We start from the raw sequence: 57,671 nt of genomic DNA, 5'->3' as shown, positions 1-57,671 counted from the left end.
CGGCAAGCGCTTCCTCGCGCCTGGTGTTGCAAGCGTCTGATTCTCTTGCTCTGACAAAGCCGAACGGCGCACTCGAATTTTCCGGGTGCGCCGTTCGCGATAGTTCACACTGTGCGGCAGCTCAAAACACTGTTCCGACATCCTCTTTCACAATGTAGTCGAGTGCCCGCTCCGCCACGGCAGCGATAGTCATCGACGGATTGCACGCAGCAGCATTACCCGGCATCAAGGCACCGTCAAGCACGTACAGTCCGCGCTGGCCCTGCACGCGACCTTCGAGATCGCAGACCGTTCCCATGCATGCGCCGCCGAGCGGATGCCACGTCGACGACAGCAGCGCATTCGTGTCGGTGAGGATGCCGGTGTTCCCGGCGATCTTGTGGGCGGCCGGCCCGATGTGGCCTAGCTGGATAGCAGAGTCGCCGTCCTTCGGCCAACGGAGCACTGCCTCGTCCCGCGCGGAGTCGTACACAAACCGGCCTCGGTCTCTACTGACACCGAATCCGACCATCACCGTGCTGTGCGCATCGAACGGCACCGGCGGGAACGACGCCTGAATGAGGGTGAACGCCGAATCCGGGTCGTCCCAGTTCCGGCTTCCGTAGACAACCGGGCCGCCTTGGGTGCTACCGAAATTCTCAGTGGGGTCGGACCAGATGTAGATGCGGTCGGCATTGGTGCCCCAGCCGCCGCCCAACTCGCCGGGCAGATCGGGAATCCGCCCCTGCGCACCGGCCCGCACGAGCAACTTGGTCGTGTTGGCGCTGCCCGCGGCCATGACCAGTGCCTTTGTCGTCAGGATCTTGTTCTCGAGCACCTGACCGGCTGTGTCGGTGCGGTTCACATATACCCGCCACCGGCCGTCTTCCGCGCGCTCGACGTCGGTAACCTGGTGCAACGTCTCGACTTTCACCAATCCTGTGGCTTCTGCGGCGGCGATGTAGGTGACGTCTACCGAGTGCTTACCGCCGTTGTTCACGCCCAGTGCGCCGTCGCCGTTGGTGTACGAGGCTTTCATCTCACCGCGCAGTTCGGCCAGCGCAAAGTCCCAGTCGATCGGCATCGGGATTTTGGACACCGGAAGCCCCGAACGCGTTGCATTGCGGGCGAATACACGGGCTGCCTCGTAGTTCGGACTCGCAACCAACTCGTCCGGCGCTACTGCGAGTTGCAGCATGGATGCCACGCGCTGATAGTGGACGCGATCCATCGTCGCGTAGTCCAACTGCTCGGGAAAGTGCTCGTTGAAGACGGATTCGGCAGGTTGCAGCGTCATACCCTGATACACCAACGATCCACCGCCAACGCCGGCCGCGCAGATCGATGTCATGTTCTCCCCGGACACCGTCTCGAGCAACCCGACGTACGGCTCGAAAGCAACCGGTCTCCCGAAGAGCGTCGGATTGGACTGGTGCCACAGGATCCGTTTGTCAGGACTGGCCGGATGGGGAAATGTCTCGGCGTTCGGGCCCGACGGCCACCGAATTCCCCTCTCCAGCACCGTAACCGGAACGCCCGCCTCGGCCAGACGAAGCGCGGTCACGCCGCCACCGAATCCCGAACCGATCACGACAACGCGGTGTTCTTCGCGGGTGAGCGGCACCCCGACGGTTCTGGCAGCGGTACCGGCATCGGCCCGGGCAACACTCGGTATGGCCACTGCGGCCATTGCCGCGGCGGCTCCGGACAGAAAGGCTCGCCGTTTCAGTGCAGACATAGCTGTGCTCCCTTGGTGAATCGCCGATGTGCCGGCGGCGAAAACTCACGGGGCACCAGATAATCAGGGGGAAGTGCCTAGTTCCGTATGGACAAAACAACCGAGCGAGTCCAAAACTAGACACTTACCGGAAAAGTGTCAAGAAAAGTTGAAGAGAAAGCTGATATCTAGGCTGTGGAACCCATTGCGGGTTGAAGCCAGCGGGTGAGAAAGGTTCGTAAATCGTCGTCGGAGTGGATGGACTCACTGTCGAACGCGATGACCGACAAACCCAGTCGAACGGAAATTTCGATAATGCCGTCCAACTCCTCCTCGGTTGCGAGCCCTCGCTCGACAATGGGTGAAAGAAACTCGTGTGCAACAGGTTTGGCACGTACCATCATCTCCGCCGAGAACACCGGATCACCCCGCTCGGCAAGCAACAACGTCGTCAGCACCGGGTGCGCCCGCACCTCGGCCCGCGACGCCACGATGAATTCGACGACGTATTCGCAGGCGCTCTCCACAGTAGCCAGTCGAGCCTTGATACCACTCAACATCTCGACAGTAAGATCGGACATCGCCTTCGACACCACTTCTTCACGGGACCCGAAGTTGGAGTACACAGTCTGGCGCGACACACCGGCTTCATGAGCGATCGCCGCCATGTTGACGGCCTCGAACCCGCCACCCTCGATCAGTCGAAGCGTGGCGTTCAAGATCTTCTGCTGCGACCGCACCGGACAATTATCGCCTATTACTACCCGATTCACCCAAACCAGGATTGCAACAAGGCCGCAGGTCACGACGATTTTCGAACCACTCGTGAAGATTTTCGGGCGAAATCACACGTTCGTGACCCAGTTCACGAAATTATGGGCTATGTTGTTACTCGCCGGTAGCTCATAGGGGTGAGCTCCGCACCACACCTTCCGAGCACTGCCGAGATCGATTGCCGCACCTATGCGTACGGCGTTCCGATCCGGCACGCGGGACTCTGCCGAGGACCGTCTTTCACACTTCTTTCTGTCGATCGCAGCAACTCGTGCGCTGTCGTCGACACGCATCGAGAGGCTTCCATGAAGAAGTTGTCCGCAGCATTTCGGCGCACGTCCACTCGACGACTCCGGATGGCCACATTGGTCGGCATGTCCGTCGTCGCAACATCGCTCTGCACCGTCACCGCGATCAACCCGGCCGCTGCCGCTCCGGCGATCCCCGAGTTTTATCAACCGCCGGCGGAATTCCCAGAAGTTCCCGGAAGTGTCATTCGCACTGAGCCGATGACCCTGCGGGCATCACTACCCCCGTACAACGGTCCGTGGCCCGCGCCGGCGCAACGAGTCATGTACACATCACGACTCCAGGACGGCACGCCCGCCGCGGTGACGGGCACCTACATCGACTCGTCGAAGCCGTGGCAAGGGACCGGCGAGCGACCAACCGTTGTCATCGGACCGGGCACGATGGGCCAAGGCGACCAGTGCGCACCATCGCGTGCCTTTCCCGACGCACTGCTGATCCAAACCGATCCACTGTCCATGTCCGCAAATCAGGAACTGTTCTCCGCCGGAACCTGGAATGCATTGGGGGCCCGCGTTTTTGTCACCGACTACATCGGTCTGGGCACCCCCGGCGTCCACACCTACGTCAATCGAATCGAAGAAGCACACGCAATGCTCGACGCCGCCCGGGCGGCGAACATTCTCAGTGGAACCGGCTCCGACACTCCCTTGGCTTTCTGGGGATACTCGCAGGGCGGCGGAGCGGCTGCAGCAGCGGCCGAACTCCAGCCGAGCTACGCACCGGAACTCAATCTCGCGGGAACCTGGGCTGGCGCTCCTCCCGCTGATCTGCGATCGGTACTCGGACAGATCGACGGCAACCTGATCGGCGGGGTCGTCGGATTCAACATCAACGGATTGCTCGCGCGTTATCCTGACCTGAATACATCGCTGGACAAGCGAATCACGCCGCAAGGGCGCGCGGTTCTTGATCAACTGTCCACCGAATGTGTCGGCGACATCATCGTGAAACACCCCTTCATGCGCACCGACGCACTGACGGTCGACGGCCGGCCCCTCCTTGCACACTTGGACGAGATCCCTGAAGCGGCAACGATTCTCGATGAACAACAGGTCGGCAACCTGACGCCTACGTCTCCAGTTCTCGTGACCAGCGGAATCAACGACGACACCATCCCCTATTCCCAGGCTCGCAGCCTTGCGCAGTCGTGGTGCTCACGCGGTGCCACGGTCACCTTCAGAACCAACGACCTGCCACCGATCGCACCCGGTACAACCTTTGTTAACCACTTCGGTCCGGAAATCATCGACGGATTCGGCCCGAACAACGCATTCGACTACCTCCGCGATCGCTTCAATGGAGTACCGGTGAGTGGATGCCAGTTCGACTGATCCCGAAGAGGTCGCTCTCAGGCCGCCGGAACAGGTTAGGCTTTCCTACATGAAAACTACCGTTCGCGGATGGGCAGCACTGGGTCTGGCTGCACTCACCGCCACCGCACTCGTAGCCTGCTCATCCGATTCGGACTCCTCGTCTGCTCCGGCGAACTCGGAGGGTTTCCCGGTCAGCATCGACAACGTCTTCGGCACCACCACGATCGAAACCCAACCGGAACGGTTGGTCACCCTCGGCTGGAACGCTCAGGACATCCTCTACGCCCTCGGTCTCACTCCGGTCGGACAGCCCAAGTACACATACGGGGCCGACGACAACGGAGTGATGCCGTGGGCACAGGAATACTTCGACGTTGACAAGACCACGCTGTTCGACATGCCGGCCACTGGCGAGCCGCCCGTCGAAATCGTGGCTTCCCTGACTCCCGACGCGATCCTTGCCCCATACGAAGGATTCGAGAAATCGGTCTACGAACAGCTGAGCAAGGTTGCGCCGACTGTCGCCTATCCCGGCGATGCGTGGCAGACAACCTGGCAGGACCAGACACGCATTGTCGGAAAGGCCGTAGGCAAGCCGACCGAAGCCGACGCATTGATCGAGGGCCTCGACACCACTCTCGCCGACACTGCCGCTGCGCATCCCGAATACGCCGGAAAGACCATTGCCGTCGTCAACTTCGACACCGACGCCAGCAACGTCAACGTGTACCTCCCGACGGATCCCCGTGTGCAGGTGTTGAACGAACTCGGGTTTGTCAACGCTCCCGGCGTCGAAAAGCTCGGCGCTGCCAATGCCGGTGGATCGTTCTTCACGACGCTCTCCTACGAGAACATCGCCGACATCGACGCCGACGTGATTGTCGGCTTCACCGACGGAACCACCGACCCGGCAAGCATTCCCGCGGTCAGCGCACTCGACGCCGTCAAGCGCGGATCGACGGTCTTCCTCAGCGACACCAGAGTCATCGGCGGCCTCAGCAACGTCAACGTACTGAGCACCCCGTGGGTCCTCGATCAGATCACGCCGTCGTTGACGGAAGCTGCCAACCGCGCCGGCTGACAGTAAGTAACCGCCGCGTGTCGGTGTCACGACCTAGGCTCTGCGCATGGCTGAACTTGCTGCTTCCGTGACCAGAGTTGTCAATGCACCCGTGGACACCGTGTGGCAGGTCGTCACCGACCTCGACGGCGCGGTCGACACCCTCACCGGCGTAACCCATATCGAACGGCTTGCCGGTGAGGGGTACGCCGTGGGCACCAGGTGGCGTGAAACCCGCAAGCTGATGGGCAAGGAAGCATCCGAGGAAATGTGGGTCGTGGAGGTCGAGGCGCCCATTCGCACTGTGGTGAAAGCACATTCGAATGGCATGGACTACACGTCCGGATTCACGCTGAAGCCCGCACCCGGCGGCACGCTCCTCGAAATGAACTTCGCCGGTGTTTCCGAAGCCCAGTCGGCCGTGTCCAAAGTCCTCGGTGCTGTATTCGGGCGCCTCGGGCTTCGAATCACCCGAAAGATGATGGCTGCGGATCTCGCGGACTTCGCCGCAAAGGCCGAACGGATCGCATCAACCTGACGCGCGATCGGCGTCGCCGATGAATGTCCCGAACAACTCAGGTGGATAACAAGACTCGACTAACCGCCAAATCGCGCGTGGTGGGCGTAGCGTCCAGAGTGCTTTTACACGCGGACGACGCAGCGGGGCATCGTTCACTTGGCCCGGAGGGGGCAGGAATGGCATTCAGCGGTACCACCGACAGTGGCGGTTCCGGCGCTACACGCGCCGCCGTCGGACATGCAGTTCTCTTTGCCGGCGCTGCCGCGCTCGGCGGATTCCTGTTCGGATACGACACAGCTGTCATCAACGGAGCCGTCGGAGCGATCCGCGACAAATACGACATCGGCGCAGGTGCCACCGGCCTGACCGTGTCCCTGACCCTGCTCGGCGCAGCCTTGGGCGCTTGGATAGCGGGGTCACTAGCTGATCGACTCGGTCGCATCCGCGTCATGCAGATCGCGGCAGTGCTCTTTGTTGTCGGCGCCGTCGGTTCGGCCGTTCCGTTCAGTGTCTACGACCTGACATTCTGGCGCATCGTCGGTGGCGTCGCTGTCGGTTTTGCGTCGGTGATCGCGCCGGCATACATCGCGGAGATCTCGCCAGCCGCTATCCGCGGCCGCCTCGGTTCGATGTATCAATTGGCCATCGTGCTCGGAATTGCGGTGTCACAGTTGGTCAACTACGCCCTGCAAGCCGCTGCCGGTGGCGCGCGCAATCAGATCGCGGGCCTCGAAGCCTGGCAGTGGATGCTGATGCTCGAGGCAGTACCTGCACTTCTGTATCTCGTGATGACCACCACGATCCCGGAGTCTCCGCGCTTCCTCGTCGCTCAAGGCAAGGATGATCGGGCGCGCAAGATCATCTCCGACCTCGAAGGCGGCGAGCATGACGCCGTCACCGGCCGGATGAACGAAATTCGCGAGTCTCTCAAACTCAAGCAGGCCAAAACCACTGTGCGCGAGCTCTTTTCGAAGCGCCTCGGTGTCTCGTACCTGGTCTGGCTCGGCATCGCCTTGGCAGCACTCCAGCAGCTGGTCGGAATCAACGTCATCTTCTATTACTCCAGCACGCTGTGGCAGGCCGTCGGATTCGGCGCAGACCGCTCGCTCCTGATCAGCGTCGTCAGTGCGCTGGTCAACATCGTCGGCACCTTCGTCGCGATTGCCGTCATCGACCGCGTCGGGCGAAAGCCGTTGCTGCTGGTCGGTTCCGCCGGTATGGCAATCTCACTCGGCACCGCGGCTATCTGTTTCCATTCGGCAACAGTGACAAAGAACGAGATCGGCGAATCCGTCGCGACACTCAGCGGCGCCAACGCCACCATCGCCCTCATCGGTGCAAACGCGTTTGTGTTCTTCTTCGCGCTGTCATGGGGACCGGTCGTCTGGGTCCTCATCTCCGAGATGTTCCCCAACCGTGTGCGCGCCACCGCAGTCGGTCTCGCCACTGCAGCAAACTGGGTCGCCAACTTCCTGGTGTCCTGGACCTTCCCGTCGCTGGCCGATTGGAATCTGTCGCTCACCTACGGCGGCTACGCGGTAATGGCACTGCTGTCCCTGTTCGTGGTGCTGAGATTCGTAAAGGAAACACGAGGCAGCACACTCGAATCGGTGCAGTAATTGCAGCACCAGCTCAGATACGTATCGGCACTGCTGGGAAGCAATTTCCAGCAGTGCCGATCTGTATGAAGCGTTACTCAGCCTTGGGCAGGGGCGTCGCCACGTGCAGGCGCATCCCCGTTAACGTGAACCGCGGAGCCACCCATGCTGGCCACCCAACCGGTGATCTTCAGGGACAGATCCTGCGCCGTCAGACCCAGTTCCTGATGGATGGCTTCACGGGAGGCGTGATCCAGGAACTGCTGCGGCACACCCATGTCGCGGCACGCGGTGTGAACACCCGCAGCCCGCAACGCTGCGGAAACCGTCGATCCGATACCGCCGTGCACCCCGCCGTCTTCGAGGGTGACAACCAGCGCGAACTTGTCGGCAATCTTGACCAGCGTGTCCGAGACGGGCAGAACCCAACGCGGATCGACGACAGTCACCGCGATGCCCTGCTTGTCGAGACGATCGGCGATCGCGAGGGCCAAGGAGGCAAATGGACCGACGGCAACGAGGAGCACATCGCCGCGATCGCCGTCGGATTCACGAAGCACGTCAATTCCGTCGAGCCGCTTGATCGCCGGAATCCCCTCGGGGACAGCACCCTTCGGGAACCGAACGACGGTGGGACCGTCGTCGACCTTGAGTGCTTCGTCCAATTCTTCACGGAGCGTGACGGCGTCACGTGGAGCCGCAACACGAATTCCGGGAATGATGCCGAGCAGTGACAGGTCCCAAACACCGTTGTGGCTGGCGCCGTCGACCCCGGTGACGCCGGCACGGTCGAGAACCACCGTGACCGGCTGCTTCAGGAGCGCAACATCCATGAGCAGCTGATCGAAGGCACGGTTGAGGAAGGTCGCGTAGATAGCGACCACCGGGTGCAATCCGCCGAGCGCCAATCCAGCTGCCGACGTCATCGCATGCTGCTCCGCGATACCGACGTCGAACATGCGGTCGGGGAACTTCTCCGCGAACGCGGCCAGGCCTGTCGGGCCGGCCATCGCGGCTGTGATCGCCACGATGTCCTCGCGGCGCGAAGCCTGCTCGATCAACTCGGCGGAGAAAACTGATGTCCAGTCGAGTGCCGGCGTCTTGTCGGAGCGACCGGTCACGGGGTCGATGACCCCGGTTGCGTGCATCTGATCCGCGATGTCGTTCTCGGCGTGCGCGTAACCGTTGCCTTTGCGGGTGACGGCATGAACGATCACCGGTCCGCCGTATGCCTTGGCCCGGCGCAACGCCGATTCCATGGCCTGCTCGTCATGGCCGTCGACAGGGCCGAGGTACTTGATGCCGAGGTCGGTGAACATGACCTGCGGGCTGACCGCGTCCTTGAGACCGGCTTTCATTCCGTGCAGCACCGAGTAAGCAGCGCGACCCACCCAGGGAAGCTTCTTGACCATCCTGCGACCGTTGTCGAGGGCCCGCTCGTAGCTCGGGGCGGTACGCAACGCAGAAAGGTGATCGGCGAGTCCGCCGATGGTGGGCGCGTACGAACGACCGTTGTCGTTGACGACGATCACCACCGAGCGATCCTTGCCGGCCGCGATGTTGTTGAGGGCTTCCCAACACATACCGCCGGTGAGCGCACCGTCACCGACAACGGCGACAACGTGTCGATCTTGACCGGTCAGCGCAAACGCCTTTGCCAAACCGTCGGCATAAGACAGTGCAGCTGACGCGTGGGAGGACTCGACCCAGTCGTGCTCACTTTCGGCCCGGCAGGGATATCCCGACAAACCACCCTGCTTGCGCAAGGTCTCGAACTGATCCTTGCGTCCGGTCAGGATCTTGTGGACATACGCCTGATGCCCAGTGTCGAAGATGATGGCATCTTGCGGAGAATCGAAAATTCGATGCAGGGCAAGGGTCAGCTCGACAACCCCGAGATTGGGGCCGAGGTGACCACCGGTGGCAGCGACCTTCTGCACCAGGAACTCACGAATCTCGTCAGCCAACTCCGAAACCTCGGCGTGGCTCAACTGACGCAGATCGTCAGGACCTTGAATGCGGGCAAGAACACCCAACGAGATCGCTCCTTCCGTGCTTCACAGCTGCACCGGTGCGCGCCGCGGCTGTCTGTACGACAGTTCTGTCAGTCTACGGAGCGACTCAGCGAACCGACACGCGGACTCGGCGGTATTCACCTATAACTTCGAGTTACAGCACCACCGGGGCGGCGGTCCGTGACTGCAATCACAGACAAAACGGATGGCCGGTCTTGTAGACATCCGCTCGGCGACCACAAATTGTGGAACTCGTCCGCCTACAGTCATCCTATGGGAAACGTGGTTGACGATCTGATCGCCCGAGTCTTCGACGACGTCCGATCACTCGATGCCGGAGAAGTCGCCGACTACATACCCGAACTTGCTGCCGTCGCCCCCGATTCGTTCGGGATCTGCCTCGCCACCATCGACGGATACGTCTACGAAATCGGCGATTCCCGGCATCCCTTCACGATCCAGTCGATCTCCAAGCCGTTCACGTACGCACTCGCTCTCGCCGATCGCGGTGCCGAGGCCGTCGACGCCAAGATCGACGTCGAACCGTCCGGTGAGCCGTTCAACGAGATCAGCCTCGATCCCCTCACCGAGCGACCACGGAATCCGATGATCAACGCGGGCGCGATCACCGCGGCCTCGCTGGTGACGGGGGCAGATCAAGCAACCCGCTTCGAACGAATTCGCGCAGCATATTCGCGTTACGCAGGCCGGGAGTTGCCGTTCAACGAAGCCGTCTACGAATCCGAAGCGCGCACCGGACATCGCAATCGCGCGATCGGACACATGCTGCGCTCGTTCGATGTGATCTCCGGCGACCCCAACGACGCCGTCGACCTGTACTTCCGTCAATGCTCCATCGACGTGACGTGCCGCGACCTGAGCCTGATGGCCGCGACGATGGCCAACAACGGCGTCAATCCGTTGACCCGCGAGCGCGCACTCACCGCCGTCGGCGTCGAACAGGTCCTCAGCGTCATGTCGACGTGTGGAATGTACGACGGCGCCGGGAAGTGGCTGGTCGAAGTGGGGTTACCCGCCAAGAGTGGCGTCGGCGGCGGCGTCATGGCAGTTCTTCCCGGGCAGATCGGGATCGCCGTCTACTCCCCCAGACTCGATGCTCACGGAAACAGCGTTCGTGGTGTGGCCGCGGCAAAGGCGCTGTCCAAGGAGTTGGAACTTCACTTCCTCCATGTGACGCGTGCGTCGAGGTCGTCGATCCGCGCGCGATACAACGTGACTCAGGCTCCTTCCCGAGTCAGGCGCACACCCACCGAACAGGCTGTTCTCGAAGACGTCGGCAAGCGGAGCCGGATCTACGAACTGCACGGCGATCTCCTGTTCACCGGCGCGGAGTCCGCCGTGCGCGAGATCGGTTCGGTGGACGAAGGACTCGAAGTGGTCGTGATCGACGTACGACGGGTCGACGACGCGAGCGACGTGGCGATTCGCATGATCACGGCTCTGCGGACCCAACTGGCCGACAAGGGTTGCGCCGTGGCATTGGTGGATCCGAGCGGGCTTCTCGGACAGGCAAGTTCGAGCATCAATCCCGCGCAACGCGGCGGACGGGTTTTTGCCGACCTCGACGCGGCGATGGCGTGGTGCGAGGACGCTCTCCTGACGCTCCACTGCTCACAGCAGCGTCAGCCGGCGAGCATGTCGATCGAGGATCACCCCGTCCTCGACGCGTTGTCACCGAAACAGGTGTCTGCCTTCGTGTCTCAGCTCGAGAGCCGAACGTATGCCAGGGGCGAAACTATCGCCCGCCGCGGTGATGCGGCGTCAGGGTTCTATTTGATTCTGCAAGGACAGGTCAGCACGACGTTCACCGACGTTCAAGGCCTCACGCACCGGATCGCGACGTTGTCCGCCGGAATGACGTTCGGCGAGATGACGATGTTCCTGAACTCCCGGTTCCTCAACGACGTCCGGGCCGACACCACTGTGGTTGTGGCTGTCCTCACGACTGCGCGGTACAACGAACTGACCTCTGCGGCACCGGAACTCAAACTTGCGCTGCTCGAGAGCCTGGCATCGGGCGCGTACGAACAACTCGACATGACCTTGCGCAGCGTTATCGGCGCAGGACGCATCTGATCGGAGAAGCCCCATGACCTTCACTCATTCGGAACAGTCGGACGCGACCAGCGTGACGGTCAGTGGAATCGGCCGCGCAACAGCCACTCCCGACATTGCCCGGTTGTCGATTGGCATCTCGGTGACAGACCCGGCAGTTGCCGACGCGTTCGGTGCCCTGGCCAGGCACTCGACCGCATTGACGGACGTACTGCACACACACGGCATCCGCGGAGCCGACCTCGTGACAACAGGATTGAGCATCCACCCGCAGACTCAGTGGGTGGACGGCGGCCGAGCAGAAACCACCGGTTTCACTGCGTCGACGACATTTCGAATAGTAGTGCGCGAGTTGAGTGCGAACAGCTCGCATTCTCCCGCCGCCGTTATCGCTGATTGTGTGTCCGCCTCCGGCGACGCGATCCGACTCGACAGCGTGGCATTCGACCTCGAGGATCGAACGGCGCTGGCCGAGCTCGCCCGCGAATTTGCCTGGGCGTCAGCACAATCAAAAGCCGCACAGTTCGCGGCCCTGGCACGGAAAAATCTGGTCGACACCCTCGAGATTGTCGAGGGCGCCGACCAGATGGTCCCGGTGCACGGTGTATTTGCCGCGGCTCGGGCAGATTCTGCTCCGCTGGCCGTCGAACACGGTGAGATCGAGGAAACGATCTCGATCCGTGTTCGATGGTCTATGGCGTGATCAGCGTGAAGCCGACTTTTCGAGGTTGACCTCGTCCGCCTCGGGTACAACGATGTCGATCGTGGTCCGCAGTGCCCGGTTCGGGATGAAGGAAACCGCTACCAAGGTCACGATGGCAACAACGGCTGCGACCAGGAAGATGCGTCCCGTTGCGTCGCCGTACGCGAATCGAACGATCTGTCCGACGAAGTCGGGCATGTTGTTCAGGTCGAGTCCGTCCTGCAAGCTCTTGCCTGCAACCATCTGCTGCTCGGGCGGCAGTGCGGACACGGATTCCTTGGTCAGGGTGCCGACGCGACTTGCCAGGATGGAACCCAGTACCGACACGCCGATCGCACCACCGAAGGTACGGAAGAACGCAACGATACTGCTTGCCGCGCCGATGTTTTCGACGCTGACGGTGTTCTGGACCGCGAGCACGATGTTCTGCATCAGCATGCCGGTACCCAAACCGACGATGGCCATGAAGATTCCGATGGTCCACAGGTTGGTCGCGTGGTCGATCGTCGAGAGCAGACCGAAACCGATGAGCAGCAGCACTGCGCCGGAAACAACGAACGGCTTCCACTGACCGAATTTGGTGATCATCTGACCCGAGCCGACCGAGGCGACGAGCATGCCTGCCACCATGGGGATGGTGAGCAGTCCGGCTGCCGTCGGATCGAAACCGCGAGCTGTCTGGAAGTACTGCGTCAGGAAGGTCGTCGCACCGAACAGGCCGACACCCACTGCGACCGACGCGATGATTGCCAACGCGGTGGTGCGCTCGGTGATGATCTTGATCGGCAGGATCGGATCCTTGACCTTGGATTCGACGAACATCGTCAGAGCCAGCAAGGCAAGTCCGCCGAAGACGAAGTACAGCGACTGCATCGAGAACCAGGCGTAGTAGTCATCCTGACCGGCGAAGGAAACCCAGATCAGCAGAACGCTGACACCGGCGGTGAGCAAGGTGGCACCCAACCAGTCGATGGAGACGTTTTCCTTCTTCTCGGTCTCGATGTGCAATGTGCGCTGCAGGAGGAACAGTGCGATGACTGCCAACGGAACACACACGTAGAAGCACCAGCGCCAACCGACCGTGTCGACAATGACACCGCCGAGAACGGGTCCACCGGACATCGAGACAGCCATGGCAGCACCCATGTAGCCGGAGTACCGACCACGATCACGCGGCGGAATGATGGAGCCGATGATGGCCACGACGAGGGCAGTCAAACCACCCATGCCGATGCCCTGAATCACGCGGGCGCCAAGAAGCAGCGGCACGTTATGCGCTGCGCCGGCGATGATGGAACCGACCACGAAGATCACGATCGACGTCTGGACCAGCAACTTCTTGTTGAAGAGGTCAGACAATTTGCCCCAGATGGGCGTCGACGCGGCCGTCGCGAGCAGTGCCGCCGTGATGATCCAGGCGTACTGCGTCTGCGTTCCGTGCAATTCACCGATGATGGTCGGGAGAGCCGTCGAGACGATGGTGCTGCTCAGCAGCGCGGTAAAGAGTGCCGCGATGAGTCCGGTGAGGACTTTCAAAATTTCGCTGTGCGTCATCGCACCGCTCTCGGTACTAGCCCGAGTTTCTCCAACTGTGGCTGACATGTGCTTATCTCCCAATAGTTTCTACGCCCGCGACCGGCAAGGCCGGGTGCGGGACTGCAGGTGAGGCCTGACGATGGAGCGCTGCGCCGAACGTCTCGTTGAGACGTTGTAGCGATGACACTGCGGCCATGGCCTCTTCCTGGCTCCAGTCTTCGAGCATGCTGCGCAATCGCGCCGCTCGCCGTTGTTTCGTTTCCTCGAGAACGCTGTGCCCCTCGTCCGAGACCCGGATTCGGAACGCTCGCTTGTCTGCGGGGTCGGGACTTCGCTCGACATACCCGGCATCCACGAGATCGGACATCTGCCGACTGAGCGAGGACTGGCTGACACAGAGGTCTACTGCCAGCTCGTTCTGTCTGCACTCCCCTTTAGCTGCCAGCATGAACAACACACTGATCAGCGCCGGGGGCAACACGCTTTCAGCGCTGTGCGTCACCACGGCCCGCAAGGATCTGCCGAACAGGAAAACCGTGTCGACAAGAGCTTGGGCCGTATCCGGCTGCACTGACATTGAGAACCCCTGACAACGATCTACGCGAAAACTACTTGCAGAACGCAACTATACATTTAGTTGCATAGCTCAAGCAACCTCTGGCGACGCGATAAGGGTCACACCCGATTCGGGAATCAGCTAACCGACAGCGATCAGACCCTGACAGTACTCAACGCTCGAGCAGAGCTATGCATTCCACATGATGTGTTTGGGGAAAGGCGTCGAAGGCACGGAGTCCACCGATGCGGAATCCCTGCTCGAGATACAGACCGATATCCCGGCCGAACGATGCCGGATCACACCCGATATGAATCACACGTTCGGTGCCGGTCGACGCGATCGCCTCCACCACCGGTCGGCCGGCGCCCGCTCGCGGCGGATCGAGAACAATCACACCCGGCGCGGAAGACAATGACGCGCTTGCGACGATCTTCTCCACCCGGTCAGTGTGGAATCGGACCTGCTCCAGATCGGACAACGCTGCCCGGCCGTCCGATGTTGCCCGCGCCGACAACTCCACGGATTCCACGACACCATCCGGTCCGACAAGATCGGCCAGTACCGCCGCGAACACTCCGACCCCGCCGTACAGATCCCACGCGGTAGCACCGGAGCCGACACCGGCCCAGTCCCGCACAACCTCCGAATATGCTTGCGCGGCACCACGATGCGCCTGCCAGAAGCCCGTCGCGGACAATTCCCACTCGCGGGTTCCCACGCGCTCACGCACGGTGTCATTACCGATCGCAACACGAGTTTTCCGCGGGCCGCTGCTCGCAGCACGGCGAGCCGTCGCCCCGCGCCGACCGGGCGCACGGCGCCCCGCCTTCGCGATGGTGGGCGCACTGATCTCGACCACATGCCTGGCACCGGTGGCGTCGAGGACCACCTGCAGTTCACTGCCCGGAGACCACTGATCTCCGGCCAATCCGTCGTAGGCACGTTCCTCGATCTGGGTGCATCGCAGGTCCGTGACAATGCGATTGCTACGAAACGCGTGGTACCCCGCCTCACCGTTTCGGTCGACGGCGAGCCGAACGCGAGTCCGCCACCCGGTGCCGTCGCCGGTGCCCGGCAGTTCCTCAACCTGCACGTCGCGTTCGACGCCGGCCAGTCTCTGCAATTGCTCGGCCACCACCAGAGATTTCATCTCTCGCTGGATCTGCAGATCGGCATGCGAGTAGTCGCAGCAACCTGCTCCTCCGGGTCCGGCGATAGGGCACGTCGGGTCGATCCGATGCGGCGACGCCTCGAGAATGGATACCGCGTCGGCGCGCGCAAACGATCCGCCCTTGTCCTCGGTAACGCGAACCAGTGCCCGCTCCCCTGGCAAGCCGTGACGGACGAACACCACACGCCCCTCGTGGCGGGCAACAACAAACCCGCCGTGACCGGGCTTGCCCAGTTCGGCCTCGAAGGTCTGCCCGGTCCAATTCTCACTCAACGAACTACGCCTGCCGTTCCATTTTCTTGATCAATCATTTTTCTCCGGCGTCGTAACCACGACGAGTAGCGCCGGCTGTCTTCTCGATATCGAGGGGTTTGGCCTTTGCCGACGAACTCAACTGCCACGGAACACTCGTCACCATGACGCCGGGCTGGAAGAGCAAACGGCTCTTGAGTCGCAATGCGCTCTGGTTGTGCAGGATCTGCTCCCACCAATGGCCGACCACGTACTCGGGGATGAACACGGTGACCACGTCACGGGGTGCGTCACGTCGCACTCGCTTGACGTAGTCGAGAACCGGCTTCGTAATTTCGCGGTACGGCGACTCGATCACCTTGAGCGGCACAGTCACGTCGCTCTTCTCCCACTGCCGAACGAGCGCGCGGGTGTCAGGTTCGTCGACGTTGACGGTGATTGCCTCGAGCGTGTCCGGTCGTGTTGCTCGCGCATAGGCCAGGGCGCGCATCGTCGGCATGTGCAGCTTCGAGACAAGCACAATCGAGTGCGTGCGGCTGGGAAGCACACCGTCCCACTCCTGCTCCTCGAGTTCGGCGGCAACGCTGTCGTAGTGGCGTCTGATCAGCTTCATCACGCCGAAGATGGCCACCATCGCGACGATTGCGATCCAGGCACCCGCTGCGAACTTGGTGATCAGAACGATGATCAGCACGGCACCGGTCATCGCGAGACCGATCGAGTTGATGACCCGTGACCGCTGCATACGAGCGCGCTGCGCCTTGTCCGTCTCGGACTTCAGGTGGCGCGTCCAGTGCTTGATCATGCCGGTCTGACTGAGCACGAACGAGACGAAGACACCGACGATGTACAGCTGGATCAGCTTGGTGACCTCAGCGCCGAAGATGACCACAAACGCGATGGCTGCAGCCGACAGGAACAAAATGCCGTTGCTGAATGCCAGGCGGTCGCCGCGAGTGTGCAACTGACGCGGCAGATAGCGATCCTGAGCCAGGATGGATGCGAGGACGGGGAATCCGTTGAACGCGGTGTTCGCTGCCAGCACGAGGATCAGCGCGGTGACAATCGCGATGAAGAAGAATCCGATCGGGAATCCGTTGAACACAGCTTCGGCGATCTGCGCGATCAGTGTCTTCTGGTGGTAACCCTCAGGAGCGCCGACCAGCTGTTCTGCCGGATTGTGGGCGTAGACGATGCCGATCTTCTGAGCCAGGATGATGATGCCCATCAGCAAGACGATGGCGATCGAACCGAGCAGCAGCAAGGTCGTGGCAGCATTGCGCGACTTCGGCTTCTGGAAGGCCGGCACACCGTTGCTGATTGCCTCGACGCCGGTCAGCGCGGCACAACCCGAGGAAAACGCGCGCGCGATCAGGAACGCGAAGGCAATTCCGTACAGATGCGAGTCCTCGGCATTGAGTGTGAACGACGACGATTCCGCGTGAACATCTTCACCGAGCACGTAGATCCGGAAGAACCCCCACGCCAACATCAAGAACATCCCGACGATGAAGGCGTAGGTCGGAATCGCGAATGCAGTTCCCGACTCCCGGATGCCGCGTAGGTTCACCGCCGTCAGCAGGACGATCGCCGCCACCGCGAACAACACCTTGTGCTGAGCAACGAACGGCAGTGCCGAACCGATGTTGGACGCCGCTGACGAGATCGATACAGCAACAGTGAGCACGTAGTCGACCATCAGCGCGCTGCCCACGGTCAAGCCCGCTGTCGGCCCGAGATTGACCGTCGCCACCTCGTAGTCACCACCACCGGACGGATACGCGTGGACGTTCTGGCGGTAGCTCGCCACCACGACAGCCATCACAATGGCGACCGACAGGCCGATCCACGGCGTGTAGGCGTACGCCGAAATGCCCGCAACGGAGAGAACCAGGAAGATTTCTTCGGGGGCATAGGCAACGGACGACATGGCGTCGGACGCGAACACAGGGAGCGCAATCCGCTTGGGTAGCAGCGTGTGCCCGAGTTTGTCACTTCGGAACGGCCGGCCGAGCAAGAGCCGCTTGGTCGCGGTCGAGAGCTTAGACACGTCCAAAGCGTAAGCCGTCGAGCCTGAAATGGAGTCATCCGCCGTAGAACTGCACCGTCATCCCCGCAATCACAACGGAATTGCGCCAGTCGAGACTTGCTCTTCCCGCTCAGCGATGTACGGTTCGTTTCGGCGTGCAATCGCGTCGAAAGTCCATGAACGGAGTAGGTCGTGTATGTCGTCATCATGGGATGCGGTCGTGTGGGATCTTCCCTCGCCGCGTCCCTGACCAGGATCGGACACGAAGTTGCGGTCATCGACCGCGATCAGAGTGCATTTCTGCGTCTCGACCATGATTTCCCGGGAACCACAGTCCTCGGCATGGGTTTCGACCGCGACGTACTGATTCGATCAGGCATCGAGCGCGCCGACGCCTTCGCGGCAGTCTCGTCGGGTGATAATTCCAACATCATCGCGGCCCGGGTCGCGCGCGAGACTTTTGGTGTCGAACGCGTCGTCGCACGAATCTACGACGCGAAGCGCGCCGCTGTGTACGAGCGCCTCGGCATCCCCACCGTGGCAACAGTTCCATGGTCGACCGACCGGTTCCTGCACACGTTGACCAAGGAAAGCCAGACGGCAAAGTGGCGCGATCCGTCGGGAAACGTCGCGATCACCGAACTTGCGCTACACGAGGATTGGGCCGGTAAATCCATCTCGGTTCTCGAAGGCGCGACCAATTCCCGGGTGGCATTCATCATCCGCTTCGGTACCGGCGTTCTCCCCGATCGCAAAACCGTCATCCAAGCCGACGACCAGGTGTACATCGCAGCGGTGTCCGGCACCGTCGCCGAAGCGATCGCACTTGCCGGCAATCCGCCTCCGAGCGACGACTGAGGCGGCTGCTATGCACACGTCACACCCGACCGCACTGCCCGAAAACATGATGCACCACAACGTGATTGGAAGTTCCAGGTGAAGGTCGCCATCGCCGGCGCAGGTGCCGTAGGTCGCTCCATTGCGCGCGAGCTGATTCGCAGTAACCACGACGTCATGCTGATCGAACGCAAGATCGAACACGTCGAACCCGAGTCAGTGCCCGAAGCCACCTGGGTACATGCCGATGCCTGTGAGCTCAGCCGACTCGAGGAGGCCTCGCTGGAGGAGTACGAGGTGGTGATCTCCGCAACCGGTGACGACAAAGCCAACCTCGTACTGAGCTTGCTCGCAAAAACGGAATTCGGCGTGCGCCGCGTTGTCGCCCGCGTCAACGATCCGCGAAACGAATGGCTGTTCGACGAGTCGTGGGGCGTCGACGTCGCCGTTTCCACCCCCCGGATGCTGGCATCGCTGGTCGAAGAGGCCGTCTCGGTCGGCGACTTGGTCAAACTCATGACTCTGCGTCAGGGGCAGGCCAACCTCGTCGAGATCACCCTGCCAGACAACACTCCCCTCGCCGGCAAGCCCGTCAAGCGGCTCGAACTCCCCCGAGACTGCGCGCTCGTGACGATCCTGCGCGGAGGCCGCGTCATCGTTCCCGAACTCGACGACCCGATCGAAGGCGGCGACGAACTTCTTTTCGTCGCGGCTATCGACACCGAGGACCAGCTCCGAACGGCGCTGCGTCTCGACGCCTGACACCGACATCACACAACGAAAGGGATAATCATGGCCGCTGCACCCGAAAATACCGTTGTCGTCGACAATCCGGCTCAGAGCCGCTTCGAGATTCACGTCGACGGCGAGCTTGCCGGGATCGAGGACTACACCACTGCCGGCGACGTGCTCTCGTTCAATCACACCGAGATCTATCCCCGTTTCGAGGGATTCGGATTGGCAGCAATCCTGGTGAGCGGCGCACTGGACCAACTGCGATCACGCGGGCTGAAAGTACACCCGGTGTGCCCGTACGTCGTGAAGTTCGTCGGCAAGCACCCCGAGTATCAGGATCTGGTCAGCTGACGTCGCGCTGATCCGGCTGATCGCCTGGCTCCTCGCCTACCGCTTCGATATCGCTCTCGGTAGGCGGGGGCTCGACAATCCGATCTGCCTTGCGCACAGCCCAAATTGTGACCACAAACGCCAGGCCGGCGAGCGGCCACCCCATCGCGATACGTGCCACCGCGAGCCAACCCGTGTGATCTGTGTCGTACAACTGCGACTGCACGACGTACCGGGCGCCGAACACCAACGCCCATGCCGCGGTAGCGATGTCGTAAGCCCGCACCGCGCCTTTGTGTCGACGCCACAGGTTGCCGTGACCGTTGAGAAAACCCCAGATGATGCCGACCAGGGGCCAGCGAATCAGTATCGACACTACAAATGCGGCACCATAGGCGAGGCTCGTGTAAATCCCGAAGAGGAAGTAGCCCTTCGCATCTCCGGTGCGGTGCGCGATGAACGCCGATACGGCGACACCGAGAACGCCTGAAATTGCCGGCTGGATCGACTCTTTACGGAAGACGCGCCACGCTGCGATCAGCACGGCCACGCCCACTGCCGCCCAGATGGCAGCGGTGAGGTTCCAGATGCTGTTGACCGGAACAAAGATCAGAATCGGCAGCGACGTGTAGACGAGACCACTCACTCCACCGAGTTGGTCCATCACCGATTGCTGTTTGGGTTCGCTCACCTGTCGAGGGTGCCACACGCGCCGCGTTATGCGGCAAATGCGCTGTGTCTGGTCCTACGGCTGCGGCTACTCGCCGCGCAGCTCGTAGTACGGATTGAAGATTGCCTTGCGCCCGTCCCGCTCGCCGACGCGGCCACGGATCAGGATGGTCTTGCCGGTCTCGATGCCCGGAATGCGGCGTCGGCCGATCCAGACGAGGTTGATGACCTCGGTGCCGTCGAAGAATTCCGCTTCGATACTGGCATTGCCCGACTTCGGACACGCGTCGACGCTACGGAGTCGACCCTCCATCGTGACTTCTTCACCGCGCCGACAGTCGCATGCTTTCCGGCCTCCCACGGCCTCGATGGACTCGGTCATTTCCTGTGCATCCAACTGATCGACATCCTCGGTGAGGCGACGAGTCAGTCGGCGAAAATATCCTGCGGCGGCGGGTGCCATTGCGCGCTCCTGCGAACAAATGTGACGCACGGGTTTCGCGTCACGGAAGGGCTGTGTGTTCGCCACTGTAGCCCCATTACGAGCGGGTAACCACACCGGTCGATCGGTGATCTCGGGGCACCAGGCAAGATCAGGTAATGGCGCTCACACATTCACCGTCCGTTGCCGTCGTTCTCCCTGGTACGGGCTCTGACGCACACTTCGTGGACCACGCGTTCCGCGGGCCGCTCAGCGCTCGAAGTGTGCGCACCGTCGCAATCGAACCGGACCCTCGGCGTGTCGTCGGCAGCTACCTCGACGCGATGGATGCCGCAGCCACCGAATACGGGAAAATCCTTGTCGGTGGTGTGTCCATCGGTGCTGCCGTCGCCTTGCAGTGGGCAGCGCTCAATCCGGACAAGACGTCGGGAGTATTGGCGGCGCTGCCACCGTGGACCGGAGCACCCGATCACGCACCGGCAGCGGCGAGCGCACGGTTCACCTCGTCACAGCTGCGCAGCGAAGGTCTGGAATCGGTCATTGCAGCGATGCTCGCCTCCAGCCCGGCCTGGCTGGGACACGAACTGGAACGTTCGTGGCGTTCGCAGTGGCCGGATCTGCCGGCGGCTCTCGACGAGGCCGCGACGTATTACTCGCTGACCGAAGCAGCTCTTGCGGAGATCGACGTTCCGGTCGGAATCGCGATAGCGCTCGACGATCCGGTTCATCCGGCGACCGTCGGCTACGAATGGGCGGCCGCGCTCCCCCGCGCCGAAGTGGGCACACTCGAGCTCGACCAGATCGGCCACGACGCCGCGATACTCGGGGCCACCTGCCTCGAGGCGCTCACGGCGGCCGGATTCTCTCAACCGCCGCGAGCGCCTGAAGTAAACGTGAGTTACTGACCCAATTGCTGCATGGCAGAACCGGATTCGCCCCGGCGCTGCGGCGGGACCGGCGGCGTGGGCGGCTGTTGCTGCACCTGCTGGCTCGCAGCGATCTGCTGATCGACTTGTTGCTGAGCTGCGGCCTGCTGCTGCGCGACCATCTGCTGCTCATGCGCGGCAGCGAGCTGCTCGGCCAACGCCTGCGGCAGCACCACCGGCAGCGGAGTCCGCACCGGATGTGGCTCCGCTCCGCGATTGACGACGGTATCGCGCAGAATGTCGCGCGCAATAGCAACCAGCGGCGCGCCGGCGGCTGTCGATCCACTGGGACCGGCCACAACACACCGAACCATCCACCGCGGACCGTCGACACCGATGAAACGCAAATCCATGGCAGCGGTCTCCGCGACCAGTTCGCGACCCCACGGACCGTTCTCGATGCTGACCGGCGAATTGTCGTCTCGCAAGGACTGCGCCAGTTCGGCGACAACCTCACGCCACTGGCCAGGCGATTTCGGTGCCGCGTAGGCGGCGACAGTGACCCGTCCGTGTTCGGTGACCAGGTGCACGGCCTGGGGTGACCCGTTTGGCGCCATCTCCACCTGCAGTTGGCCGCCAGGAGGCATCGGAACCAGAACAGAACCGAGATCGAGTCGCTGACCGTTCCGACCGGCAGTCGGATCGTCGGACTCGATGTCCGCGATGTCGTACGGGCCCTCGGACTCTTCGCTCACCGTGTCGTCTGCGTCGTCGGATTCGTCGACCTGGTCGACATCCTCGTCCTCGAAGAAACCTGTCGGTTCCTCGTCTACATCTGACTTCTTCTTACGTCCGAACATGTTTCAGACTCCCTCTACGACAGGACTCACACCTGCATCGGTGTCGAGTATCGCGTGTCCGCCGCTCGAACCATATCCACCGGTACCTCGGGCGGTGTCGTCGAGCGACTCCACTTCCTCGAATACCGGCAGTTCGACGCGCTGAACCACGAGCTGCGCAATTCGGTCGCCGCGACGAATCTCGACCGCTGTGTCCGGGTCGAGATTGATCAGACACACCTTGAGCTCGCCTCGATAACCTGCATCCACGGTGCCCGGCGCATTCACGATGGACAAACCCGATTTTGCAGCAAGTCCGGAACGCGGATGGATGAGTCCGACAGTGCCGACCGGCAAGGCAATCGCAATACCCGTACCAACGAGGGTACGGCGGCCGGGCTCGATAGTGACATCGCTGGTGGAGCACAGATCCACACCGGCATCACCGGGATGTGCACGCTGCGGAACCGGCAGGTCTGGGTCCAGTCGCTTCAAGGCGATGGAGAGATGATCGCTCACGTCGGCCAAGACTACTCGGCGCAGACTGGAGAGAGGACTACTGGGCGCGGAGCACCTAGAGGACCACTGCGCGAGACGGACTATCCTTGACTCGTGCCCGAAACATCTCGACCTGACGTCGCTACCACAGCCCCTGCGTCCACGACGCTCTATTCCGAGCGCCTCTGGCTGCCCATCGGGTGGTGGATCGCCGGAATCGCCGTGGCCGCGCTCCTGGCAGCGGAAGTCCACATGGGGCGCCCGGGCCTGGTGTCGCTGCTCGCGTACGTGGTGCTGCTACCCATCCCGATCTGGCTGTCGTTCTGGCTCAGCCGCACCCGCGTCGAGGTTGTCGAAACCGGCGGGGTCAAGGAATTGCATGTTGGCCGAGCGCACATTCCAGTGAATCTGATCTCACGCGCCGCTGCTGTACCTGCTTCGGCAAAGAGTGCCGCGATGGGTCGCCAGCTCGACCCGTCTGCTTTTGTCCAGCACCGACCGTGGGTCAAGACCATGGTCTTGATCGTCCTCGATGATCCGGAAGATCCGACGCCGTACTGGCTCGTGAGCTCACGTCGACCCGAAGCACTGGTCAAAGCTCTCAGCGAAGACTGAGCAAAGTAGTAGGCGGTCTCACGACCGCCTTGATCCCTCGGTCGACCCGAAGACATCGGGTCGACCGTCGGGACGCAATGTAAAGCTGCGAAGAACTATCAGGCTGCGCAGTCCATGCACACGAGCTGTCCGTTTGCATCGCTCGCCAGACGGCTGCGGTGATGCACCAGGAAGCAACTCGAACACGTGAACTCGTCGGCCTGCTTCGGAACGACCCGAACCGACAGCTCTTCGCCGGAAAGGTCTGCACCGGGCAGCTCGAAGGATTCTGCAGTGTCGGTCTCGTCGATATCGACGACAGCCGACTGCGCCTCGTTGCGCCGCGCCTTCAGCTCTTCGAGCGAATCCTCCGAAACCTCGTCGGACTCTGTACGCCTCGGTGCGTCGTAGTCAGTTGCCATGTCGCTTACCCCTCATCCTTCTCGTGTATCCCGGTCCCATGAACGCCTGGAATCCGGTAGATCCCGTCATGCGCATGGAAACCGCCGTGGCATGGAGATCATTCCCTGTCGCTGCACAACGTGGCAGCGGGTGGAAAAGTGCCCGGAAACTTCTCCCGAGAACGTGATCTGTGCCTCATTTGGTTGTCATTACGGCATGGAGCCGACGCCCAGTCGAACGACCTGGGCCGCCAGACAGTAGCCGAAGTAAGCGCGAAAGTAGTAACCCATTCGGTCATTTCCGAAAAAAGTCTGCGAATCGTCACCAACTACACAGCATTTTGTGATCTTCGACCCCGAAAACTCCCCTGAAATCACCGCGGTATCACCGCAGCAGCACCGACGTATCAACTCGGCGAAATTCGGTTGACGGCCAGTCACCACACACCTGAACGGGATTGAACCGCGCGCCCTCTAAGGTAGGCACCGAACGTCACGCCCGCTCTGCTCGGCTTGACGACGAAGCTCCAACTCGTCCAGAAAGTCGAGGGATACCGTGGTTTCTCTGATCACCGAAGGCAGCGCGACCGACGACCGAGGTCGTCCGTTCCGGCGCCGACGCGTGTGGCCGGTCGTCGCGGTGTTCGCGGTACTCGCCGTCCTCGGCAGCGCGCTGTGGATCAAGATCCTCACGGCTGACGCAAAAATCAGCGATACGGTCGCCTGCAATCGCCCGCAGGCATCGTCCGATCCGGCCGCCCCACAACCGATGCCCCTCGGTTCGGTTGTGGACCGAACCACGCTGCTCGACGTGGAACCGGCGCCGCTGGCTGCGACCAAGGTTCGAGTCTTCAACGCCAACGGTGAAAGCGGTCAGGCCTCGCAGGTAGCCGCCCAGCTGAAGGACTACGGCTTTGCCAGCGCTCCAGACGTACAAGTGGGCAACGACCCGGTCTACGTTGATCAGAACATGCAATGCCAGGGCCAGATCCGCTTCGGGGAGAACGGAATCGCTGCGGCCAGTGCCGTGTGGCTGGTCGCTCCGTGTGCAGAACTGATCAGGGACGGCCGGACCGACGACACGGTCGATTTTGCGCTGGGCACGTACTTCAGCAAGGTCTCCCCCAACACCGATGCCGGCGAGGTGCTCCGCGCCCTCGCCGAGCAACCCGCGAATGCCGAAGCCGCGGCAATGGACATCGATCTCTTGAAGGCGGCGCGAACCGCTAGGTGCTGATCGGGCGGTCCGCACCGCATGCGGTGAGCATCGCCGCGAACTCGTCGGCGATCCCCGGGGCGCACGCGTAGACGATGTCGCCCGCCGCAGACGTCGAATTCGGGCCCGGAATGCAGATCACGGCACCGGCTTCCTCGGCGATCAACGAACCGGCAGCCCAATCCCATGGGCTCAGTCCGTGCTCGAAATGGGTATCGACGCGACCGGTCGCCACCATGCACAAATCCAGCGCCGCAGAACCGATCCGCCTGATGTCGCGCACCTGGGGCAAAATCTCCGCGATGAACCGCCCTTGTGCCTTGCGTCGCTGAGCGCCGTATCCGAAACCTGTAGCCACCAAAGCCATTGACAGCTCGGTCACCGGGTTGGCGGCGAGCTCACTGACCGCACCGTCCTCGGTGGTCATCGTGGCGCCGCCACCGCGGTGCGCCGAATACGTCGCCCCCGCAGACACATCGACTACCGCGCCGGCCACGGAAACTCCGTCGATCTGCACCGCTACCGACACCGCGAACGCCGGAACTCCGTAGAGGAAGTTCACAGTTCCGTCGATGGGATCGACAACCCAGCGGACCCCTACGACGTCGCCTGCGTCTCCGCCACCTTCCTCACCGAGAATCGAATCGTGCGGCCGCAGCGTCGCAAGCAGATCCCGGATCACCTGTTCCGTCTCGGTGTCGACGATCGTCACCGGGTCGGTCGGTGTGCTCTTGGCCGCAACGGTTCCGGCGTCGGAACCGTTCTCGCTCTCACCCGAACCGACGACGCCGAACACTTCCGGACGACGGGCGCGAACGTGCGCAGCAGCGCGTTCCGCGACGGCCACCGCCACCACTCTCAGTTCGGCAGGATCGAGCGAATCCGTGGACAACTCGGACAGGGAAATCTCTTGTGGGCGCACACCACCATCGCAACACATCCCTCGTTGCGCCGCACCACGCGTACCCAATCGGGTTAGTGTTTGATTCGGTCAGATCGCGACATTCGAATTCGAGCCCTCAGGAGCGCAGGACGATGACAACGACAGGTTTCGGAATCGATGTAGGCGGCAGTGGAGTCAAGGGCGCTCTCATCGATCTGAGCACCGGCGAGATGATCGGTGAGCGCATCAAGATCCTGACCCCGCAACCCTCGACTCCCGAGGCAATCGCCACGACTGTGACGCAGATCGTCGAGCAAGCCGGCTGGGCCGGACCGGTCGGCATCACCCTGCCGTCGGTCGTCACCGGTGGCGTCGCTCGCAGCGCCGCCAACATCGACAAGTCCTGGATCGGAACCGACGCTGTTGCACTGTTCGGAAAGGCTCTCGGCGGCCGGGCCGTCACCGTTCTGAACGACGCCGATGCCGCAGGTATCGCCGAAGACACCTACGGCGCCGGCAAGGACGCGTCCGGGGTTGTCATCTTGCTGACCTTCGGAACCGGCATCGGGTCGGCGATTCTGCACAACGGAGTTCTGTTGCCCAACACCGAGTTCGGCCACCTCCAAGTCGACGGCAAGGAAGCCGAACATCGAGCTGCGTCGTCGGTGAAGGAAAAAAAGGAGCTGAGCTACAAGCACTGGGCCGTCGAGGTCTCGAAGGTGCTCACCACGATCGAGGATCTGACTTGGCCCGATTTGTTCATCGCCGGCGGCGGGATCAGTCGCAAACACGAGAAGTGGATTCCGCTGCTGACCAACCGCACGCCAGTCGTTCCGGCCGCACTCCTGAACACCGCCGGAATCGCAGGCGCCGCCCTCGCCGCATCGAAAATTTAGGGTGATTCCGCTGGCGATGGGCCGAGCGAAAAGGTGAAACAAGGGGTTAATCCGGTCCGAAAAAAGCCGTTAACGCCCGTCGTGACGTAAGAGTTTCCTGAGAGTCGTTACAATGGTGGAGTCCGGCTGCGCGCCGGCCACAACCATTGACCTCTCCGCCGGATCACCACTCTGGCGTGACGCCGCACGACACCGTCACGAAAGGGCGTACGTGGCAGCCACCGATACACGTCAGACTGCTGATTCTCCATCAGAGTCAGAGCCACAATCTTCAGCCGTGGAGGCGGCCACCGTCACAGCTCCGGCCGCCAAGAAGGCACCGGCGAAGAAGGCCCCCGCCAAGAAGGCAGCAGCTAAGAAGGCCCCCGCCAAGAAAGCTCCGGCGAAGAAGGCCGCAGCAAAGAAGGCAGGCCCCAAGAAGGCCGGGGATCCTGATGTAGAAGACGGCGACGTCGAGTTGGAAGACATCGACATCACGGACGGAGACCTCGAAGAGGTCGAGGTCGTCGCAGTCGGCGAGGACGAAGAGCCCGCCACCGAGGAACCGACCGACAAGGACAAAGCGTCCGGCGACTTCGTCTGGGACGAGGAAGAGTCCGAGGCACTTCGTCAGGCTCGTAAGGATGCCGAACTCACGGCGTCCGCCGACTCCGTTCGCGCCTACCTCAAGCAGATCGGCAAGGTCGCACTCCTCAACGCCGAAGAGGAAGTCGAACTCGCCAAGCGCATCGAAGCCGGTCTGTACGCCGTGCAGATCATGCAGGATCTTGCTGACAAGGGCGAAAAGCTGCCTGCAGCTCAGCGCCGCGACATGAGCTGGATCTGCCGCGACGGCAATCGCGCCAAGAACCACCTCCTCGAAGCCAACCTCCGACTCGTCGTCTCGCTCGCGAAGCGATACACGGGCCGCGGCATGGCGTTCCTGGACCTCATCCAGGAAGGCAACCTGGGCCTGATCCGTGCAGTCGAGAAGTTCGACTACACCAAGGGCTACAAGTTCTCGACCTACGCAACGTGGTGGATCCGTCAGGCCATCACCCGCGCAATGGCCGACCAGGCACGCACCATCCGTATCCCGGTGCACATGGTGGAGGTCATCAACAAGCTCGGCCGTATCCAGCGAGAGCTGCTCCAGGACCTGGGCCGTGAGCCCACGCCGGAAGAGCTCGCCAAGGAAATGGACATCACGCCGGAGAAGGTGCTGGAAATCCAGCAGTACGCGCGTGAGCCCATCTCTCTCGACCAGACCATCGGCGACGAGGGCGACAGCCAGCTCGGTGACTTCATCGAAGACTCCGAAGCTGTTGTCGCAGTTGACGCCGTCTCGTTCACCTTGCTGCAGGATCAGCTGCAGTCGGTCCTCGAGACGCTGTCCGAGCGCGAAGCCGGAGTGGTTCGCCTGCGCTTCGGCCTCACCGACGGCCAGCCGAGGACTTTAGACGAAATCGGACAGGTCTACGGCGTCACGCGTGAGCGTATTCGCCAGATCGAATCGAAGACGATGTCGAAGCTGCGCCACCCGTCGCGTTCGCAGGTACTGCGCGACTACCTCGACTAGTCACACCAGCTCCACAAAAAGAGCCGCTCCCCTGTTCTTCGGGGAGCGGCTCTTTTCCTTTCGTACAGCGTCAGGCCAACAGTTTGTCCTCGAGCCGTGCGATATCGTCCTGGCTCAACTGAAGGCCGTACCGGACGTAGTTGTCGAAACTGCCATAGATGCGCTCGACCGTCGCGAACGACGTATCCAGCCACGACTGCTCGACACCGTCCACGAAGGCTATGCCGGTGCGGGGACCGGTCAGGTACTGGTTGCTCAGCATGTAGTCGGCGTTCACGTCTTCGCGGGACACACCGAGCAGTGTCAGCAGAACGGCAGTCATCCAGCCGGTTCGGTCCTTGCCTGCCGAACAGTGGTACAGGACAGCGCCGTCCGTGTCAGCGATATTCGCCAGTGCGTCGTGGAATGCTCGGCTCGCTCCGGGATCACTCACCATGACCGTGTACATCGACGGCATATCCGCCAGAGCCGGGAAGTTCGCCGGGTTGGTCCCGATCACGTCGAACCAATTGCTCCGGGCACCCTCCGGGATGCGGTCCGGGGACATGGCGCGTTCGACGACCGTCCGGAAGTCGTCGACCGACGCCACGCCGCGCTGGTGCAGCACCGCAAGATCCGAGGGCGTCAGTTTGTCGAGTGCATTGGTCCGAAAGACCTGTCCCATCCGAACCGTACGTCCATCCGACGTTCGATAGCCGCCGACGTCCCTCGCATTCGACGCACCCTCGAGGTGCAGCGATCGATCGACCACAACCTGCGCTGCCGCCACGCCTTGGTCTGTGGTGGGAATCCCGCCCGCAAACGCGGGAACCGGAGCACACGCGATCAGGAAGGCACATGCCACTGTCGCGGCGGGACGAGCGAATCCGTTGGGCATCCAACCAGAATATTGTCGCAATCAGGACTTTGTGCGAACTCTGATGTACAACGAGGTGACCGGTTCGACAACTCGCGCCGCAACCGGACCGATCACGGCCATCAGAAGCACGTATGCCGTTGCGAGCGCTGCGAGTTCCGGTTCTACGGCACCCGCGGACACTGCCAGACCGGCGATGATGATCGAGAACTCGCCGCGGGCGATCAGTGCCGCGCCCGCCCTGGCCTGGCCCATGCGGGCCACGCCCTGACGTTTTGCCGCCCAGGCCCCGGTGATCAGTTTGGTGATCGCGGTGACGACTGCCAAGATCGCAGCCCACCCGAGCACGGGCGGAATGGTGCTTGGATCGGTGCTGAGTCCGAACACCACGAAGAACATCGCCGCAAAAAGATCACGAAGGGGCTCGAGCACCCGACTGGCGTTGTGTGCCGTCGAACCCGAAATCGCGATGCCGAGCAGGAAGGCCCCCACCGCCGCGGAGACCTGCATCGCGGAACTGACGCCGGCCACCAGCAGTGCAGCACCAAGCAACTTCAGGAGCAATGTCTCACTGTCGGGACTGTCCAGCAGAGCCGAGACATACCGTCCGTATCGCAAGGCCACCACCAACACGACGGTGATGACCAGCAGCGAAATTCCCACAGCTTCGAGTCCACCCATGAAGCTGACACCCGCCAGCATCGCCGTCAGAATCGGCAGGTACACCGCCATCGCAAGATCCTCGAACACGAGGATCGAGAGAACGACGGGTGTTTCGCGGTTGCCCAGACGTCCGAGGTCGCTGAGAACTTTCGCGATGATTCCCGACGACGAGATGTAGGTGACACCGGCCATGACCGTCGCGCCGACAACACCCCACCCGAGCATCAGACCGACTACCGCGCCCGGTGTGGCGTTGAGAACGATGTCGACGATGCCGGCAACCCTCGACCGTTTGAGCCCGGTCATCAATTCGGCTGCGGTGTACTCGAGTCCCAGCAGGAGCAGGAGGAGCACGATACCGATTTCGCTTGCGAGGTGCGCAAATTCGCCGATATCGCCGAGTTGGATGAATCCACCCTGACCGAAGCACAGGCCACCGATCAGGTAGAACGGGATCGGCGACATGCCGAATCGTGCTGCGAGCCTTCCCAGAAGACCGAGCGCGAAGAAGACCGCGCCCAGTTCGATGAGTGCAAGTGTGGTTGTATCCACCTGCCAGTCAGCCGTTGGTCAGGATTTTTGCAGCGGCAGCCAAGCCGTCGGGTGTACCGACTGCCACCAGCAGATCACCTCCGGTGAACGTGTAGTCGGGGTTCGGCGACGGGTTCACCTGCCCGGCACGCATCACGGCGACGATCGAGACGCCGGTGCGTGTCCGCATCCCGGTGTCGCCGAGTGTCTGTCCGTCGTATCGGGAACCGTCCTTGATGTACAGCTGTTTGGTTCTGATCCCGGGTATGTCACTGTGTTCGTCTTCGAGCTGGGCCACGAGTTGCGGCGCACCAAGCAGGTTGCTCAGTGCAGCGGCCTCTTCCGTGGTGAGCGGCAACGACGCGGCGCACGCATCAGGATCGTTTTCCTTGGACACGATGAGGTCCGTATGTCCGTCACGATGAGTGACGACACCCACGCGGCGACCGGAGGCCAGGACAAAATCCTTACGAGTCCCGATGCCCGGCAGAGGGGTGACTTCTACATTCATATATCAACGGTAGCGCCGATCTGTGACAAATTTCGCAGGAGGGCGAAATTATCGTCGACCGGTGCTGCGCTGCGTATTCCATCGCGTCACCGCAGGGACGGAAATGCACCGTTCTCGTCGCGAATGTACGCAGTAACGGCAGTGACAGCCGCGACGGGAATCGGCCCGAGCAGATGAGGAAAGCGCATCGAATCAGGATCCGACGGCACCCCCGGTTCCCACTTGACTTCAGCTCCCAGCAGAGCCGGATCCAGGGAGAGCAACACTATGTCGTCTCGGCCCGCGAAGATCCGGTTCGCCGGTAGATGAACCTGGGTGGGCGTCGACATGTGCACAAAACCCTCAGCGGCAAATCCGTCGGGAACGCGCTGCCCGACCTCTTGCGCACGCTCCCATTCGACGCGTGTGCACATATGGAGCAACTCGGCCGATGCGTCGGCGCCCGTTCCGGTTTCCTGGTTCATCGCCCCAGAATATCGCTCTGTACACGCGGATTTGAATCAGCTCTCAGCGAACAATTCTGCACACAGAATGCCTGCCCAGCGCATTTCCAGTGAGACACAACACTAAGAAACTCTTCTGGGAACAACCCATGAACGCCAAACGTCTGTAAGAGTGGATCTACCGCGCCATTCCGACGCGGCGGACCAGGCCCCAGGCACGCGGCACGAAAGCCGTCAAGCCAGTACGGAGGAGTCATGCCCGGAACACTGACCAGCCCACAGTTGACCGCTGCCGACCGGTGCGACCGGTGCGGTGCCGGAGCACGCGTACGCGCCGTGCTTCCCACCGGCGGCGAGCTTCTCTTCTGCGGACACCACGCAACCGAACACGCGGATCGACTTCGCGAGATGAATGCCGTCGTCTCCGAGAGTGAACCCGCAAACTAACCTGTCAGCCGGGGGTGGCCTCTTCGCGAGGCGCACCATGAACGCCGAAACGGGCGATCACAATCACTGTGATCGCCCGTTTTGCCGTCTTCAGGATTTCTACCAGCTACGCAGAATCGCAATGCGCTCGGTGAGCTGATCGACCGTCGCGATTGCCGTCGGCGGGCCACCGCACACGCGACGCAGTTCGGCGTGAATGATTCCGTGAGGCCGTCCGGTGCGGTGCACATTCATCGCGACCAGACCATTGAGCTCGCGTCGCAAGGCACCCAGTTGATCGGCGGTAGCAGCGCGCTCGGCGACCACTGCGGCAGTCGGCGCCGGAGCCGACGCTTTGGCGGAGTTGTTGTTCACCTGTTCTGCCTGGCGTTGCCGTAGGAGTGCACGCATCTGATCGGGGTCGAGCAGACCGGGCAGACCGAGATAATCGGCTTCCTCGTCGCTGCCGGAGAACGTGGCCGTTCCGAACGAGGCACCGTCGTAGATCACCTGGTCGAGCTCGGCGTCGGCACCGAGGGACGTGAACGCCTTCTCTTCCTCGCCGAGTTCGTCCTTCTGCTTGTTGGCGTCGGCGAGAAGATCGTCGTCGAGGCCGTCCTTTTCGCGGTGCGGCTTGCCAAGGACGTGATCGCGCTGGGCCTCCAACTGAGCGGCGAGGTCCAACAGGACCGGTACCGACGGAAGGAAGACGCTTGCGGTCTCGCCTTTACGCCGTGAACGCACGAATCGGCCGATGGCCTGCGCGAAGTACAGCGGTGTCGATGCACTGGTCGCATACACGCCGACGGCCAGACGCGGAACGTCGACGCCCTCCGACACCATGCGCACGGCGACCATCCATTTCTGGTCGCTCGCACCGAATTCCGCAATGCGCTTGGACGCGGTGGGATCGTCGGAGAGGACCACGGTGGGCTCCTCCCCCGTGATCGCGGTCAACGCCTTGGCGTATTCGCGAGCAACAGTCTGGTCTGTGGCGATGACCAGCCCACCGGCGTCGGGCATACCGGTGGAACGCAGCTGCCCCAAACGGGTGTCTGCTGCTTGCAGGACGGCGGGAATCCAATCGCCGGCAGGGTCGAGTGCGGTGCGCCAGGCTCGGGCGGTCTGCTCGGCACTGAGCGGCTCACCCAGTCGGGCGGTGAACTCTTCGCCGGCATTGTTGCGCCAGCGGGCCTCACCGGAATACGCGAGAAAGACAACCGGACGGACAACGCCGTCCTTGAGCGCGTCGGAGTAGCCGTAGGAATGATCGGCTTTGGATCGGAGCAATCCCTCTTTGTCGGGCTCGTACTGAATGAAAGGTATTGCGCTGTCGTCACTTCGGAACGGAGTTCCGGTCAGTGCCAAGCGGCGGGTGGCGTCGCCGAACGCCTCCTGAATTGCCTCACCCCAACTTTTTGCGTCACCGCCGTGGTGGATCTCGTCGAGAATCACGAGGGTCTTGCGACCTTCGGTCCGGACTCGGTGCTTAGTAGGATGCGCCGCCACCTGGGCATACGTCAGAACGACGCCGTGATAGTCGCTGGACGTCTGGCCGGTGGAGTTGGAGAACCGCGAGTCCAACGACAAGCCCGAACGTTGCGCCGACTCCGCCCACTGATGCTTCAGATGCTCGGTGGGCGCAACGACGGTGATCTGGTCGACAGTCCGGTCGCGAAGCAGTTCCGACGCCACTCGAAGAGCAAATGTCGTCTTACCTGCACCCGGTGTTGCCACCGCGAGAAAGTCCCGAGGACTGCTCGCCAAGTACTTGGTGAGTGCCCGCCGCTGCCACGCGCGAAGCGACCCTGTCGAGGCCGTCGGTTGCGCTCCGGCACTCTCGGTCGAGTTGTTCACTTCGGCTGCCCCTGTCACTTCTGTCGTCGTTGTCTCAGACGTCATAAGCGCGCCTCCGCTGGAATCGCACTGTTGCCTCGCGCTCCTAGATTTTTCATGAATGTCCGGCGACGAGCCTAACTGTCGCTACCGACGAAAGCCGCACCCGAAGCGCCCGGGCATGGCCGGATTCACTGTCGATCCCCTCCCCGCCGCGAGGTTTCGCGAGATCGGAGACACAACCTCACCGCGGAAAAATATGCGACACGGCGACGCCACGGTTGGGCAACGAGGTGTGTCATCAGGAATGCTGGAGTGATTATGAGTGAAAAGGCGGGCCCGAAAACGCACGGAAGTGATCTGCATCACCGCAGATGGCATCCGCTGCGCCGCACGGGCCAGCTGATCGGCCGCACTCTGAGCAAGGCTTGGGACGACTCGATCTTCGGCAAAGCCGCAACGGCTGCGTTCTGGCAGACACTCTCACTGGCGCCGCTACTGCTGGGATTGCTCGGCATGATCGGTTACATCGGCGGCTGGTTCGGACCGAACACGGTCGAGATCATCGAGTCGAAGATCGTCACGTTCAGCGGGACGATCTTCAGCGAAAACGTCGTCGATCAGATCATCAGGCCGACGGTCACCGACGTTCTCCAGCGCGGCCGGCCGGAAATCATCTCGGTCGGCTTCCTGCTGTCGCTGTGGGCCGGTTCGTCGGCGATCTCGACGTTCGTGGATTCGATTGTCGAAGCGCACGGGCAGAAGGATGCCCGTAACGCGATCTGGCAGCGAATTTTTGCGCTACTGCTCTACGTGATGTTCCTCGGGATGGCCGTGTTCATCCTGCCGATGGTCGCGCTCGGCCCGACCATGATCGGACGTGTGTTGCCACCGTCGTGGTACGACGTGGGCTCCAACCTGGTCGACACCTTCTACTACCCGGCCGTAGGCCTGCTGGTCATCATCGGCCTGACAACGCTGTACAAAGTCGCGCTACCGAAGTCCCTGCCGTGGCATCGACTTCTCGCGGGCGCACTGGTGGCCGGTGTGTTCTTCATGGCCGCGAGCACCGGATTGCGCTGGTACCTGGGATTTGTCACGGGCACCGGCTACACCTACGGAGCCTTGGCGACGCCGATCGCCTTCCTGCTGTTCACATTCTTCCTCGGCTTTGCAGTGGTGCTCGGCGCCGAGTTCAACGCGACGGTGCAAGAATTCTGGCCGGCGCGAGCGACGCGCCTGGAACAGGTCCGCGAGTGGCTGGCCGCACAGCAGGACGACGACAACAGCGCCGGGCCGGTGACCACTCTGACGTGGCACCTGGCAACAAGTCCGATTCGGGTGTCCGGTGACAAGTCCGATCCGGCGGCAGTACCGACCTACGGTCGGCCGCGAAGTCGGCGCGCCAACTCGGACGGCTGTGCCAGCTCGGACGGCCGTGCCAGCTCGGACGGCCGTGCCAGCTCAGACGTCAAGGATTGCGACGGCATCGGAGCAGAAACGAACCCGGCGACCGACTGCACTGACACTGTCGAGTCGCCGAGTTCGGACTGCGGATCGGATCCGGCGCAACGACGCCGTTCCCGATTGCCCGGTCATTCGCCTTTGCGAAGTCCTTCGTAGATCTTCTTGCAGTCGGGACACACGGGCGATCCCGGCTTCGCAGACTTGGTGACCGGAAAGACCTCGCCGCACAGTGCAACCACATGGGTGCCCATCACGGCGCTTTCGGCGATCTTGTTCTTCTTGACGTAGTGAAAGACCTTCGGGGTGTCGTCATCGGTCGTTTCGTCGGTCGAGACGTCGGGACGTTCCTTGGTTTGGGTGCTCATACCTCCAATAATGCCGTCTACGCGGCAGCGGTGCGAGCGTCGGGCCGCGTGTGCAATTGTCGGCCGAGAGTGGAACAGTGGAGCTATGGCAAGAAATGGCGCGTTCGGTCACCCCGACGAAGCCGGAACACCCGACAATCCCGTATTGATCACCGAAGCACAGCTGTCCATCGACGAGCAGCACAAAGCGCGCGTGCGGAAGTACATGACGATCATGGCTTTCCGTTTCCCCGCGTTGATTCTGGCTGCCATCGCGTATGGCATTTGGGAGAACGGCTGGGTCTCGATGCTGATTATCGGTGCGTCCATCCCACTTCCGTGGATCGCGGTCCTCATCGCAAATGATCGACCACCGCGCACGAAGGACGAGCCGAGTCGCTACGACGGCCGACGCCGCAACGCCGGCGAGATCGAGTCGAGTCCGCATCACATCATCGAGAGCTGACGCATCACCTGGTAGAAATTCGTCGCCTGCGAGAATGTCCGGGTGAGCACAACTCTCCTGTCCATCACCCCTGCGCTGCGCACGGCTCTGCTGCGCAATCGGTTCGACACCGACACCCTGCTCGAGCTGCTCGGTCCGGAAGTTCACGCAGCGCTCGGTCGCAGTGAACCGGTTCCGGTGCGACGCGCGAGCCGTGAGCACGGAGAAATCGGTGTTCTCATCCGGTTGTTCCTTCTCGCCGACGACTGTGCTCGCGAGGACGTCGCCGCCGCGCTGGCGCCGCTGACGGTCGACGATGCGATCGAAGCCGGTCTGCTCGAAAATTCAGCCGACTCCGCTGTGCGTGCCGCCGTGGATCTGCGGCCCATCGACGTCGGTGCCGGCGATCATTGGGTGATTTCAGACCTGGACGGTGGAATTCGGCCGAAGCAGTCCACAACCAGCGACCACGTCCTCGGTGTTGGCCACGCCTCACTGTCATTGCTGCAGGCAACGCCGACGTCTCGCGTCGGAACAGTTCTCGATGTGGGCACCGGCTGCGGAATCCAAGCCCTGCACGCCAAGACCTACGCTGATTCCGTCACCGCGACGGACATCAACCAGCGCGCGATCGATCTCACCGCAGCAACTATGGCGCTCAACGGCCTCGACGTCGAATTGCATCAGGGTTCGTGGTTCGAACCGATCGAGGGACGAACCTTCGACCAGGTTGTCGCCAATCCCCCCTTTGTCGTCGGCGAGGCCCGCGTTCACCACACCTATCGAGATTCCGGTCTCGATCTCGACGGGGCCAGCGAACTGATGATCTCGCGGTCCGTCGACTATCTGAATCCCGGTGGCACCGCAGCGCTGCTGGCGTCGTGGGTCCATGTCGAGGGCGAAGACTGGCGATCGCGGATCGCGTCGTGGCTGCCGGCACACGGTGTCGACGCCTGGGTGGTGCAGCGTGACGTCGCGGATCCCGCGCTGTACGTCGGGACGTGGCTCAAGGACGGCGGCCAGGACCCGCGGGACCCCGCCACCGAGGAACGCGCCAATGCGTGGCTCGATCATCTCGAGGAATCGCACGTGGAAGGTGTGGGATTCGGTTTCGTCTTCTTGCGCCGAACGGACTCGCCGACGGACTTGATGGCCGAAGATCTCCTGCACGGTTTCTCCGACCCGCTCGGGCCCGAGGCGCTGGCGTACTTCGACCGGGTTGCCTGGCTGCGTGAACACGACGTGCTGCAGGAGCGGTTTGTCGTCGATCCGAACACCGCCCTCGAACGCGTCTATCTTCCCGGCGAAGAAGGGTGGCAGCAGGTTGTCACTCGGATTCACCGTGGCAACGGACCACACTGGCAGCATGAGATCGACGACCTCGGTGCCGCACTACTGGCGGGCCTGCGGGCCGACGGACTTGTGGTCGAGGAATTGGTCGAGCTTCTTGCCGCCGCAAACGGTGAAGACCCCGAAGTTCTCAGTGCCGGCGTCGTCACTCTGCTCGTGTCACTCGTACGTCACGGATTGGTGTTGCCTGTCACGTAGTCGAGTTCCGATTGGGTTGCAGATTTTCGGGTTCTCAGCAACTTCTCAGGACTGCCCGGGGAACACAGCAGGTCAGAGCAATTTCGACGAAATCGCTGCGGGAACTATCTCGGAACTCTCACGCGTTGAACCTTGTGAGAGACCGCCGATAGGGAGGCAAGTCATGACAAGCCCCAGCACCACTACTCGCATTCGTCCGAGCGCTGCGGATCTGGACGCCCAGAGCCCGTCAGCAGACCTGGTTCGTGTCTATCTGAACGGAATCGGTCGCACCGCACTGCTGACAGCAGCAGACGAAGTCGAACTGGCGAAGCGAATCGAAGCGGGGCTGTACGCCAGCCACGTTCTGGCTACGGGAAAGCGCCTGACAGCTGCCAAGAAGAGGGATCTCGCAACAATCGTTCGTGAGGGAGAGTCGGCACGCAGCCACCTCCTGGAAGCGAACCTGCGACTCGTCGTATCGCTGGCCAAGCGGTACACCGGTCGCGGCATGCCCCTCTTGGATCTGATTCAGGAGGGAAACCTCGGCTTGATCCGCGCGATGGAGAAGTTCGACTACGCAAAGGGCTTCAAGTTCTCGACGTACGCCACCTGGTGGATTCGCCAGGCCATCACCCGCGGAATGGCTGATCAGAGCCGCACCATCCGTCTGCCAGTCCACCTCGTCGAGCAGGTCAACAAGCTGGCCCGCATCAAACGCGAACTCCATCAGCAGCTCGGACGCGAAGCGACCGACGACGAATTGGCGGAGGAGTCGGGAATCCCGGCACACAAGATCGCGGATCTTCTCGACCACAGCCGCGACCCGGTAAGCCTGGACATGCCCGTCGGCAGCGATGAAGAAGCACCTTTGGGCGACTTCATCGAAGATGCCGAGGCAACATCGGCCGAGAACGCCGTCATCGCCGGTTTGCTGCACAGCGACGTCCGCAGCGTGCTCGGCACCCTCGACGAGCGTGAGCAGCAGGTCATCCGCCTGCGCTACGGCCTCGACGACGGCCAGCCGCGCACCCTCGACCAGATCGGCAAGCTCTTCGGGCTCTCCCGCGAGCGGGTGCGCCAGATCGAGCGCGAGGTTATGGGCAAGCTCCGTGTCGGCGATCGTGCCGAGAAGTTGCGCTCCTACGCCAGCTGATCGCGGCGCCGTGTGACACTCACCGGCCACCGTATGTTCTCCCATCGGGAACGTACGGTGGCCGGCTTTTTCGTATTGAACGCTGGGTGTCGAACGCGCGGTTCAGCGCAGTCGGCGGGGCCCCAGATCCACGGCGCTCGGTTCCGGTCCGATGCGCACCCGGGCGTCCGTGATCTCGGCGCCGACAGCGGACGCCAGTACCGGCTCGCAGGCAAGCTCCCGAACTTCGGGGATATCGTCGGCCAACGTCGAGATCCGCTGCACCAGATCCACCAGCGCACCCTTGTTGACGGGGACGGCGTTGCGGTATCCGGAGAGCAGCGGCGCAGCTTTGGGAGCGTCGATCAATTCGGTGGCGGCGTCCTCGGTCAGCGGCAGGACTCGGTAAGCCCGGTCACCGAGGAGATCCGAGATCACGCCGGCCAGGCCGAACGAGATCAGTGAACCGAACGACGGGTCGTCCTGCACGGCCACAACACACCCGATACCCTTTGGCGCCATCTTCTGCACGTGCAGGAGCGGCTCCCCCGACGCGGCAGCAAGGTCGCTGTACGCGAGTCGAACCGAATCCGGCCCGACAAGGTCGAGGCGCACACCACCAAGATCCGGGCGATGGCGCCATAGTTCGCCGGTTGCCTTCACCACCACGGGGTACCCGAGTGCGTCGGCTGCCTCTACGGCTTCGTCTTCGCTCAGGACCGAGCGGAATTCGACGACGTCGACGCCGTAGCACGCCAGAAGTTCCGATGCCTCGAAGTCGGAAAGCCAACGACCGGGGGAGTTTTCGAGCCAGGCGGCAACCATCTGGCGAGCCCGCTCGGAGTCGATGCCGGCTGGCCGCACCACCTTGGACGCGGGCTTGCTTCGCCATTCGGCATATCGCCAGGCCCGCGCCAACGCCAGTGCCGCACGCTCCGGTCCCGGATACGACGGCACCGATCCCCGAGTCGGATTGCCGGCGTCATCGCGGACAGTCAGCACCTCCGGCACTCCCTCCGCGGCCAGGAACGTCGTGAGAATGGGCTTGTCCGATCCCGCTACCGCATCCTTGAGCGCTTTCGCGAAGGGTTCGACCGGGATGGCGACCGGTGGAACGAAGACCGCGATGACGGCGTCGACGTCGAAGGACGCCAAGGCATCACGCACCGCTGACGCAAACAACTCGGGACTGGCCTGGGCACCCAAGTCGATCGGATCGCTGACTTGGAGCCCTTCGCTACGGGCTGCGTCTGCGGCCAGTACACCAAGAGCAGTGGAGTTGCCGATGACTGCAAGACGCGGGCCGGCCGGCAACGGTTGATAACCGAACAGCAGTGCGCAGTCGAACAATTGGGAGATCGACCCGACCTGGATGACACCGGCCTGCTCGAACAGCGCGCGGACAATGGAATCGTCGATCTCGACTCCGGTGGCCGCCAGCACGGGTGGCACTGCGTGGCGTCCGCTCTTGACTGCCACGATCGGCTTCTTACGCGCCACGCGCCTTGCGATCCGGGAGAACTTTCGCGGGTTACCGAAGCTCTCCAAGTACAGGAGAACCACTTCGGTGGACTGATCCGAATCCCAGTACTGCAGAAGGTCGTTGCCGGACACATCGGCACGGTTACCGGCAGAGACGAAGGCCGACAACCCGATTCGACTGCGCGCGGCCTCGTCGAGGATCGCGATTCCCAAAGCACCAGACTGGCAGAAGAACCCGACGTTGCCTGCCGCCGGAAGAACCGGCGCCAGCGTCGCGTTCAGGGAAATCGCTGGATCGTTGTTTGCCACCCCCAGCGCATTGGGTCCGATGAGACGCATCCCGTGCGCGCGGGCCGCATGGACAAGTTTCCGCTCAGATGCGCGACCGTCCGGGCCGCTGTCACTGAATCCCGACGACACGACAACCAGCGCCTTGACACCCTTGTCGAGGCAGTCGTCGAGAACCGAACTGATGGATTCGGCGGGGACGGCAACCACCGCAAGATCGACGTCGTCGGGAATCTCGCGAACAGTCTTGTATGCCCGAACTCCGTGTACGGAACGATGTTCGGCATTGACCGGATAGACAGGGCCGGTGAACCCGCCACGCAGAAGGTTGGTCAGTACGGCGTTGCCGACCTTCGCCGGGTCGGCCGACGCTCCGATCACGGCAACGGACCGCGGACTGAGCACGTTGCCCATACTCCTGGCCTCAGCCGCCCGCTCACGGGAATTACGCACGGAGACAAGGGCTTCTGTGGGGTCGATCGCGAACTCCAGGCGCAGCACTCCCCCGTCGAACGTTCGGCTGACCTGATATCCGGCCTCGCGGAAGACGGTGACCATGTTGCGGTTCTCGGACAGGACCTCCGCCACGAACATCGTCAGCCCGTTTTCCGCGGCTGCCGCTGCCAGGTACTCGAGCAGGATGGGGCCAAGGCCGCGACCCTGATGGGCGTCGGCGACAACAAATGCCACCTCCGCCGACTTGCCGTCACCGACGTCGAGTAGACGCTCGTACCGGCCGACGGCGATGATCTCGTCGCCCAGCATCATGACAAACGCGACCCGATTGTGGTGATCGACCGTCGTGAAGTTCGTGACGTCGCGCTTTGACATCGTGGGGTAAGGGCCGAAGTACCGCAGATACCGCGTGCGCTCGGAGAGCTTGCCGTGGAATTCGACAAGCTTGTCCGCGTCCTCGGGGACGATCGGCCGCAGGGCAACCGCGCCGCCGTCCGAGGCGAGCACGTCGACAACCCACTCGTGCGGATAGTTGTGCGCCGCATCCACCGCAGCGTCTGTCTTGGCTTCGGTGTCGGATTCTTTAGAGTCGGACTTGGGGTCGGACTGTTCAGTCACGGGGATCCTCCGGGTCGAGTCCGAGAAGGGGAAACGCAGCGCGGCGCGTCGCGATGATGGCGGAATCGATGCGGGTGAGCGCTCTGTCTACCGACGCCACTCCGGTTTCGGGCGTACCGCCCGGCCCGTCCCACTTCGAGAAGTTGATGTCGCCGCCGTCCCCCATGACCTCGGGAAGTTCGACGCCCGGTGCCATCGCCCCGGTCTTTTCCTTCCAACCGTCCGGAAGTGGCGTGTTCACATCGATGTCACGATCAAGCGCTGCCGCGATGAGATGCGTCCACGCCCGCGGAACGATCCGCACCAGCCCGTACCCACCACCACCGACCGCCAGCCATCGTCCTTCGGAGTAGCGGTCGGCAAGATCACGCATCGCGATGAACGCCGCTCGTTGACCGTCGACGGTCAACGCCAGATCAGCGAGCGGGTCTTCCCGATGCGAGTCGACCCCACACTGGCTGATGATGATCTGGGGCCGGAACGCGGCGATCGCACCGGGCACCACCGCGTGAAATGCCCGCAGCCACAATGCGTCTACGGTTCCCGGCAACACCGGGATGTTGACAGCCGTACCCTCCGCCGCGCCGTCCCCGACTTCGCTGGACCAACCGGTATTGGGCCACAGCGTTGCCGGATGCTGATGCAGAGACACCGTCAAAACTCGTGGGTCGCCGAGAAAAGCGTGCTGCACGCCGTCACCGTGATGTGCGTCGACGTCGATGTACGCGATGCGGTCGTACCCGTTGTCGAGTAGCCAGGAGATCGCGACGGCCGCGTCGTTGTAGACGCAGAATCCCGAGGCCCAGTCCGCCATCGCGTGGTGCATGCCGCCGCCGATACTCACGGCCCGACGGGTGCGGCCCGACGCGATTTCCTTGGCAGCGGCCAGGGAACCACCGGCAAGAATTGCGCTCGCCTCGTGCATCTGCGGAAAGACCGGGTTGTCCTCGGTCCCGAGACCGTGGGGAACATCCGCACCGGTAACACCGTTGGATGCTGAGTGGCCCGCTGATTTGACGGCGGCGAGGTAGGCGGGCGTGTGTATGCGGAGGAGGTCGACGTCACTGGCAGGTGTCGGCTCGAGGAACTCGATTCCCTCGAGCAGTCCCAGGCCACGCGAGAGTTCCATCGTCAGGTCGAGGCGGGTCGGATTCATCGGGTGATCGTTACTCCACCGATAACTCAGGTACTCCGGACTCCACACCACAACTCGATTCGCTCGAGGCATCGTGGGGTCCTCGTCAGATCTGATCGAGGCGGTCATGGGAACACGCTACTTCGTGTTCGATTCGTGCCGTGCACCACACTGTTCTCGAAAGTGTGTCCAGGCCGTCACACCAGGGATGTCGCCACCGGCCGAACAGCCGGACTCGCCGCTGATGGAGCGGCACAAGTTTCCGGAACCGAACGGTAGAATGGCCGTTGACGAAGGGGTTGAGTGTGAAGGATCTAGTCGACACCACGGAGATGTATCTCCGGACGATCTACGACTTGGAAGAAGAGGGCGTCGTCCCACTCCGGGCGCGGATCGCCGAACGGCTCGAGCAGAGCGGACCCACCGTGAGCCAGACCGTTGCGCGCATGGAGCGCGACGGATTGCTGATGGTTGCCGGCGATCGACACCTGGAGCTCACCGACAAGGGCCGCGACTTGGCCGTTTCGGTCATGCGCAAGCACCGCTTGGCAGAACGCCTGTTGGTGGACATCATCGGCTTGAAGTGGGAAGACGTGCATGCAGAGGCGTGCCGCTGGGAGCATGTGATGAGCGAGGACGTCGAGCGCCGACTCGTCGTCGTTCTGAACAACCCGACCACGTCGCCGTACGGTAATCCGATTCCCGGGCTGGATCAGCTGGGTCTGGACGGGCCGAGCAATCCAGCCGAAACCTTGATGCGCCTCACCGATGTTCCGGCGGGCAAGCCGACGGCTGTGGTTGTGCGCAGGCTCGCCGAGCACGTGCAGTCCGATCCCGATGTGATCGCGCAACTGCGAGACGCCGGCGTCGTTCCGGACGCCAGGGTGACCGTCGAGACCCGCCCGGGTTCAGTGACGATCATCGTGCCCGGCCACGACGGTGTGGAGTTGGCAGAAGAAATGGCGCACGCCGTACAGGTAAAGCTGGTCTGAGGAATTTCATGAAACTTTTGGTTACCGGCGGTGCCGGCTACGTCGGCAGTGTCTGCAGCACAGTACTACTCGAACGCGGACACGAGGTCGTTGTGATCGACGACCTATCCACCGGAAATGCCGACGCCGTCCCAGCCGGCGCCGACTTCATCGAAGGTGATGTAGCCAAGACGGCGGCGAAGGTCCTCGGCAACTCCCCGATTTTCGACGGTGTTCTGCATTTTGCCGCGCAGTCACTCGTCGGCGAATCGGTGTTGCATCCCGAAAAGTACTGGCAGGGCAATGTAGTAACAACCCTCGCGCTCCTCGAGGCCATCCGCGACTCTCGGACTCCGAGGTTGGTGTTCTCGTCGACTGCGGCGACGTATGGCGAGCCGGAGCAGACTCCGATCATGGAGACTGCTCCGACTCGGCCTACCAATCCGTACGGAGCGTCGAAGCTCGCCATCGACCACGCGATCACGTCGTACTCCGTCGCACACGGTCTTGCCGCCACCAGCTTGCGCTACTTCAATGTCGCCGGTGCGTACAAGTCTGCCGGTGAAAACCGGGTTGTCGAAACACATTTGATCCCGTTGGTGCTGCAGGTTGCACTCGGGCAGCGGGACAAGATCTCGGTCTTCGGCACCGATTGGCCCACGCCCGACGGAACTGCCGTGCGGGACTACATCCACGTGCTCGATCTCGCCGAGGCTCATCTCCTCGCCTTGGAGAAGTCCACGCCGTCCGAGCATCGCATCTACAACCTCGGTAGCGGTGCCGGATTCAGCGTCCGCGAGGTCATTGCTTCGTGTGCTCGGGTGACCGGACTTCCGATCAATGTCGAGGACGCTCCACGCCGTCTCGGCGACCCGGCCGTCTTGATCGCGTCCAGCGACAAGGCAATTGCCGAACTCGGGTGGACACCGACGCGCACCGATCTCGACGTGATCGTCGCGGATGCTTGGCAGTTCCTGCAAGACCTCGGTTCTGCATCGCACTCCGCTCGGTAGATCTGCGACGCTTAAGTCCTCCAGGTCCAACTCACCTCGCCTCGGGCATCGCACTCACGTCGAAGTCCCGGGCGAGGTCGAGTCCGACTTCCGCCAGCCTGCGAATTCCGTCCGGTCGCATGCCGGCTTGCAGCGATTTGTCGAGCAAGCCGGCCAGACTGTATTCGGGGTCCGCCTCCAGCGCGTACGCGAGCGCGATACCGGCCAGTGGGCCATCACCGCGGGAATAGGCGAAGAATCCCAGAAGTGTAGCGGGATAAGAACATTCGGGAACCGGAAGTTCATGAGTCAAGATCGCCCACAAAGCTTCCGCAGAATCTGCGCACTCCGTTGCCGCTAGACCCATGACAGTGTCCCGGACGCGCACGTCGGACAACACCAGTGCCAAGTGCGCACATTCACGGGCGTCGGGAAATACTCCGCGCCGCATCCGCTCGACAAACGCCAGAACTTCCTCGACCTCCCGGCGCACCTGAGCGAAGGGATCGTTCGAGCAGTGCGCCTCGCACCGCGCCGACGCGATCTGCGCGCGCCCCCGGTCGATCAACGACCCGATCGTCGCGTGGTTACTCGATTGCCCACGAACCGAGCGCACCAACTCGCTCCGCGACGCTCGGATGACACGGCCGCCGAGGACCTGGGCGGCCGCGACAGAGGACGAACCGGGATCGGGCAGGCGCCCATACCGATCCGGCGCGAGGATGCTCATCCAGTCGCGACCCCTCGCGATCACCGGTACCGCGAACACATCGACGAGTTCGACGCCGTTGCCGGTAAGCATGTCGTTGAATTCCGCTGCGATGTCGAATAATTCCCCCAACGGATGGTCTCCGATCATTACCAGGATCACCGCGACTGTTCCTTCTGTCGCACAGACTCGAACAAATTGCTCGAGGGCCGAGTGCATCGCCGGAGCCAACTCGGAGCCGATGTTCGGAAAGTAGTCGTGCCTCATGATCGGTCCGAGTGTTTTTGGTGTGGTGTCCATCAGGCACAACGCGACGACGGAGTCTTCGGGGCTGAACCCCATCAACGCTGGGATCGCAGCGATCAGCTCGCCTGGTTCCGAAAGGTGTTCGGACTCACGCGACGCCCAACTCTGCGCCTGGTCGTCGGAGGATTCGAATTCCCGGGAAAACGGTGATGTTGTCATGGGTAGACCATGTCAAGAGCAACCACCAGCCCGGTGCGCTCGACCTGGCAAAACGAAGCTCATGAAGCTCAGCTGTGCAGAACCAATTTTGTTGTGGATGAATCACCAACACAGGCACCGACTACGTGATGAGTGTCGGTGCGTCGTGCATGATTCTCAGCTGCCCGCGCGAACCTTCTGAACAGCGGCGGTGAAAGCCTCGTCCAGCGGCGCGGTGGACGGCTCGGTTGCACCGAATGTCATCAGCGTGACAGCAATGCGCACATCACCGACCTGGGCCATCAGCGTCAACATCGTTTGGTCCCCGGTGGCCGAGGATGGTGTGGATACCGTCCGCCGCAAGGACAACGTCTGATCGGCATTGATCGGCGAAGGCGGCAAAATGACCGTCGTGACCGTCGACGTCACTCCGTTTGCGGTCACCTTCATCGAGGTGCAGTCTTCGGTCTGCGCTTCCAACGAGGTCAGGCTGGTGTCACTCCGAGTGAGCTCCACCGAGATTGTCGACCTACTCGCATTGTCGGTGCCCACGGCCATAACGGTGCCCGTCGGCCCGTAGTCCTGTTCGGGTGGGGCGCAGTCTGCGGGGTCGACGGTTGCTCCGCGCGGAACACCCACCAGATCCGGCGCGGCCATCGGAACAGCCTGCGCGGGAAGTACTACCGCGTCGAATGGCGGCGGAAACTCTGCAGGAGTCAGCAACAGGTCCGCTAGCGGCGCAGCCTTGGATGAAGCCGTTGTGCTTGGTGGCGTCGACCCTGCCGCACTGGGAGCGCTCGACCCCGCTACGGCGGGTGTCTGTCCGCCGGCATCAGGCTGAGCTTCCCCGGAAATCGACGAGGAACACCCCGATACCAATCCGAGCGCAGCAACCACAACCACGACGCCTGCGAGCCTCGACCTGCCCGATCCCCGACCGACCATCACGTGTGCCTCCATTCGGCTGCAGCCGAATGGGAGAAATCCACCACGGCAGTACCTGTTCGTCACTCTGCCATGTCCCATCTCCCGGATCGTGGATCTCCGCCCACTGCGCGACGGTGTCGAACCCCGAACGTCGAACCCTGACCCGCACGCTTCGCTCCTGGCGAACGCATCCGCGCCGGAATTCGGGAATGCCCGAGCCCGTCGGACACGTTCCACCAAAGGAACCTCGGCGAAAGACGACTCCACTGCCGACTCCACTGCGAATCGGCAACCGCCGATAGTGGACACTGGAAACAAGCACCGTGAAAGAAGGGGACTGCGATGGACGACCAGTCGAAAATGTACGAGCTGGAATTCCCGGCGCCCCAGTTGTCGGCTGCCGACGGCCAGGGCCCGGTTCTCATCCACGGACTCGAGGGCTACTCCGACGCGGGTCACGCCGTGAAACTTGCGACGAAGCATTTGCGCGAGAGCCTCGAGACCGAACTTGTCGCGTCGTTTGCCGTGGACGAGTTGATCGACTACCGATCACGCCGCCCCACGATGACGTTCAAGGCCGATCACTTCTCGGACTACGACGCCCCCTCTCTGAACCTTTACGCGCTTCGTGACACGGTGGGAACGCCCTTCCTGCTGCTCGCCGGTATGGAACCCGATCTCAAGTGGGAGCGATTCACCACCGCTGTCCGCTTGCTCGCCGAACAGCTGGGCGTACGCCAGACCATCGGGCTCAATGCGATCCCGATGGCGATTCCGCACACCCGCCCGTTGGGCTTGACGGCTCATTCCACGAACAAGGACCTGATCGGCGACCACCAGCGCTGGTCCGGCGAACTTCAGGTTCCCGGCAGTGCGTCGTCGCTGCTGGAATTCCGGATGAGCCAGCACGGCCACGAAGCCGTCGGTTTCTCCGTTCACGTTCCCCATTACCTGGCACAGACCGATTACCCGGCTGCGTCCGAGACCTTGCTGGAGAATGTGGCAGAGGTGTCCGGGCTCGAATTGCCACTCGCCGCTCTGGGTGAGGCTTCGGCGCGCGTCCTCGAACAGGTTAACGAGCACATTGCCGGAAACGAAGAAGTTCAGACCGTGGTCCATGCTCTCGAGCGCCAGTACGACACCTTCGTGACAGCGCAGGAACAGCAGGCGTCACTGCTCGCCGGTGAGGCCGACCTTCCAAGTGGAGACGAGATCGGTGCCGAATTCGAGCGGTTCCTGGCCGAACAGGCAGGCAATGGAGAGTTCGACACGCCGGATGACGGCGAATCCGACCGAAACTGACATATGAGCTGCGGAATTGCGCACATCGTGCGCATTCCGCAACCTCGTCGTTACCTGAGATGTTGTTCTCGATACATCTGTCGGATAGCCTCAAATTCTGCGTGACTTTTGTTGACGGCTCAACAAATCGGAGCGATTCAGTCAACAGCGGTCACGCGCTGATACTGGAGGCGACATGAGCAGACCCCGAACGCGGCAGCTCCGGCCAGTTCCCGACGAGGAACCGCGGATGATGTTTCGGACGATTCACGGTTACCGTCGAGCTTTTCGCATTGCCGGCGACGGCCCTGCAGTTCTGCTCCTGCACGGCATTGGCGACAACTCGTCCACGTGGACGGAGATCATCCCCCATCTGGCCAAGAACTACACCGTCATCGCCCCCGATCTTCTCGGGCACGGTCGCTCCGACAAGCCTCGTGCCGATTACTCGGTAGCGGCCTACGCCAACGGCATGCGCGATTTGTTGTCCACTCTGGGCATCGAACACGTCAGTGTCATCGGGCATTCACTCGGCGGCGGCGTGGCGATGCAATTTGCATACCAGTTCCCCGACATGGTCGATCGACTCGTGTTGGTCTCGACCGGCGGCATCACCAAAGACGTCCATCCGATTCTTCGGTTGATGTCGGTGCCGGTGGTCAACGAGGTCCTCAAACTTCTGCGCATTCCCGGAGCGATGCCGATCGTGCGTTTCGCCGGTAGTCTCGCCGGCGCCGTTCACGGATCGAACCTGCGCCCGGGAACCATGCTGCACGACACTCCTGACCTGATTCGTGTTCTCGCCGAACTACCAGACCCCACTGCGTACGAGGCATACCTGCGGACGTTGCGCGCGGTAGTCGACTGGCGAGGTCAGGTCGTCACGATGCTCGATCGGTGTTACCTGACCGAGAATCTGCCGGTTCAGTTGATCTGGGGTGACGAGGATTCCGTGATTCCCGTCTCGCACGCGCACCTCGCGCATGCGGCGATGCCCAACTCCCGACTCGAAGTTTTCCGTGGATCCGGACACTTCCCCTTCCGCGACGACCCCATGCATTTCCTTCAGGTGATCGAGGAGTTCCTCGCGAGCACCGCGCCACTGGTATTCGACGAGGCGCACTGGCGGCACATGCTGATTGCCGGGGTTGGTGAAAACACCATCACCGGTTCGTCGTCGACACGCATGGCGGTACTCGATGCGATGGGCTCGGACGAGCGCAGCGCAACCTGATCACCGCCAGCGGCTAACCTGTACAAGTGCTGCTGACGGAACTGCTCCCCGACAACGCGGATCCCGATTCCGTTTTCGACGCCTTCTTATCCTGGACGATCGAGCGTGGTTTGACGCTCTATCCTGCCCAGGAAGAGGCTGTGATGGAACTGGTCTCGGGTGCAAACGTAATTTTGGCGACCCCAACCGGTTCCGGAAAGTCGATGGTGGCGATCGGCGCGCACTTCTACGCGATGTCCCAGGGCAAGCGCACGTACTACACCGCGCCCATCAAGGCGTTGGTGAGCGAGAAGTTCTTTGCGCTCTGCGAGGTGTTCGGCGCGGAGAACGTCGGCATGATGACCGGCGACGCTGCCGTCAACTCGTCGGCTCCCATCATCTGTGCCACAGCGGAGATCGTCGCCAATCTCGCGCTGCGAGAGGGCCCCGATTCCGATATCGGCCAGGTAGTGATGGACGAGTTCCATTTCTACTCCGAACCGGATCGCGGGTGGGCGTGGCAGGTTCCGCTGATCGAACTACCGCACGCCCAGTTCTTGCTGATGTCCGCAACTCTGGGCGAGGTGGACTTCTTTTCCGAGGACCTCACGCGTCGCACCGGCAAGCCCACCACCGTCGTGTCTGGTACCGAACGCCCTGTCCCCCTGATGTTCTCGTACGCCACCACGCCGGTCGGTGAGACCATCGAAGAGTTGGTCACCACCAACCAGGCCCCCGTGTACATCGTGCACTTCACGCAGGCCGCAGCTCTCGAACGAGCGCAAGCGCTCACGAGCGTCAACTTCTGCTCCAAGACGGAGAAAGAAGCAATTGCCGAGGCGCTCGGCGGATTTCGCTTCACGACGGGATTCGGCAAGACACTCTCCCGGTTGGTTCGCCACGGTATCGGCGTTCACCATGCCGGTATGTTGCCCAAGTACCGACGGCTCATCGAAGTCCTTGCCCAGGACGGTCTGCTCAAGGTCATCTGCGGCACCGACACACTCGGCGTCGGCATCAACGTTCCCATCCGCACTGTGTTGCTGACGGGTCTGGCCAAGTACGACGGCGTCCGCACGCGCCACCTCAAGGCTCGTGAGTTCCATCAGATCGCAGGTCGCGCCGGCCGCGCCGGCTACGACACGATGGGTACCGTCGTGGTGCAGGCGCCGGAACACGAAGTCGACAATTTGCGAGCAGTCGCCAAGGCGGGCGACGATCCGAAGAAGATCAAGAAAATTCAACGCAAGAAGGCTCCCGAAGGATTCGTTTCGTGGAGCGAAGCGACATTCGACCGCCTGGTTGCGGCATCACCGGAACCCTTGGTGTCGCGGTTCTCCGTCAGCAACTCCATGCTGCTCAATGTCATTGCCCGACCGGGTAATTGCTTCGACGCGATGCGACATCTGTTGGAGGACAACCACGAATCGCGTCCGGCGCAGCGCAAGCACATCCTCAAGGCGATCTCGCTGTACCGCGGATTGCTCAGCGCCGGCATCGTGGAACGCCTCGACGAACCGGACGAGCACGGCCGGATGGCGCGGTTGACGATGGACTTGCAGCGCGACTTCGCCTTGAATCAGCCACTCTCGCCGTTTGCTCTCGCTGCGTTCGAACTCCTCGACGTCGAATCCGATACGTACGCACTCGATGTCGTGTCCATCATCGAATCGACACTCGACGACCCCCGCCAGGTATTGATGGGTCAGCAGCACTTCGCCCGCGGTGAGGCTGTTGCCCAGATGAAAGCGGACGGCATCGAGTACGAGGAGCGCATGGAACTCCTTGAAGAGGTCACCTGGCCGAAACCGTTGGCGGAGTTACTGTTCCCCGCCTTCGAGATGTACCGCGGCGGCCATCCGTGGATCACCGAATTTGCGCTCTCCCCCAAATCCGTCGTACGCGACATGATCGAACGCGCAATGACCTTTGCCGAATTGATCAGTCACTACGGGCTCACCCGCTCCGAAGGACTGGTTCTGCGTTACCTCGCGGACGCCTACCGCGCCCTGCGCCAGACCGTGCCCACCGAAGCCCGCACCGAAGAACTCGAAGACATCATCGAGTGGCTGGGTGAGTTGATCCGACAAGTCGACTCGAGCCTGCTCGACGAGTGGGAGTCGCTGACCGACCCCGGAGCCGAAGCCGACACCGAAGAGGTTGCATTCGGCGCCGACATTCCGCGCCCGATCTCGGCAAACCCGCGCGCGTTCCGCGTCATGGTGCGCAACGCGATGTTCCGTCGGATCGACCTCGCGTCGCGGCGACAGTGGAACGAACTGGAAAACCTCGACGACGGTATCGACGCCGCCGAGTGGGAAGAGCAACTGCTCCCCTACTTCGAGGAGTACAGCTCGATCGGAACGGGACCGTCGGCGCGTGGGCCGGCGTTGTTCCAGGTAGTCGAGGAAGGCGAGTTCTGGCGAGTGCGTCAGGTGCTCGAGGACCCGGAAGGTGATCACGGCTGGGCACTGCTCGGTGTCGTCGATATCCCGGAGTCCGACGCGTTGGGTGAAATCGTGTTCGACGAGCTCAGCATCGTCGAGGGCTGACACCCTGTGCGCCTTTCTGGTAGTGGGCACTACCAAAAAGGCGCACGGGGGCTTTAGCCCCTACGAGCCTTGCGCGGCTGATTGCGGCGCGAAGCGCGCTTCTCCTTGATACGGAGGTTCTCGGCGCGCACCTCCGCTTGCAGTGCGCGTTCTTTCTCCAGCCACTCGGGCTTTTCTTCCAGCAGGGCAGCAACTTGATCCGTGGTGAGGGCCTCTTCGACGCCGCCGCGAGCGAGCCCGGCGATGGAGATGCCCAGCTTTGCGGCGATGACCTGCTTCGGGTGCGGGCCGGTGCGGCGCAGTTCCAGCAGCCACTCCGGAGCTTCGGTCTGAAGCGCGGTCAGTTCTTCACGGGTCACGTCGCCTTCCTGGAACTCTTTCGGTGTTGCTTCCAGGTACACACCCAGCTTCTTGGCAGCCGTCGTCGGCTTCATCGTCTGGGGCGTTTTGTTCGACGTCATGCAACAAGAGTAGCCAGCCATCGCGTCGCGTTTTACCAAGGCGGTAACCTTGCCGGGTGAGCAACGCGGATAGTCCGGCAATTTTTCGACTCGCGTATGCCCCCGGGGTAACGCCGACCAAGTGGATTCGAGTGTGGCACGAGCGGCTTCCGGACGTCCGTCTCGAGTTGGTCCAGTTTCCGGTTCTCGAGGTTGTGGCAGCGCTACGGGCGGGCGAGGCCGACGCCGGCCTGGTTCGGTTGCCGATCGATCGCACCGAGCTCAGCGCGATCTCCTTATATGCGGAGACGCCGGTCGTGGTGATCCCCAAAGATCACGTGTTCACCGCTGTAGACCAGATTTCCGTCGCCGATCTGAGCGACGAGATTGTGCTCAACCCTCTCGAAGACACCCTCGAGTGGCCGACGCGTCCAGGTAAGGCAGCAGCCGAGCGGCCGGAAACGATCGCCGACGCCATCGAGTTGGTTGCGGCCGGCATCGGCGTTGTTGTTGTTCCACATTCGGTGGCGCGGTTGCACCACCGCAAGGATCTGACTTTCCGTCCTGTTGCCGGTGCTCCCGAGTCCCCTATTGCTTTGGCTTGGCTGGAGTCCAAGACCACAGAATTGGTCGAAGAACTCATCGGCATCGTGCGAGGACGTACCGCTCAGAGTTCACGCGGACGCAATGGTCAGCCGGCCGAGAAGATCAAGGGTTCGGTCAAGGCCAAGCAGGCAGCGAAGGAACGTCGTGCCGAGGCCGCGAAAGCCGATCACAAAGCCAAGAGTGCCGGAACGGCAAAGAGCGTCTCGGGCCGCAATACCAGCGGCGGCAAAGCCAAGGCCGGCGGCAAAGCGGGTAGCGGCAAGTCGGGCGGCACCAAGAGTTCGGGTGGCCGGTTCACGGGCAAACCGAAGGGCCGCTAGCGGGAAGTTCAGCCAACTCACCTCGCATCCCCAAGTTCTGCGCGCATGATGGAGTTATGACTTCGGTTGATTCGACGGGACTGGCAGAACTGATCGCTGCGCTGCCGGATGGTGCTCTCCTGCGCGATCCGGACCTTACGGCCGGTTACCGCCAAGACTGGGCAGCCGATCCGAATGCAGGCAACCCGCTGGCCGTTGTCCGGGCCACCTGCACCGAAGATATCCAGGCCGTGATGCGCTGGGCCACCGAACATCGCATTCCCGTGGTTCCGCGCGGTGCCGGATCAGGACTCTCCGGTGGATCCAGCGCCGTCGACGGTTGCATCATGGTCAGCACCGAGCGAATGCGCGAGATCACCATCGACCCGGTAGCTCGGGTGGCCGTAACTCAGCCCGGCTTGATGAACGCCGAGGTCAAGAAAGCTGCCGCAGAGCATGGGCTCTGGTACCCGCCTGACCCGTCGTCGTTCGAGATCTGTTCCATCGGTGGCAATGCCGCTACCAACGCCGGTGGACTCTGTTGTGTGAAATACGGCGTCACCACCGACTATGTGCTCGGCCTGAAGGTAGTGCTCGCCGACGGCACTGCAGTGTCACTGGGCGGCCCGCTCCTGAAAGATGTTGCAGGACTCTCACTTACCAAACTGTTTGTCGGCAGCGAAGGCACTCTCGGCATCATCACTGAGATCACCTTGCGTCTGATTCCGGCGCAGCCGCCCGCTTCAACTGTCGTCGCGTCGTTCGATTCCGTCGAGGAAGCTGCCGACGCAGTCTTGGCGATCACCGGCAAAATGCGTCCGGCGATGCTCGAGTTCATGGATCACGCCAGCATCAACGCTGTCGAGGATTCTGTGCGGATGGGGCTCAACCGGAAGGCTCGCGCACTGATTCTGGCCCAATCCGATGCCCACGGCGCCGCTGGTGTACTCGAGATCGAGAGCATTGTCGCAGCGTGTGAAAACAACGGGGCCACCGAAGTTTTCGCGACAGACGACCAGGCCGAGGGTGATGCATTCACTGCGGCCCGACGCGCGGTGTTTCCAGCTGTTCAGGCGTTGGGGAATCTGCTCCTCGAAGATGTCGGCGTTCCGATGCGAGCGTTGCCACGATTGATCACGGGGGTGGAAGCCATCGCCGCGGACCTGGATGTCCTTATCTGCACCGTGGCGCACGCCGGCGACGGAAACACTCATCCACTGATCGTGTTCGATCCGTCCGATCCCGATATGACCGAGCGCGCCCAGATCGCATTCGGTCGGGTCATGGATCTGGCAATTGCACTGGGCGGCACCATTACCGGCGAGCATGGAGTGGGCCGGATCAAGCGCGACTGGTTGCCAGCTCAGCTTGGCGAGGACGTCATGGCGTTGAACCGGAAGATCAAAGATGCGCTCGATCCTCTAGGGATTCTCAATCCCGGAGCGGTCATCGCTGCGAAGTAGTCACACATCTCGAGTCCACTTTCGCTGACACCCGTCGGCGAAAATGTGCATGCCCAAACCTCTGCCCGCACACTCCGGACAAACACCTCGCGTTAGTGACATGCGACGACATTGGTCTAGAACCCATCGAGATTTACACTGACCGGGGGGACCAGTAAATGCGTAGATCCATCGTGGGCATTACCAGCGCAAAAAAGGCAAAATACCTGTACCAGAAATCAATTGGCGGGCAATGATGCGCTGCGATCCCGAACAGATGCACGCAACAGCGACTCGAATTTCAGACCTCGCCGACGAATTCTGGGACGACGTGGAAACGTTGCGCCGCGATGCCGAATCCTTGATGACAGCCGAATGGACCGGGGACGCGTCCCGAACCCACGCCGCACTGTGGGCCGAGTGGGTCGACTCCGCCCGCCAGGTCGCGGGCGCACTCACCGAGGACGCCGGACTGCTGCATCAAGCAGCTACCGAGTACAGAAGGACCGACGACCAGAATGCCGGCAGCATTTCGGGTACTCGACTGAACATGGACTTCTGATGGGCCGGTACTCTGCCGACACCGAGCAAATCCTCGGTCTCGTCGGCAGGGCGAAGCAGATCGGCATGCGCGTCGAAGCCCGCATCACCGACGTCGAACGGGAAGTCGTGGCCCTCAACGTCGACTGGGACGGCGATGCCGCCGATGCCCACCGCACCAAACACGAAACCTTGCACCGCGAACTGAAAGACATGCGCACTGCACTGTCCGAACTCGAATCGATGGCCCAGGGCGCGCACGATCGCTATCTCGCCAACGCGCGACACAACAGTGGGATGTGGCCCTGATGGCGCCGATCACAATGGACCCCGCAGTCCTCATCGACGCTGCCACACAGTACAAAACGGTCAGCAACAGCACTGACAGTGTGATCCGTCTGCTCGGTGAAACGCTCCAAACCAACTGGGGGTGCGCCGGAACCGACAACGCGGGAGCCGGGTGGGCCGCGAGCTATGACCCCGCCGCATTTGATGCCGTCGCCGCCGGAACAAACATTGTCAACGCGTTCAGCAAACTGCACGATCTACTCGCGGCGACCGGTGTCAACCACGCCAACACCGAGCGATCGAATACCAACCCGCCGGAGCCCCCGGAGGGGCCGGCGTCGCAGCTTCCGACCGTGTCGGCGCCGGCGTTTTACGGGGCGCTCGGCGGCGATACCGACCCGCCGCTCGGGTGGGAGTTGATTACTGCGTGGCTGCAGGGACACATGTGGCCCAACGGGAACCCCGACAAATTGAAAGCACTCGGGCGAGCGTGGCGCACAGCCGCCGAGGGGTTGCGCGATGCAAACGATGCAACGGGTACAGCGTGGGTCGCCCTCGAGGAACTCGACTCCGACGAGATGCCGCAGGTCCTGGCTCAACTCGACAATGTCTTCGTCACTACCAACGCCGTCGCCGATCAGTACGACACACTGGCCGCCGCCTGCGACGAGTGGGCACAGACAATCGAGGAGGCTCACCGCAAGATCTTCGACATCGTCGGCAAAGCCATCATCGTCGGGGCTTTGGCCGGCGCAGTCACCGCACTCTTTACCCTCGGTGCTGGTACCGTCGCCGCGGCCGGAGCGACGGGAAGTGTGATCGCTGCCAGCGTCGTTGGGGTACTCGGCGCCGTGGACGCGGTCGCCGTAGCAGTGGTCGGTGGCGTCGCCGCGGCGGGGGCTGCTGCTGTGGGTGCGGTCAACGAGCTGCAACCACTGCTCGAAGCCAACCCGACTACCTTCAATGCCAACACCGGCGGCGGAGGAAACACGCTCGGTTACTATCCCGCACCGCGGCACCTGCCCGGATTCCCGAATGCCAAACTAGTCAAGAGAATGAACGAGCGAAAGCGCTGGAAAGATGACAAAGGCAACATCTACGAATGGGACTATCAGCACGGTGCCGTCGAGAAATACAACAAGAACGGCACGCATCTCGGAGAATACGATGCGAATACAGGCACACAGACCAAACCCGCCGACCCAAGCCGCCGAACAGAAAGGTGAGACATGTGGTATTTAGAAGCTTTCGACAACGATACTGAATTATTAGCCGGGGAGTACCTCTTACGCGAAATGTCCGTTGAGATCGTGAAAGAAATTCTCGATATCGACGACAGCGACTTCGAATTACCCGTTGGGATACGTCAAAATGACGTACCTCTTGAGAAAGTTCCCGAGTTCGCTAAATACATTAACGAACCCTTCAAGATAGACCAAAATTGTGAATACGAAGTAGCATTCTTAACTGAGTAACAACCATCGAGAGTTCGAATACCAGTCGAGCCCGACGGTTCATCAGATCGACTTCACGACTCCGGACCCGCCACTCCACCCGCAAACCAGGAGAGAAGTTTATGTGGCATCTCCAGGCCTACGACAACGACGCCGAATTACAAACCGAGATCTACCTTTTGCACGATATGATTGCCGAAATCGTGAAAGATATTCTCGGCGTTGACGACAGCGGCTTCGACTTACCCGTCTGGATCCTAGAATGACGTACCCCTCGACAAAGTGCCCGAGTTCACTAAATACATTAACGAACCCTTCAAGATAGACCGAAATAGTGAGTTTGAAGTCTCAGATCTAACGGATTGAACCGAGCCTGGGCCTCGATTGTCAGCTCGAACCCGACAAGTTCAATTGATGCGGCCAGACCATCCGCGCCGCACCAAGTCGTCGAGCAGGAAAGTGAAACATGTGGTACCTCGAAGCTTTCGACAACGAGACCGAATTTCGCACCGAAAAATACCTCTTGCACGACATGACTGCCGAGATCGTGAAGGAAATCCTCGGCATCGACGACAACAACTTCGATCTACCCGTCGTCGCACGTTTCAGTTGCGTTCAACTCGACAAAGTTCTCAAGTTCGCGAAGTACACCCACGAACCTATCGACGTAATCAAAAACTGCGAATATTTCGTTGGACTATTCGCTGACTGAGTACTGTAAGAACGGCACGCATCTAGGCGATTTCGACTCCAATGCCGGATCGCCCGACTAAACCCGCCGACGCCAGCCGCAGACATGGAAAGTGAAACATGTGGCATCTCGAAGCTTTCGACAATGGAAATAATCGATTAGTCAAAGATTACGCTCTGCATGATATGGCTGTTGAGATCGTGAAGGAAATCCTCGGGATCGACGACACGACTCCAAATTTCCCGTCAGAGTGGCGTTCCCCTCGACAAAGTACTCGAGTT

Annotated in this window: 56 protein-coding genes (1 of these 56 cut by a window edge); 32 read left to right on the top strand and 24 right to left on the bottom strand. The window is 62.0% G+C overall.

Translation table 11 applies throughout. The features are described from left to right. On the top strand, nt 1–40 hold the 3' end of the coding sequence (locus tag C7T36_RS20680) for a 3-hydroxyacyl-CoA dehydrogenase NAD-binding domain-containing protein (RefSeq protein WP_045067449.1). The gene continues 2,066 nt to the left of window position 1, outside the view; the window shows 40 of its 2,106 coding nt (coding positions 2,067–2,106); its start codon lies off the left edge, out of view; it ends in the stop codon at nt 38–40. Nucleotides 41–121: 81 nt separating this feature from the next. Here C7T36_RS20680 and C7T36_RS20675 read toward each other — a convergent pair whose 3' ends face one another. Together C7T36_RS20675 and C7T36_RS20670 are read right to left on the bottom strand one after the other, a co-directional pair. Continuing rightward, on the bottom strand, nt 122–1,717 hold the full coding sequence (locus tag C7T36_RS20675; RefSeq protein WP_045067447.1) for a GMC oxidoreductase: 1,596 nt from the start codon (nt 1,715–1,717) through the stop codon (nt 122–124). Between the two features lie 167 nt (nt 1,718–1,884). After that, complete coding sequence (locus tag C7T36_RS20670; protein ID WP_045067444.1) at nt 1,885–2,436, bottom strand: TetR/AcrR family transcriptional regulator; 552 nt, start codon at nt 2,434–2,436, stop codon at nt 1,885–1,887. Nucleotides 2,437–2,775: 339 nt separating this feature from the next. On the opposite strand from C7T36_RS20670, the gene C7T36_RS20665 reads away from it, so the two are divergent. From C7T36_RS20665 to C7T36_RS20650, 4 genes are all read left to right on the top strand, one after another. Then, nucleotides 2,776–4,113, top strand: coding sequence for a lipase family protein (locus C7T36_RS20665; RefSeq protein ID WP_052683556.1), 1,338 nt, complete (start codon nt 2,776–2,778; stop codon nt 4,111–4,113). Nucleotides 4,114–4,162: 49 nt separating this feature from the next. Continuing rightward, nucleotides 4,163–5,176 carry an iron-siderophore ABC transporter substrate-binding protein gene (locus C7T36_RS20660; protein WP_045067442.1) on the top strand — a complete coding sequence of 338 codons (1,014 nt, stop codon included), beginning with the start codon at nt 4,163–4,165 and terminating at the stop codon, nt 5,174–5,176. 46 nt (nt 5,177–5,222) lie between these two features. Further along, nucleotides 5,223–5,693 carry an SRPBCC family protein gene (locus C7T36_RS20655; protein ID WP_045067441.1) on the top strand — a complete coding sequence of 157 codons (471 nt, stop codon included), beginning with the start codon at nt 5,223–5,225 and terminating at the stop codon, nt 5,691–5,693. Between the two features lie 158 nt (nt 5,694–5,851). Beyond that, nucleotides 5,852–7,294 carry a sugar porter family MFS transporter gene (locus C7T36_RS20650; RefSeq protein ID WP_045067439.1) on the top strand — a complete coding sequence of 481 codons (1,443 nt, stop codon included), beginning with the start codon at nt 5,852–5,854 and terminating at the stop codon, nt 7,292–7,294. Between the two features lie 77 nt (nt 7,295–7,371). Here C7T36_RS20650 and dxs read toward each other — a convergent pair whose 3' ends face one another. Then, nucleotides 7,372–9,309 (bottom strand): 1-deoxy-D-xylulose-5-phosphate synthase, encoded by a 1,938-nt coding sequence (dxs, locus tag C7T36_RS20645; protein ID WP_045067438.1) that lies wholly within the window; start codon nt 9,307–9,309, stop codon nt 7,372–7,374. Nucleotides 9,310–9,561: 252 nt separating this feature from the next. Here dxs and glsA point away from each other — a divergent pair, with 252 nt between their 5' ends. Next, nucleotides 9,562–11,385 (top strand): glutaminase A, encoded by a 1,824-nt coding sequence (gene glsA, locus C7T36_RS20640; RefSeq protein ID WP_033234765.1) that lies wholly within the window; start codon nt 9,562–9,564, stop codon nt 11,383–11,385. A 13-nt stretch (nt 11,386–11,398) separates the two neighbouring features. Then, a complete protein-coding gene (locus C7T36_RS20635) occupies nt 11,399–12,067 on the top strand; it encodes an SIMPL domain-containing protein (protein ID WP_045067435.1) in 669 nt (222 codons plus the stop codon). Here C7T36_RS20635 and C7T36_RS20630 read toward each other — a convergent pair whose 3' ends face one another. The 4 genes from C7T36_RS20630 to C7T36_RS20615 all read right to left on the bottom strand — a co-directional run bounded on the left by C7T36_RS20630 (nt 12,068) and on the right by C7T36_RS20615 (nt 17,635). Further along, on the bottom strand, nt 12,068–13,669 hold the full coding sequence (locus C7T36_RS20630; protein ID WP_052683516.1) for an MDR family MFS transporter: 1,602 nt from the start codon (nt 13,667–13,669) through the stop codon (nt 12,068–12,070). It lies immediately after the preceding gene. Nucleotides 13,670–13,673: 4 nt separating this feature from the next. Further along, the gene (locus C7T36_RS20625) at nt 13,674–14,180 is read right to left on the bottom strand and encodes a MarR family winged helix-turn-helix transcriptional regulator (RefSeq protein ID WP_033234768.1); all 507 of its coding nucleotides are present in this window, start codon (nt 14,178–14,180) and stop codon (nt 13,674–13,676) included. A gap of 151 nt (nt 14,181–14,331) precedes the next feature. Continuing rightward, entirely contained in the window at nt 14,332–15,606 is a 1,275-nt protein-coding gene (locus C7T36_RS20620) for a class I SAM-dependent RNA methyltransferase (RefSeq protein ID WP_045067433.1), read from the bottom strand. Between the two features lie 34 nt (nt 15,607–15,640). Then, nucleotides 15,641–17,635: an APC family permease gene (locus C7T36_RS20615; RefSeq protein WP_033234770.1), complete on the bottom strand. Its 1,995-nt coding sequence runs from the start codon at nt 17,633–17,635 to the stop codon at nt 15,641–15,643. 171 nt (nt 17,636–17,806) lie between these two features. Between C7T36_RS20615 and C7T36_RS20610 the strand changes: the two genes are divergently transcribed. From C7T36_RS20610 to C7T36_RS20600, 3 genes are all read left to right on the top strand, one after another. After that, the gene (locus C7T36_RS20610; RefSeq protein ID WP_033234771.1) at nt 17,807–18,472 is read left to right on the top strand and encodes a TrkA family potassium uptake protein; all 666 of its coding nucleotides are present in this window, start codon (nt 17,807–17,809) and stop codon (nt 18,470–18,472) included. Between the two features lie 78 nt (nt 18,473–18,550). Then, nucleotides 18,551–19,213, top strand: a complete 663-nt coding sequence (locus C7T36_RS20605; protein ID WP_033234772.1) for a TrkA family potassium uptake protein — start codon at nt 18,551–18,553, stop codon at nt 19,211–19,213. Between the two features lie 30 nt (nt 19,214–19,243). Further along, entirely contained in the window at nt 19,244–19,537 is a 294-nt protein-coding gene (locus C7T36_RS20600) for a GNAT family N-acetyltransferase (RefSeq protein ID WP_033234773.1), read from the top strand. On the opposite strand, the gene C7T36_RS20595 is transcribed toward C7T36_RS20600, so the two are convergent. Beyond that, nucleotides 19,530–20,207 carry a DUF3159 domain-containing protein gene (locus C7T36_RS20595; protein WP_045067432.1) on the bottom strand — a complete coding sequence of 226 codons (678 nt, stop codon included), beginning with the start codon at nt 20,205–20,207 and terminating at the stop codon, nt 19,530–19,532. The genes C7T36_RS20600 and C7T36_RS20595 overlap by 8 nt on opposite strands. A gap of 66 nt (nt 20,208–20,273) precedes the next feature. After that, nucleotides 20,274–20,648 carry an OB-fold nucleic acid binding domain-containing protein gene (locus C7T36_RS20590; protein ID WP_033234775.1) on the bottom strand — a complete coding sequence of 125 codons (375 nt, stop codon included), beginning with the start codon at nt 20,646–20,648 and terminating at the stop codon, nt 20,274–20,276. A 137-nt stretch (nt 20,649–20,785) separates the two neighbouring features. Between C7T36_RS20590 and C7T36_RS20585 the strand changes: the two genes are divergently transcribed. Further along, entirely contained in the window at nt 20,786–21,532 is a 747-nt protein-coding gene (locus C7T36_RS20585; RefSeq protein WP_045067430.1) for an alpha/beta fold hydrolase, read from the top strand. On the opposite strand, the gene C7T36_RS20580 is transcribed toward C7T36_RS20585, so the two are convergent. After that, nucleotides 21,526–22,353: a DUF3710 domain-containing protein gene (locus C7T36_RS20580; protein WP_033234776.1), complete on the bottom strand. Its 828-nt coding sequence runs from the start codon at nt 22,351–22,353 to the stop codon at nt 21,526–21,528. The two genes, C7T36_RS20585 and C7T36_RS20580, sit on opposite strands and share 7 nt — an antisense overlap. 3 nt (nt 22,354–22,356) lie before the next feature. Further along, nucleotides 22,357–22,851 (bottom strand): dUTP diphosphatase, encoded by a 495-nt coding sequence (gene dut / locus C7T36_RS20575; protein ID WP_033234988.1) that lies wholly within the window; start codon nt 22,849–22,851, stop codon nt 22,357–22,359. Between the two features lie 93 nt (nt 22,852–22,944). On the opposite strand from dut, the gene C7T36_RS20570 reads away from it, so the two are divergent. Continuing rightward, nucleotides 22,945–23,445: a DUF3093 domain-containing protein gene (locus C7T36_RS20570; RefSeq protein ID WP_033234777.1), complete on the top strand. Its 501-nt coding sequence runs from the start codon at nt 22,945–22,947 to the stop codon at nt 23,443–23,445. A gap of 98 nt (nt 23,446–23,543) precedes the next feature. Here C7T36_RS20570 and C7T36_RS20565 read toward each other — a convergent pair whose 3' ends face one another. Then, nucleotides 23,544–23,846 carry a DUF4193 domain-containing protein gene (locus C7T36_RS20565; RefSeq protein ID WP_003942593.1) on the bottom strand — a complete coding sequence of 101 codons (303 nt, stop codon included), beginning with the start codon at nt 23,844–23,846 and terminating at the stop codon, nt 23,544–23,546. Between the two features lie 535 nt (nt 23,847–24,381). Between C7T36_RS20565 and cei the strand changes: the two genes are divergently transcribed. Beyond that, nucleotides 24,382–25,062 carry an envelope integrity protein Cei gene (cei, locus tag C7T36_RS20560; RefSeq protein ID WP_033234778.1) on the top strand — a complete coding sequence of 227 codons (681 nt, stop codon included), beginning with the start codon at nt 24,382–24,384 and terminating at the stop codon, nt 25,060–25,062. Here cei and C7T36_RS20555 read toward each other — a convergent pair. Further along, entirely contained in the window at nt 25,052–25,981 is a 930-nt protein-coding gene (locus tag C7T36_RS20555; RefSeq protein WP_045067426.1) for an inositol monophosphatase family protein, read from the bottom strand. The genes cei and C7T36_RS20555 overlap by 11 nt on opposite strands. Before the next feature lie 95 nt (nt 25,982–26,076). On the opposite strand from C7T36_RS20555, the gene ppgK reads away from it, so the two are divergent. Beyond that, nucleotides 26,077–26,820, top strand: coding sequence for a polyphosphate--glucose phosphotransferase (gene ppgK, locus C7T36_RS20550; protein ID WP_033234779.1), 744 nt, complete (start codon nt 26,077–26,079; stop codon nt 26,818–26,820). Nucleotides 26,821–26,932: 112 nt separating this feature from the next. Further along, nucleotides 26,933–28,378: an RNA polymerase sigma factor gene (locus C7T36_RS20545; RefSeq protein WP_202025569.1), complete on the top strand. Its 1,446-nt coding sequence runs from the start codon at nt 26,933–26,935 to the stop codon at nt 28,376–28,378. 70 nt (nt 28,379–28,448) lie between these two features. Here the strand turns inward: C7T36_RS20545 and C7T36_RS20540 are convergent, their stop codons facing one another. From C7T36_RS20540 to C7T36_RS20525, 4 genes are all read right to left on the bottom strand, one after another. Next, nucleotides 28,449–29,255, bottom strand: a complete 807-nt coding sequence (locus C7T36_RS20540; RefSeq protein ID WP_045067425.1) for a tyrosine-protein phosphatase — start codon at nt 29,253–29,255, stop codon at nt 28,449–28,451. Between the two features lie 21 nt (nt 29,256–29,276). After that, nucleotides 29,277–30,449, bottom strand: coding sequence for a cation:proton antiporter (locus tag C7T36_RS20535; RefSeq protein ID WP_033234781.1), 1,173 nt, complete (start codon nt 30,447–30,449; stop codon nt 29,277–29,279). A 7-nt stretch (nt 30,450–30,456) separates the two neighbouring features. Further along, nucleotides 30,457–30,939, bottom strand: a complete 483-nt coding sequence (locus C7T36_RS20530) for a cation:proton antiporter regulatory subunit (protein ID WP_033234782.1) — start codon at nt 30,937–30,939, stop codon at nt 30,457–30,459. Nucleotides 30,940–31,025: 86 nt separating this feature from the next. Continuing rightward, nucleotides 31,026–31,403 (bottom strand): DUF952 domain-containing protein, encoded by a 378-nt coding sequence (locus C7T36_RS20525; RefSeq protein WP_045067422.1) that lies wholly within the window; start codon nt 31,401–31,403, stop codon nt 31,026–31,028. A gap of 234 nt (nt 31,404–31,637) precedes the next feature. On the opposite strand from C7T36_RS20525, the gene C7T36_RS20520 reads away from it, so the two are divergent. Continuing rightward, nucleotides 31,638–31,829 carry a hypothetical protein gene (locus C7T36_RS20520; protein WP_033234784.1) on the top strand — a complete coding sequence of 64 codons (192 nt, stop codon included), beginning with the start codon at nt 31,638–31,640 and terminating at the stop codon, nt 31,827–31,829. A 99-nt stretch (nt 31,830–31,928) separates the two neighbouring features. Here C7T36_RS20520 and C7T36_RS20515 read toward each other — a convergent pair whose 3' ends face one another. Next, nucleotides 31,929–33,710, bottom strand: a complete 1,782-nt coding sequence (locus tag C7T36_RS20515; RefSeq protein ID WP_033234785.1) for a DEAD/DEAH box helicase — start codon at nt 33,708–33,710, stop codon at nt 31,929–31,931. Nucleotides 33,711–33,965: 255 nt separating this feature from the next. Here C7T36_RS20515 and C7T36_RS20510 point away from each other — a divergent pair, with 255 nt between their 5' ends. Further along, nucleotides 33,966–35,267 carry a YihY/virulence factor BrkB family protein gene (locus C7T36_RS20510; protein WP_045067420.1) on the top strand — a complete coding sequence of 434 codons (1,302 nt, stop codon included), beginning with the start codon at nt 33,966–33,968 and terminating at the stop codon, nt 35,265–35,267. Here C7T36_RS20510 and C7T36_RS20505 read toward each other — a convergent pair. Further along, entirely contained in the window at nt 35,240–35,476 is a 237-nt protein-coding gene (locus C7T36_RS20505; protein ID WP_033234787.1) for a DUF3039 domain-containing protein, read from the bottom strand. The genes C7T36_RS20510 and C7T36_RS20505 overlap by 28 nt on opposite strands. Nucleotides 35,477–35,561: 85 nt before the next feature. Here C7T36_RS20505 and C7T36_RS20500 point away from each other — a divergent pair, with 85 nt between their 5' ends. From C7T36_RS20500 to C7T36_RS20490, 3 genes are all read left to right on the top strand, one after another. Continuing rightward, nucleotides 35,562–35,921 (top strand): DUF3099 domain-containing protein, encoded by a 360-nt coding sequence (locus tag C7T36_RS20500; RefSeq protein ID WP_045067419.1) that lies wholly within the window; start codon nt 35,562–35,564, stop codon nt 35,919–35,921. A gap of 42 nt (nt 35,922–35,963) precedes the next feature. Continuing rightward, a complete protein-coding gene (locus tag C7T36_RS20495; RefSeq protein WP_045067418.1) occupies nt 35,964–37,448 on the top strand; it encodes a class I SAM-dependent methyltransferase in 1,485 nt (494 codons plus the stop codon). Between the two features lie 163 nt (nt 37,449–37,611). Next, the gene (locus C7T36_RS20490; protein ID WP_033234790.1) at nt 37,612–38,583 is read left to right on the top strand and encodes a sigma-70 family RNA polymerase sigma factor; all 972 of its coding nucleotides are present in this window, start codon (nt 37,612–37,614) and stop codon (nt 38,581–38,583) included. Between the two features lie 102 nt (nt 38,584–38,685). On the opposite strand, the gene C7T36_RS20485 is transcribed toward C7T36_RS20490, so the two are convergent. Next, nucleotides 38,686–41,406 carry a bifunctional GNAT family N-acetyltransferase/acetate--CoA ligase family protein gene (locus C7T36_RS20485; RefSeq protein WP_045067417.1) on the bottom strand — a complete coding sequence of 907 codons (2,721 nt, stop codon included), beginning with the start codon at nt 41,404–41,406 and terminating at the stop codon, nt 38,686–38,688. Further along, nucleotides 41,399–42,670 carry an acetoin utilization protein AcuC gene (locus C7T36_RS20480; RefSeq protein WP_045067415.1) on the bottom strand — a complete coding sequence of 424 codons (1,272 nt, stop codon included), beginning with the start codon at nt 42,668–42,670 and terminating at the stop codon, nt 41,399–41,401. Before C7T36_RS20480 ends, C7T36_RS20485 begins: the two co-directional genes overlap by 8 nt. 176 nt (nt 42,671–42,846) lie before the next feature. Between C7T36_RS20480 and C7T36_RS20475 the strand changes: the two genes are divergently transcribed. Next, nucleotides 42,847–43,533, top strand: coding sequence for a metal-dependent transcriptional regulator (locus C7T36_RS20475; protein ID WP_033234793.1), 687 nt, complete (start codon nt 42,847–42,849; stop codon nt 43,531–43,533). A gap of 8 nt (nt 43,534–43,541) precedes the next feature. Continuing rightward, nucleotides 43,542–44,525 (top strand): UDP-glucose 4-epimerase GalE, encoded by a 984-nt coding sequence (galE, locus tag C7T36_RS20470; protein ID WP_045067413.1) that lies wholly within the window; start codon nt 43,542–43,544, stop codon nt 44,523–44,525. Between the two features lie 31 nt (nt 44,526–44,556). On the opposite strand, the gene C7T36_RS20465 is transcribed toward galE, so the two are convergent. Further along, entirely contained in the window at nt 44,557–45,678 is a 1,122-nt protein-coding gene (locus C7T36_RS20465) for a DUF4192 domain-containing protein (RefSeq protein WP_045067412.1), read from the bottom strand. Between the two features lie 156 nt (nt 45,679–45,834). Next, nucleotides 45,835–46,602 carry a DUF5642 family protein gene (locus C7T36_RS20460; RefSeq protein ID WP_084702766.1) on the bottom strand — a complete coding sequence of 256 codons (768 nt, stop codon included), beginning with the start codon at nt 46,600–46,602 and terminating at the stop codon, nt 45,835–45,837. Between the two features lie 324 nt (nt 46,603–46,926). Between C7T36_RS20460 and C7T36_RS20455 the strand changes: the two genes are divergently transcribed. From C7T36_RS20455 to C7T36_RS20445, 3 genes are all read left to right on the top strand, one after another. Continuing rightward, nucleotides 46,927–47,886, top strand: coding sequence for a proteasome assembly chaperone family protein (locus C7T36_RS20455; RefSeq protein ID WP_033234796.1), 960 nt, complete (start codon nt 46,927–46,929; stop codon nt 47,884–47,886). A 175-nt stretch (nt 47,887–48,061) separates the two neighbouring features. Further along, nucleotides 48,062–49,099 carry an alpha/beta fold hydrolase gene (locus C7T36_RS20450; RefSeq protein WP_033234797.1) on the top strand — a complete coding sequence of 346 codons (1,038 nt, stop codon included), beginning with the start codon at nt 48,062–48,064 and terminating at the stop codon, nt 49,097–49,099. 26 nt (nt 49,100–49,125) lie between these two features. Beyond that, nucleotides 49,126–51,630: an RNA helicase gene (locus tag C7T36_RS20445; protein ID WP_033234798.1), complete on the top strand. Its 2,505-nt coding sequence runs from the start codon at nt 49,126–49,128 to the stop codon at nt 51,628–51,630. Nucleotides 51,631–51,683: 53 nt separating this feature from the next. Here the strand turns inward: C7T36_RS20445 and C7T36_RS20440 are convergent, their stop codons facing one another. After that, a complete protein-coding gene (locus C7T36_RS20440) occupies nt 51,684–52,091 on the bottom strand; it encodes a DUF5997 family protein (RefSeq protein ID WP_033234799.1) in 408 nt (135 codons plus the stop codon). Nucleotides 52,092–52,147: 56 nt separating this feature from the next. Between C7T36_RS20440 and C7T36_RS20435 the strand changes: the two genes are divergently transcribed. From C7T36_RS20435 to C7T36_RS20405, 7 genes are all read left to right on the top strand, one after another. Next, nucleotides 52,148–52,996, top strand: coding sequence for a LysR substrate-binding domain-containing protein (locus C7T36_RS20435; RefSeq protein WP_033234800.1), 849 nt, complete (start codon nt 52,148–52,150; stop codon nt 52,994–52,996). Between the two features lie 56 nt (nt 52,997–53,052). Further along, entirely contained in the window at nt 53,053–54,438 is a 1,386-nt protein-coding gene (locus C7T36_RS20430; protein ID WP_045067411.1) for an FAD-binding oxidoreductase, read from the top strand. Between the two features lie 166 nt (nt 54,439–54,604). Then, nucleotides 54,605–54,979, top strand: a complete 375-nt coding sequence (locus C7T36_RS20425; protein WP_307718109.1) for a WXG100 family type VII secretion target — start codon at nt 54,605–54,607, stop codon at nt 54,977–54,979. Beyond that, nucleotides 54,979–55,266 carry a WXG100 family type VII secretion target gene (locus C7T36_RS20420; RefSeq protein WP_033234803.1) on the top strand — a complete coding sequence of 96 codons (288 nt, stop codon included), beginning with the start codon at nt 54,979–54,981 and terminating at the stop codon, nt 55,264–55,266. The genes C7T36_RS20425 and C7T36_RS20420 overlap by 1 nt, the downstream gene beginning before the upstream one ends. Then, nucleotides 55,266–56,471: a colicin E3/pyocin S6 family cytotoxin gene (locus C7T36_RS30200; protein ID WP_204368987.1), complete on the top strand. Its 1,206-nt coding sequence runs from the start codon at nt 55,266–55,268 to the stop codon at nt 56,469–56,471. Before C7T36_RS20420 ends, C7T36_RS30200 begins: the two co-directional genes overlap by 1 nt. A 350-nt stretch (nt 56,472–56,821) precedes the next feature. Continuing rightward, nucleotides 56,822–56,965: a hypothetical protein gene (locus C7T36_RS30195; protein ID WP_155276686.1), complete on the top strand. Its 144-nt coding sequence runs from the start codon at nt 56,822–56,824 to the stop codon at nt 56,963–56,965. A gap of 200 nt (nt 56,966–57,165) precedes the next feature. Further along, entirely contained in the window at nt 57,166–57,411 is a 246-nt protein-coding gene (locus C7T36_RS20405; protein WP_045067409.1) for a hypothetical protein, read from the top strand. The last annotated feature ends 260 nt before the right edge of the window (nt 57,412–57,671 follow it).

Source organism: Rhodococcus sp. AD45-ID (genome assembly GCF_003023755.1).
Taxonomy (GTDB): domain Bacteria; phylum Actinomycetota; class Actinomycetes; order Mycobacteriales; family Mycobacteriaceae; genus Rhodococcus_F; species Rhodococcus_F globerula.
The sequence above is the reverse complement of the archived record's forward strand: the minus strand, read 5'-3'. Positions and strand labels throughout refer to the sequence as shown.

Bases quoted from the DNA above. Each gene is read 5' to 3' on its own strand.
- C7T36_RS20675 (WP_045067447.1), bottom strand. From the start codon at position 1,717: ATGTCTGCACTGAAACGGCGAGCCTTTCTGTCCGGAGCCGCCGCGGCA.
- C7T36_RS20665 (WP_052683556.1), top strand. From the start codon at position 2,776: ATGAAGAAGTTGTCCGCAGCATTTCGGCGCACGTCCACTCGACGACTC.
- C7T36_RS20660 (WP_045067442.1), top strand. From the start codon at position 4,163: ATGAAAACTACCGTTCGCGGATGGGCAGCACTGGGTCTGGCTGCACTC.
- C7T36_RS20655 (WP_045067441.1), top strand. From the start codon at position 5,223: ATGGCTGAACTTGCTGCTTCCGTGACCAGAGTTGTCAATGCACCCGTG.
- C7T36_RS20650 (WP_045067439.1), top strand. From the start codon at position 5,852: ATGGCATTCAGCGGTACCACCGACAGTGGCGGTTCCGGCGCTACACGC.
- glsA (WP_033234765.1), top strand. From the start codon at position 9,562: ATGGGAAACGTGGTTGACGATCTGATCGCCCGAGTCTTCGACGACGTC.
- C7T36_RS20635 (WP_045067435.1), top strand. From the start codon at position 11,399: ATGACCTTCACTCATTCGGAACAGTCGGACGCGACCAGCGTGACGGTC.
- C7T36_RS20630 (WP_052683516.1), bottom strand. From the start codon at position 13,669: ATGTCAGCCACAGTTGGAGAAACTCGGGCTAGTACCGAGAGCGGTGCG.
- C7T36_RS20625 (WP_033234768.1), bottom strand. From the start codon at position 14,180: ATGTCAGTGCAGCCGGATACGGCCCAAGCTCTTGTCGACACGGTTTTC.
- C7T36_RS20600 (WP_033234773.1), top strand. From the start codon at position 19,244: ATGGCCGCTGCACCCGAAAATACCGTTGTCGTCGACAATCCGGCTCAG.
- C7T36_RS20590 (WP_033234775.1), bottom strand. From the start codon at position 20,648: ATGGCACCCGCCGCCGCAGGATATTTTCGCCGACTGACTCGTCGCCTC.
- C7T36_RS20585 (WP_045067430.1), top strand. From the start codon at position 20,786: ATGGCGCTCACACATTCACCGTCCGTTGCCGTCGTTCTCCCTGGTACG.
- C7T36_RS20580 (WP_033234776.1), bottom strand. From the start codon at position 22,353: ATGTTCGGACGTAAGAAGAAGTCAGATGTAGACGAGGAACCGACAGGT.
- C7T36_RS20565 (WP_003942593.1), bottom strand. From the start codon at position 23,846: ATGGCAACTGACTACGACGCACCGAGGCGTACAGAGTCCGACGAGGTT.
- C7T36_RS20555 (WP_045067426.1), bottom strand. From the start codon at position 25,981: ATGTGTTGCGATGGTGGTGTGCGCCCACAAGAGATTTCCCTGTCCGAG.
- ppgK (WP_033234779.1), top strand. From the start codon at position 26,077: ATGACAACGACAGGTTTCGGAATCGATGTAGGCGGCAGTGGAGTCAAG.
- C7T36_RS20545 (WP_202025569.1), top strand. From the start codon at position 26,933: ATGGTGGAGTCCGGCTGCGCGCCGGCCACAACCATTGACCTCTCCGCC.
- C7T36_RS20540 (WP_045067425.1), bottom strand. From the start codon at position 29,255: ATGCCCAACGGATTCGCTCGTCCCGCCGCGACAGTGGCATGTGCCTTC.
- C7T36_RS20530 (WP_033234782.1), bottom strand. From the start codon at position 30,939: ATGAATGTAGAAGTCACCCCTCTGCCGGGCATCGGGACTCGTAAGGAT.
- C7T36_RS20525 (WP_045067422.1), bottom strand. From the start codon at position 31,403: ATGAACCAGGAAACCGGAACGGGCGCCGACGCATCGGCCGAGTTGCTC.
- C7T36_RS20520 (WP_033234784.1), top strand. From the start codon at position 31,638: ATGCCCGGAACACTGACCAGCCCACAGTTGACCGCTGCCGACCGGTGC.
- C7T36_RS20515 (WP_033234785.1), bottom strand. From the start codon at position 33,710: ATGACGTCTGAGACAACGACGACAGAAGTGACAGGGGCAGCCGAAGTG.
- C7T36_RS20510 (WP_045067420.1), top strand. From the start codon at position 33,966: ATGAGTGAAAAGGCGGGCCCGAAAACGCACGGAAGTGATCTGCATCAC.
- C7T36_RS20505 (WP_033234787.1), bottom strand. From the start codon at position 35,476: ATGAGCACCCAAACCAAGGAACGTCCCGACGTCTCGACCGACGAAACG.
- C7T36_RS20500 (WP_045067419.1), top strand. From the start codon at position 35,562: ATGGCAAGAAATGGCGCGTTCGGTCACCCCGACGAAGCCGGAACACCC.
- C7T36_RS20490 (WP_033234790.1), top strand. From the start codon at position 37,612: ATGACAAGCCCCAGCACCACTACTCGCATTCGTCCGAGCGCTGCGGAT.
- C7T36_RS20480 (WP_045067415.1), bottom strand. From the start codon at position 42,670: ATGACCGCCTCGATCAGATCTGACGAGGACCCCACGATGCCTCGAGCG.
- galE (WP_045067413.1), top strand. From the start codon at position 43,542: ATGAAACTTTTGGTTACCGGCGGTGCCGGCTACGTCGGCAGTGTCTGC.
- C7T36_RS20465 (WP_045067412.1), bottom strand. From the start codon at position 45,678: ATGACAACATCACCGTTTTCCCGGGAATTCGAATCCTCCGACGACCAG.
- C7T36_RS20460 (WP_084702766.1), bottom strand. From the start codon at position 46,602: ATGGTCGGTCGGGGATCGGGCAGGTCGAGGCTCGCAGGCGTCGTGGTT.
- C7T36_RS20455 (WP_033234796.1), top strand. From the start codon at position 46,927: ATGGACGACCAGTCGAAAATGTACGAGCTGGAATTCCCGGCGCCCCAG.
- C7T36_RS20450 (WP_033234797.1), top strand. From the start codon at position 48,062: ATGAGCAGACCCCGAACGCGGCAGCTCCGGCCAGTTCCCGACGAGGAA.
- C7T36_RS20440 (WP_033234799.1), bottom strand. From the start codon at position 52,091: ATGACGTCGAACAAAACGCCCCAGACGATGAAGCCGACGACGGCTGCC.
- C7T36_RS20430 (WP_045067411.1), top strand. From the start codon at position 53,053: ATGACTTCGGTTGATTCGACGGGACTGGCAGAACTGATCGCTGCGCTG.
- C7T36_RS20420 (WP_033234803.1), top strand. From the start codon at position 54,979: ATGGGCCGGTACTCTGCCGACACCGAGCAAATCCTCGGTCTCGTCGGC.
- C7T36_RS30200 (WP_204368987.1), top strand. From the start codon at position 55,266: ATGGCGCCGATCACAATGGACCCCGCAGTCCTCATCGACGCTGCCACA.
- C7T36_RS30195 (WP_155276686.1), top strand. From the start codon at position 56,822: ATGTGGCATCTCCAGGCCTACGACAACGACGCCGAATTACAAACCGAG.
- C7T36_RS20405 (WP_045067409.1), top strand. From the start codon at position 57,166: ATGTGGTACCTCGAAGCTTTCGACAACGAGACCGAATTTCGCACCGAA.